56 protein-coding genes and 2 riboswitches (1 of these 58 running past the window's edge) are annotated in these 54,867 nt (G+C 70.6%); of the genes, 27 read left to right on the top strand and 29 right to left on the bottom strand.

Going from position 1 to position 54,867, the window contains the following annotated elements; all coding sequences use genetic code 11:
* The first annotated feature begins 10 nt into the window (after nucleotides 1-10).
* Both DEJ28_RS04625 and DEJ28_RS04620 read left to right on the top strand, forming a co-directional pair.
* Nucleotides 11-490, top strand: a complete 480-nt coding sequence (locus DEJ28_RS04625; protein WP_111116051.1) for a peroxiredoxin — start codon at nucleotides 11-13, stop codon at nucleotides 488-490.
* A gap of 279 nt (nucleotides 491-769) precedes the next feature.
* Nucleotides 770-1,324, top strand: a complete 555-nt coding sequence (locus tag DEJ28_RS04620; protein ID WP_111116050.1) for a hypothetical protein — start codon at nucleotides 770-772, stop codon at nucleotides 1,322-1,324.
* A 395-nt stretch (nucleotides 1,325-1,719) separates the two neighbouring features.
* On the opposite strand, the gene DEJ28_RS04615 is transcribed toward DEJ28_RS04620, so the two are convergent.
* Complete coding sequence (locus DEJ28_RS04615) at nucleotides 1,720-3,495, bottom strand: ABC transporter ATP-binding protein (RefSeq protein ID WP_111116049.1); 1,776 nt, start codon at nucleotides 3,493-3,495, stop codon at nucleotides 1,720-1,722.
* Between the two features lie 116 nt (nucleotides 3,496-3,611).
* On the opposite strand from DEJ28_RS04615, the gene DEJ28_RS04610 reads away from it, so the two are divergent.
* Nucleotides 3,612-4,241, top strand: coding sequence for a PH domain-containing protein (locus DEJ28_RS04610; RefSeq protein WP_111116048.1), 630 nt, complete (start codon nucleotides 3,612-3,614; stop codon nucleotides 4,239-4,241).
* A gap of 14 nt (nucleotides 4,242-4,255) precedes the next feature.
* Here the strand turns inward: DEJ28_RS04610 and DEJ28_RS04605 are convergent, their stop codons facing one another.
* From DEJ28_RS04605 to DEJ28_RS04595, 3 genes are all read right to left on the bottom strand, one after another.
* Entirely contained in the window at nucleotides 4,256-5,209 is a 954-nt protein-coding gene (locus DEJ28_RS04605; protein WP_111116110.1) for an ABC transporter permease, read from the bottom strand.
* Nucleotides 5,210-5,357: 148 nt separating this feature from the next.
* Nucleotides 5,358-6,881 carry an ABC transporter permease gene (locus DEJ28_RS04600; protein ID WP_111116047.1) on the bottom strand — a complete coding sequence of 508 codons (1,524 nt, stop codon included), beginning with the start codon at nucleotides 6,879-6,881 and terminating at the stop codon, nucleotides 5,358-5,360.
* A 234-nt stretch (nucleotides 6,882-7,115) separates the two neighbouring features.
* A complete protein-coding gene (locus DEJ28_RS04595) occupies nucleotides 7,116-8,876 on the bottom strand; it encodes an ABC transporter family substrate-binding protein (RefSeq protein ID WP_111116046.1) in 1,761 nt (586 codons plus the stop codon).
* A 318-nt stretch (nucleotides 8,877-9,194) separates the two neighbouring features.
* Here DEJ28_RS04595 and DEJ28_RS04590 point away from each other — a divergent pair, with 318 nt between their 5' ends.
* Complete coding sequence (locus tag DEJ28_RS04590) at nucleotides 9,195-11,228, top strand: S9 family peptidase (protein WP_111116045.1); 2,034 nt, start codon at nucleotides 9,195-9,197, stop codon at nucleotides 11,226-11,228.
* A gap of 164 nt (nucleotides 11,229-11,392) precedes the next feature.
* Here the strand turns inward: DEJ28_RS04590 and gcvP are convergent, their stop codons facing one another.
* From gcvP to gcvT, 3 genes are read right to left on the bottom strand one after another with little or no spacing between them, the layout of a single operon-like run.
* The gene (gene gcvP, locus DEJ28_RS04585; RefSeq protein WP_111116044.1) at nucleotides 11,393-14,332 is read right to left on the bottom strand and encodes an aminomethyl-transferring glycine dehydrogenase; all 2,940 of its coding nucleotides are present in this window, start codon (nucleotides 14,330-14,332) and stop codon (nucleotides 11,393-11,395) included.
* Nucleotides 14,329-14,706, bottom strand: coding sequence for a glycine cleavage system protein GcvH (gcvH, locus tag DEJ28_RS04580; protein WP_111116043.1), 378 nt, complete (start codon nucleotides 14,704-14,706; stop codon nucleotides 14,329-14,331). Before gcvH ends, gcvP begins: the two co-directional genes overlap by 4 nt.
* A gap of 4 nt (nucleotides 14,707-14,710) precedes the next feature.
* A complete protein-coding gene (gene gcvT, locus DEJ28_RS04575) occupies nucleotides 14,711-15,814 on the bottom strand; it encodes a glycine cleavage system aminomethyltransferase GcvT (protein ID WP_111116042.1) in 1,104 nt (367 codons plus the stop codon).
* 52 nt (nucleotides 15,815-15,866) lie between these two features.
* Nucleotides 15,867-15,963, bottom strand: a riboswitch (glycine riboswitch).
* A 1-nt stretch (nucleotide 15,964) separates the two neighbouring features.
* Nucleotides 15,965-16,065: riboswitch (glycine riboswitch) on the bottom strand.
* 96 nt (nucleotides 16,066-16,161) lie between these two features.
* On the opposite strand from gcvT, the gene DEJ28_RS04570 reads away from it, so the two are divergent.
* The 4 genes from DEJ28_RS04570 to DEJ28_RS04555 all read left to right on the top strand — a co-directional run bounded on the left by DEJ28_RS04570 (nucleotide 16,162) and on the right by DEJ28_RS04555 (nucleotide 18,115).
* A complete protein-coding gene (locus tag DEJ28_RS04570) occupies nucleotides 16,162-16,548 on the top strand; it encodes a BlaI/MecI/CopY family transcriptional regulator (protein ID WP_111116041.1) in 387 nt (128 codons plus the stop codon).
* Nucleotides 16,549-16,561: 13 nt separating this feature from the next.
* Nucleotides 16,562-17,299, top strand: coding sequence for a M56 family metallopeptidase (locus tag DEJ28_RS04565; protein ID WP_111116040.1), 738 nt, complete (start codon nucleotides 16,562-16,564; stop codon nucleotides 17,297-17,299).
* An 82-nt stretch (nucleotides 17,300-17,381) separates the two neighbouring features.
* Nucleotides 17,382-17,864 carry an FBP domain-containing protein gene (locus tag DEJ28_RS04560; RefSeq protein ID WP_111116039.1) on the top strand — a complete coding sequence of 161 codons (483 nt, stop codon included), beginning with the start codon at nucleotides 17,382-17,384 and terminating at the stop codon, nucleotides 17,862-17,864.
* A complete protein-coding gene (locus DEJ28_RS04555) occupies nucleotides 17,861-18,115 on the top strand; it encodes a hypothetical protein (protein ID WP_111116038.1) in 255 nt (84 codons plus the stop codon). Before DEJ28_RS04560 ends, DEJ28_RS04555 begins: the two co-directional genes overlap by 4 nt.
* Before the next feature lie 16 nt (nucleotides 18,116-18,131).
* On the opposite strand, the gene DEJ28_RS04550 is transcribed toward DEJ28_RS04555, so the two are convergent.
* A complete protein-coding gene (locus DEJ28_RS04550) occupies nucleotides 18,132-19,019 on the bottom strand; it encodes a LysR substrate-binding domain-containing protein (RefSeq protein WP_111116037.1) in 888 nt (295 codons plus the stop codon).
* A gap of 68 nt (nucleotides 19,020-19,087) precedes the next feature.
* On the opposite strand from DEJ28_RS04550, the gene DEJ28_RS04545 reads away from it, so the two are divergent.
* Genes DEJ28_RS04545 through DEJ28_RS04535 form a run of 3 tightly spaced genes read left to right on the top strand, consistent with a single transcriptional unit; the run spans nucleotide 19,088 to nucleotide 20,303 of the window.
* Nucleotides 19,088-19,594, top strand: a complete 507-nt coding sequence (locus DEJ28_RS04545; RefSeq protein ID WP_111116036.1) for a GNAT family N-acetyltransferase — start codon at nucleotides 19,088-19,090, stop codon at nucleotides 19,592-19,594.
* Nucleotides 19,595-19,629: 35 nt separating this feature from the next.
* Nucleotides 19,630-20,085 carry a GNAT family N-acetyltransferase gene (locus DEJ28_RS04540; protein ID WP_111116035.1) on the top strand — a complete coding sequence of 152 codons (456 nt, stop codon included), beginning with the start codon at nucleotides 19,630-19,632 and terminating at the stop codon, nucleotides 20,083-20,085.
* A 17-nt stretch (nucleotides 20,086-20,102) separates the two neighbouring features.
* Entirely contained in the window at nucleotides 20,103-20,303 is a 201-nt protein-coding gene (locus DEJ28_RS04535) for a hypothetical protein (RefSeq protein WP_111116034.1), read from the top strand.
* 17 nt (nucleotides 20,304-20,320) lie between these two features.
* On the opposite strand, the gene DEJ28_RS04530 is transcribed toward DEJ28_RS04535, so the two are convergent.
* The gene (locus DEJ28_RS04530) at nucleotides 20,321-21,508 is read right to left on the bottom strand and encodes a MalY/PatB family protein (RefSeq protein WP_258368103.1); all 1,188 of its coding nucleotides are present in this window, start codon (nucleotides 21,506-21,508) and stop codon (nucleotides 20,321-20,323) included.
* A 112-nt stretch (nucleotides 21,509-21,620) separates the two neighbouring features.
* Between DEJ28_RS04530 and DEJ28_RS04525 the strand changes: the two genes are divergently transcribed.
* From DEJ28_RS04525 to DEJ28_RS04515, 3 genes are all read left to right on the top strand, one after another.
* Nucleotides 21,621-22,397, top strand: coding sequence for an isocitrate lyase/PEP mutase family protein (locus DEJ28_RS04525; RefSeq protein WP_111116032.1), 777 nt, complete (start codon nucleotides 21,621-21,623; stop codon nucleotides 22,395-22,397).
* A gap of 114 nt (nucleotides 22,398-22,511) precedes the next feature.
* Complete coding sequence (locus DEJ28_RS04520; RefSeq protein ID WP_111116031.1) at nucleotides 22,512-23,123, top strand: HD domain-containing protein; 612 nt, start codon at nucleotides 22,512-22,514, stop codon at nucleotides 23,121-23,123.
* 266 nt (nucleotides 23,124-23,389) lie between these two features.
* Nucleotides 23,390-23,677 carry a hypothetical protein gene (locus DEJ28_RS04515; protein ID WP_146248869.1) on the top strand — a complete coding sequence of 96 codons (288 nt, stop codon included), beginning with the start codon at nucleotides 23,390-23,392 and terminating at the stop codon, nucleotides 23,675-23,677.
* A 56-nt stretch (nucleotides 23,678-23,733) separates the two neighbouring features.
* Here DEJ28_RS04515 and DEJ28_RS04510 read toward each other — a convergent pair whose 3' ends face one another.
* From DEJ28_RS04510 to ychF, 5 genes are all read right to left on the bottom strand, one after another.
* A complete protein-coding gene (locus tag DEJ28_RS04510) occupies nucleotides 23,734-24,174 on the bottom strand; it encodes a hypothetical protein (RefSeq protein ID WP_146248868.1) in 441 nt (146 codons plus the stop codon).
* Between the two features lie 686 nt (nucleotides 24,175-24,860).
* The gene (locus tag DEJ28_RS04505; protein ID WP_111116028.1) at nucleotides 24,861-25,322 is read right to left on the bottom strand and encodes a DUF8821 family protein; all 462 of its coding nucleotides are present in this window, start codon (nucleotides 25,320-25,322) and stop codon (nucleotides 24,861-24,863) included.
* A gap of 89 nt (nucleotides 25,323-25,411) precedes the next feature.
* Nucleotides 25,412-25,927: a GNAT family N-acetyltransferase gene (locus DEJ28_RS04500; RefSeq protein WP_111116027.1), complete on the bottom strand. Its 516-nt coding sequence runs from the start codon at nucleotides 25,925-25,927 to the stop codon at nucleotides 25,412-25,414.
* 3 nt (nucleotides 25,928-25,930) lie between these two features.
* Complete coding sequence (locus DEJ28_RS04495; protein WP_111116108.1) at nucleotides 25,931-26,206, bottom strand: type II toxin-antitoxin system TacA family antitoxin; 276 nt, start codon at nucleotides 26,204-26,206, stop codon at nucleotides 25,931-25,933.
* Nucleotides 26,207-26,249: 43 nt separating this feature from the next.
* On the bottom strand, nucleotides 26,250-27,323 hold the full coding sequence (gene ychF, locus DEJ28_RS04490; protein WP_111116026.1) for a redox-regulated ATPase YchF: 1,074 nt from the start codon (nucleotides 27,321-27,323) through the stop codon (nucleotides 26,250-26,252).
* A gap of 76 nt (nucleotides 27,324-27,399) precedes the next feature.
* Between ychF and DEJ28_RS04485 the strand changes: the two genes are divergently transcribed.
* The 4 genes from DEJ28_RS04485 (at nucleotide 27,400) to DEJ28_RS04470 (ending at nucleotide 29,974) form a co-directional block, all read left to right on the top strand.
* On the top strand, nucleotides 27,400-27,861 hold the full coding sequence (locus DEJ28_RS04485) for a hypothetical protein (protein WP_111116025.1): 462 nt from the start codon (nucleotides 27,400-27,402) through the stop codon (nucleotides 27,859-27,861).
* Between the two features lie 116 nt (nucleotides 27,862-27,977).
* A complete protein-coding gene (locus tag DEJ28_RS04480) occupies nucleotides 27,978-28,613 on the top strand; it encodes an exonuclease domain-containing protein (RefSeq protein ID WP_258368102.1) in 636 nt (211 codons plus the stop codon).
* 44 nt (nucleotides 28,614-28,657) lie between these two features.
* Complete coding sequence (locus DEJ28_RS04475) at nucleotides 28,658-29,119, top strand: SRPBCC family protein (protein WP_111116023.1); 462 nt, start codon at nucleotides 28,658-28,660, stop codon at nucleotides 29,117-29,119.
* A gap of 96 nt (nucleotides 29,120-29,215) precedes the next feature.
* A complete protein-coding gene (locus tag DEJ28_RS04470; RefSeq protein WP_111116022.1) occupies nucleotides 29,216-29,974 on the top strand; it encodes a GntR family transcriptional regulator in 759 nt (252 codons plus the stop codon).
* A gap of 25 nt (nucleotides 29,975-29,999) precedes the next feature.
* Here DEJ28_RS04470 and DEJ28_RS04465 read toward each other — a convergent pair whose 3' ends face one another.
* The 10 genes from DEJ28_RS04465 to iolC form a co-directional block, all read right to left on the bottom strand.
* Nucleotides 30,000-30,407 carry a tautomerase family protein gene (locus DEJ28_RS04465; RefSeq protein WP_111116021.1) on the bottom strand — a complete coding sequence of 136 codons (408 nt, stop codon included), beginning with the start codon at nucleotides 30,405-30,407 and terminating at the stop codon, nucleotides 30,000-30,002.
* Between the two features lie 148 nt (nucleotides 30,408-30,555).
* The gene (locus DEJ28_RS04460; protein WP_258368101.1) at nucleotides 30,556-31,683 is read right to left on the bottom strand and encodes a transaldolase family protein; all 1,128 of its coding nucleotides are present in this window, start codon (nucleotides 31,681-31,683) and stop codon (nucleotides 30,556-30,558) included.
* Nucleotides 31,680-32,549, bottom strand: a complete 870-nt coding sequence (locus DEJ28_RS04455) for a sugar phosphate isomerase/epimerase family protein (protein ID WP_111116020.1) — start codon at nucleotides 32,547-32,549, stop codon at nucleotides 31,680-31,682. Before DEJ28_RS04455 ends, DEJ28_RS04460 begins: the two co-directional genes overlap by 4 nt.
* Nucleotides 32,549-33,613, bottom strand: a complete 1,065-nt coding sequence (locus DEJ28_RS04450; RefSeq protein ID WP_111116019.1) for a Gfo/Idh/MocA family protein — start codon at nucleotides 33,611-33,613, stop codon at nucleotides 32,549-32,551. Before DEJ28_RS04450 ends, DEJ28_RS04455 begins: the two co-directional genes overlap by 1 nt.
* Nucleotides 33,614-33,646: 33 nt before the next feature.
* Nucleotides 33,647-34,600, bottom strand: coding sequence for a sugar phosphate isomerase/epimerase family protein (locus DEJ28_RS04445; protein ID WP_111116018.1), 954 nt, complete (start codon nucleotides 34,598-34,600; stop codon nucleotides 33,647-33,649).
* Nucleotides 34,601-34,632: 32 nt separating this feature from the next.
* The gene (iolD, locus tag DEJ28_RS04440) at nucleotides 34,633-36,522 is read right to left on the bottom strand and encodes a 3D-(3,5/4)-trihydroxycyclohexane-1,2-dione acylhydrolase (decyclizing) (protein ID WP_111116105.1); all 1,890 of its coding nucleotides are present in this window, start codon (nucleotides 36,520-36,522) and stop codon (nucleotides 34,633-34,635) included.
* Between the two features lie 35 nt (nucleotides 36,523-36,557).
* Nucleotides 36,558-37,490, bottom strand: a complete 933-nt coding sequence (iolB, locus tag DEJ28_RS04435) for a 5-deoxy-glucuronate isomerase (RefSeq protein WP_111116017.1) — start codon at nucleotides 37,488-37,490, stop codon at nucleotides 36,558-36,560.
* An 8-nt stretch (nucleotides 37,491-37,498) separates the two neighbouring features.
* On the bottom strand, nucleotides 37,499-39,010 hold the full coding sequence (locus tag DEJ28_RS04430) for a CoA-acylating methylmalonate-semialdehyde dehydrogenase (RefSeq protein WP_111116016.1): 1,512 nt from the start codon (nucleotides 39,008-39,010) through the stop codon (nucleotides 37,499-37,501).
* Nucleotides 39,007-39,996, bottom strand: a complete 990-nt coding sequence (locus DEJ28_RS04425; protein WP_111116015.1) for a class I fructose-bisphosphate aldolase — start codon at nucleotides 39,994-39,996, stop codon at nucleotides 39,007-39,009. The genes DEJ28_RS04430 and DEJ28_RS04425 overlap by 4 nt, the downstream gene beginning before the upstream one ends.
* A complete protein-coding gene (iolC, locus tag DEJ28_RS04420) occupies nucleotides 39,989-41,044 on the bottom strand; it encodes a 5-dehydro-2-deoxygluconokinase (RefSeq protein ID WP_258368100.1) in 1,056 nt (351 codons plus the stop codon). The genes DEJ28_RS04425 and iolC overlap by 8 nt, the downstream gene beginning before the upstream one ends.
* A 167-nt stretch (nucleotides 41,045-41,211) precedes the next feature.
* Here iolC and DEJ28_RS04415 point away from each other — a divergent pair, with 167 nt between their 5' ends.
* A complete protein-coding gene (locus tag DEJ28_RS04415) occupies nucleotides 41,212-42,471 on the top strand; it encodes a DNA recombination protein RmuC (RefSeq protein WP_111116014.1) in 1,260 nt (419 codons plus the stop codon).
* A gap of 174 nt (nucleotides 42,472-42,645) precedes the next feature.
* On the opposite strand, the gene glpX is transcribed toward DEJ28_RS04415, so the two are convergent.
* Nucleotides 42,646-43,635: a class II fructose-bisphosphatase gene (gene glpX, locus DEJ28_RS04410; RefSeq protein ID WP_111116013.1), complete on the bottom strand. Its 990-nt coding sequence runs from the start codon at nucleotides 43,633-43,635 to the stop codon at nucleotides 42,646-42,648.
* A gap of 160 nt (nucleotides 43,636-43,795) precedes the next feature.
* Here glpX and fbaA point away from each other — a divergent pair, with 160 nt between their 5' ends.
* The gene (gene fbaA, locus DEJ28_RS04405; protein WP_111116104.1) at nucleotides 43,796-44,824 is read left to right on the top strand and encodes a class II fructose-bisphosphate aldolase; all 1,029 of its coding nucleotides are present in this window, start codon (nucleotides 43,796-43,798) and stop codon (nucleotides 44,822-44,824) included.
* Nucleotides 44,825-44,889: 65 nt separating this feature from the next.
* Nucleotides 44,890-46,173, top strand: coding sequence for a M18 family aminopeptidase (locus tag DEJ28_RS04400; protein WP_111116012.1), 1,284 nt, complete (start codon nucleotides 44,890-44,892; stop codon nucleotides 46,171-46,173).
* Here the strand turns inward: DEJ28_RS04400 and DEJ28_RS04395 are convergent.
* Nucleotides 46,170-47,294 (bottom strand): zinc-binding alcohol dehydrogenase family protein, encoded by a 1,125-nt coding sequence (locus DEJ28_RS04395; protein WP_111116011.1) that lies wholly within the window; start codon nucleotides 47,292-47,294, stop codon nucleotides 46,170-46,172. The two genes, DEJ28_RS04400 and DEJ28_RS04395, sit on opposite strands and share 4 nt — an antisense overlap.
* Nucleotides 47,295-47,381: 87 nt before the next feature.
* Between DEJ28_RS04395 and DEJ28_RS04390 the strand changes: the two genes are divergently transcribed.
* Nucleotides 47,382-47,960 (top strand): TetR/AcrR family transcriptional regulator, encoded by a 579-nt coding sequence (locus tag DEJ28_RS04390; RefSeq protein WP_111116010.1) that lies wholly within the window; start codon nucleotides 47,382-47,384, stop codon nucleotides 47,958-47,960.
* Here DEJ28_RS04390 and DEJ28_RS04385 read toward each other — a convergent pair.
* Together DEJ28_RS04385 and DEJ28_RS04380 are read right to left on the bottom strand one after the other, a co-directional pair.
* Entirely contained in the window at nucleotides 47,957-48,739 is a 783-nt protein-coding gene (locus tag DEJ28_RS04385; RefSeq protein WP_111116009.1) for a DUF6264 family protein, read from the bottom strand. The genes DEJ28_RS04390 and DEJ28_RS04385 overlap by 4 nt on opposite strands.
* Entirely contained in the window at nucleotides 48,736-49,800 is a 1,065-nt protein-coding gene (locus DEJ28_RS04380; protein WP_502866943.1) for a 4-hydroxy-3-methylbut-2-enyl diphosphate reductase, read from the bottom strand. Before DEJ28_RS04380 ends, DEJ28_RS04385 begins: the two co-directional genes overlap by 4 nt.
* A gap of 103 nt (nucleotides 49,801-49,903) precedes the next feature.
* Here DEJ28_RS04380 and xseA point away from each other — a divergent pair, with 103 nt between their 5' ends.
* Complete coding sequence (xseA, locus tag DEJ28_RS04375) at nucleotides 49,904-51,139, top strand: exodeoxyribonuclease VII large subunit (protein ID WP_111116008.1); 1,236 nt, start codon at nucleotides 49,904-49,906, stop codon at nucleotides 51,137-51,139.
* A 98-nt stretch (nucleotides 51,140-51,237) separates the two neighbouring features.
* Here the strand turns inward: xseA and DEJ28_RS04370 are convergent, their stop codons facing one another.
* Complete coding sequence (locus tag DEJ28_RS04370; protein WP_284180771.1) at nucleotides 51,238-52,038, bottom strand: alpha/beta hydrolase; 801 nt, start codon at nucleotides 52,036-52,038, stop codon at nucleotides 51,238-51,240.
* Between the two features lie 83 nt (nucleotides 52,039-52,121).
* Between DEJ28_RS04370 and DEJ28_RS04365 the strand changes: the two genes are divergently transcribed.
* From DEJ28_RS04365 to DEJ28_RS04350, 4 genes are all read left to right on the top strand, one after another.
* The gene (locus DEJ28_RS04365) at nucleotides 52,122-52,367 is read left to right on the top strand and encodes an exodeoxyribonuclease VII small subunit (protein WP_111116410.1); all 246 of its coding nucleotides are present in this window, start codon (nucleotides 52,122-52,124) and stop codon (nucleotides 52,365-52,367) included.
* Nucleotides 52,364-53,002, top strand: a complete 639-nt coding sequence (locus DEJ28_RS04360) for a DUF4245 domain-containing protein (RefSeq protein WP_111116409.1) — start codon at nucleotides 52,364-52,366, stop codon at nucleotides 53,000-53,002. Before DEJ28_RS04365 ends, DEJ28_RS04360 begins: the two co-directional genes overlap by 4 nt.
* A gap of 59 nt (nucleotides 53,003-53,061) precedes the next feature.
* On the top strand, nucleotides 53,062-53,676 hold the full coding sequence (locus tag DEJ28_RS04355) for a carbonic anhydrase (RefSeq protein WP_111116408.1): 615 nt from the start codon (nucleotides 53,062-53,064) through the stop codon (nucleotides 53,674-53,676).
* Nucleotides 53,677-53,786: 110 nt separating this feature from the next.
* A protein-coding gene (locus DEJ28_RS04350; RefSeq protein ID WP_111116407.1) for a class II fumarate hydratase crosses the window boundary here: on the top strand, nucleotides 53,787-54,867 show its 5' portion. The gene runs 338 nt beyond the window's last position; 1,081 of the gene's 1,419 nt are visible here — the first part of the coding sequence; its start codon is at nucleotides 53,787-53,789; its stop codon lies beyond the right edge, outside the window.

Below are 54,867 nucleotides of genomic sequence, written 5' to 3'. Positions count from 1 at the left end.
GCGTTGCCCCATGAGCATCCCCGAGGTGGGCGACCCCGCGCCGCGCTTCACCCTGCCCGGCATGATCGTGCGCGACGGGACCCGCATCGACGACGAGTACGCCCTGTCCGCCGAGATCGGCCGGACCCTCGTCCTCGCCTTCTACCCCGGCGACGCCACCCCGGTCTGCACCGCCCAGCTCTGCAGCTACCAAGAGGAGCTCGACGAGTTCGGCGACCTCGGAGCCGTCGTCTGGGGCGTCAGTCCGCAGGCACTCGACTCGCACGAGGCCTTCGCCCGCGGGTCCTCGCTCACGTTCCCACTGCTCAGCGACACCGCCGGCGACGTCATCCGCGCGTACGGCGTGCAGGCTCCGGGGATCGGACTCCGCCGCTCGGTGTTCGTGATCGGCCCGGACGGGGTCATCCGCTGGCGGCACGTCGGCCTGGTCGGACTCCGGTTCCCGAAGGCCGAGACGATCCGGGCGCAGATCGAACTCCTGGTGGCGTGAGCCGGGTCTCGATGCGCGTGCATACGGATAACGCGGATACGAGCGTGTCGATTTCCTGAAATACCTGCCGTGGGGTATTGACACCCGAACGGGGGGACGAGGACCATTGTCGGCACGAGAGGTCCACTGGATCTGCCTCCCCGGGGAATCGGGTCGTCCGGAGATACGCGACGGTGTGTCACACCCGCTCTTCGGGCGTTCCCGGGGAGGCAACTCGTAACCCCGTTCGCTCTCCGGGCGTGAGCTCCAGGCGTTGCAGCGGCCTTGTACCCTCGGACGGTGCAGACCACGACGATCCTCGCCCCCGGCATGCGCACGCTCGCCGTCGTCCTGTGGGTCGTGGCCATCGCCCTCGTGCCCCTGGCACTGATCGGCGGCGGGAGCCCGTGGCTGTCCCCCGTGCCGAGTCTCTTCATCGCCTTCGTCGCGTGGGCCGTCCTCTGGCGGCCCCGCTTCGAGCTCACCCCGGAGCACCTCCGCATCGTGGACGTCCGCCGCACGAGCACCTACGCCTGGCGCCGCGTCACCGAGGTCCGCACCAAGTACGGCATCGAGGTCCTCTCGAGCGAGGGCGTCCGCCGCACCTGGCTCGCGACCCGCAGGTCGGCTCGGCTCAGCGCCGTGGTCGACCGTCGGCCGGGAGGCGCGGATCACCTCGACGTCGACGCTGCCGCCGAGCGCATCCGCGCCTTCGTGCCCGCCCCACCCGCGCAGGACGGCCCACCTCCGGCGACCGTGACGGCTGCGCCGATCACGCACCGCCCGCACGCGTGGACGATCGTCGCGATGATCGTCCTCGGCGTCGTCGCGTCCATGGCGGCCGCGCAGCTCTGACCGCAGCCGACGGGGCGGGGGCGAGCCGCGCCTCCCGGCCGTCACACGGGCCGTTTCGCGCGTGGTGAGTCGTTCCGCGCGTGGTAGGTCGTTCCGCTCGTAGGAGGTCGTTTCTTTCGACTGAGTAGGCGCGATTCCGCTTTCCACTCCACGCGCGATGGGAAGGAACGCGCACGGGGCGGACTGGAGGCGCGTGGCGGCCTGGCACCGCGCCTCCAGGCCGTCACACGGGTCGTTCCGCGCGTAGGAGGACGTTTCGCTCGTAGGAGGTCGTTTCTTTCGACTGAGTACGCGCGATTCCGCTTTCCACTCCACGCGCGATGGGAAGGAACGCCCGCACGAACGACAACATCCCCGACGTCGAGTGACGTCGGGGATGTCGTTCTGGTCGGCTCTTACTCGTCCGAGCCGGCGGCGAGGATCTGGCGACGCAGTTCTCGACGCTCGCGCTGCACATCCGGGTCCGGCAGGGGCACCGCGGCGATGAGTCGCTGCGTGTACGGGTCCTGCGGGTCGCGGAGGATCTGGTCGCGCGTGCCGATCTCGGCGAGGTGACCGTGGTGGAGCACCGCGATCCGGTCGGCCAGCACGTCGATGACCGCGAGGTCGTGCGTGACGAACAGGCAGGCGAAGTTGAACTCGCGCTGCAGGTCCTTCAGCAGCTCGAGCACCGTCGCCTGCACCGACACGTCGAGCGCGGACGTCGGCTCGTCTGCGATGAGCAGCTTCGGCCGGAGCGCCAGTGCACGGGCGATGCCGATGCGCTGCTTCTGACCACCGGAGAGCTCGTGCGGGAACCGCGTCGAGTACGCCCTGGGGAGCCGGACGGCCTCGAGCAGGGACTCGACCTCGCGCTCGAGCTCGCGGCCCTTCATGCCCTTGCCGAGCAGGAGCGGCTCGCCGATCGACTGCCCGATCGTCATGCGCGGGTTGAGCGACGACGACGGGTCCTGGAAGACGATGCCCGCGTTCTGGTGCACCTGCCGCACGAGCGAGCGGGTCGGCTTCGAGAGGTCGACGCCGGTGACGTCGAGCTGGCCGGAGGTGATCGGGAGCAGACCGATCGCGGCACGGCCGAGGGTCGACTTGCCGGAACCGGACTCGCCGACCAGGCCGACGACCTCGCCCTCGTGCACGGTCAGGTCGACGCCGTCGATGGCGCGGAACGCCTTGACACGGCCACGACCCGGGTACTCGATGACGACGTCCTTGAACTCGAGGACGGGCGGCCCCAGGGTCGTGACGACGTCGGTGTGCAGGACGGTGGCGGTCGCCGTGGCGGGCGCCTCGTGCTCGACGACGGCCTCGAGGGTCTCGGTCAGGTCGATGACCACGTCACCGGCCTGGCCGAGGCGCGGGACGGCGTCGAGCAGGGTCTGCGTGTACTCGTGCTTCGGCGCGGCGAACACGTCGCGCACCGTGCCGGTCTCGACCGCCACACCCTGCTGCATGACCACGATGCGGTCCGCGAGGTCGGCGACGACGCCCATGTCGTGGGTGATGAGGAGGACGGCGCTGCCGAGCTTGGCGGCGAGGTCACGGATGAGGTCGAGGATCTCGGCCTGCACCGTGACGTCGAGGGCCGTGGTCGGCTCGTCGGCGATGAGGAGCTTCGGATCGCAGGAGATCGACTGCGCGATCATCGCGCGCTGCCGCTGGCCACCCGAGAGCTGGTGCGGGTACGAGTCGAACGCCTTCTGCGGGTCGGGCATCTCCACCAGGGTGAGGAGCTCGATCGCGCGGTCCTTCGCCTCGCTCGGCGAGATGCCGTAGTGGATGCGGAGGGTCTCGACGATCTGCGACCCGACGGTGAACACCGGGTTGAGGGCCGTCATCGGCTCCTGGAAGATCACCGCGATCTCCTTGCCGCGGTACTCCCGGAGCTGCGCGGACCGGAGGCCGAGGAGCTCGGTGCCCTGGAACTCGATCGAGCCGTTGACGCGGGCGTTCCGGGGCAGGAGGCCGAGGATCGACATCGAGCTCACGGACTTCCCGGAGCCGGACTCGCCCACGAGCGCGAGGACCTCGCCGGACTGGATCTCGTAGGACAGCTGCTTGACCGCGGATGTCCAGACGTCGTCGACCGCGAAGTCGACGTCGAGTCCGGAGACCTTGACGACGGGGGTGCTGGTGGCGGCCGGGGTGGTGGCCGCGGAGGCGGGCGTGCTCAACGACGTCCGGTCCTTTCCCGGTCGCTCGTGACGACCGCGTGGGTGGTGATGGAGGTGCGCTGACGGCGGGGGTGCCGGCGTCGGGGCTCGAGGCTCCGACCTGCGACGATGGAGGCATGCCTGCCACCCCGACGACGCGCGATGTGTTCGTGTCCAAGTTCAACCGCGGACTCGCGATCGCCCTCTGGCTGATCGTGGCCCTGCTCTTCGTCACGACCGTGCTGAACGACGCGACCTGGCAGGACCGCGCCCTCGCACTCGTGCCGACGGCGTTCGGCGTCCTGCTCGGCTGGGTGGCGCTCTGGCGACCGCGGCTGAGCGTCGACGACGACGGCATGGAGGTCGTCAACGTCTTCCACACGGTGCGCGTGCCCTGGGCGGCGCTCGTGCACGTCGACACCCGCTTCGCCCTGACGCTCATCACGCCGAACCGACGGGTGTCCGTCTGGGCCGCTCCGGCGCCCGGTCGCGCCGGCGTCGCCCTCGCCCGCCGTGAGAACCAGCGGCACGGCCGCGTCGTCCCCGAGGCCGAGGACGGCAACCGCCGCGCGGGCGACCTGCTGTCCACCGCGTCCGGCGACGCCGCGTACCTGATCCGTCAGCGCTGGCACGAGCTGCGCGAACGTGACGCCATCGAGCTCGGCACGGCCGACAGCGTGCGCGTGCCGGTCACCCTGCACTGGCTGTCGATCGTGCTGCTCGCGGCGACCGCCGTCGGCGGCTGGTTCGCCATCGCGGCGCGCTAGGACACGGGGGGACGTCACGCGCTGATCATCTCCGAGCCGGAGGTGTTCTCCGCCTCGCGCGTCTTGCGGAGGCTGAACCGCTTCGAGCGCGGGTCGAACGCATCGCGCAGGCCGTCACCGATGAAGTTCACGCAGAGCGCGAGCAGCACGATGAACGACGCCGGCCACCAGAACAGGTACGGACGGGTCTGGAAGGCCGACTGGTTCTGGCTGATGAGCAGACCGAGGGACGAGTCCGGCGCCTTGATGCCGTACCCGAGGTAGCTCAGCGCCGTCTCGAGCAGGATCGCGGAGGCGATGAGCAGCGTCGCGGAGACGATGATCACGCCGATCGCGTTCGGCAGGATGTGCCGGAAGATGATCCGGATGTCGGACGCACCGGCCACGCGGGCCGCCTCGACGAACTCACGCTCGCGGAGCGACAGGAACTCGGCGCGGACCAGTCGGGCGATGACCATCCACGACACCAGACCGAGCAGGAGCGCGAGGCCCCACGCGCCGAGGCCGTTGGCCGTCTTGCCGACCACGGCACCGATCACGATCGCCGGGATGACGATGAAGATGTCGGTGATGCGCATCAGGATCGCGTCGACGGTGCCGCGGAAGTACCCGGCGACCGCACCGACGACGACACCGATGAACGTCGCGAAGACGCCGATGACGATCATCACGAGCACCGAGTTCTGGATGCCGCGCATCGTCAGGGCGAAGTAGTCCTTGCCGATGCGGTCCTGGCCGAACGGGTGGTCCGAGGTCGGGGCCCCGCCGTTCTGCAGGTCCTCGAGCGCCTTGTACGAGTAGTGCCACCAGCCCGGGATGGGCCCGAGGCCGACTGCCGAGACGGCGAAGACGAGCACGAGGACGTAGACGACCAGCGCGACGACCGCGAGCCGGTTCGCGAGGAAGCGGCGGAGGATGATCCGCCCCTGGCTCTCGCCGAGCTGCTTCTCGTGCGAGCCCGGGGTCATCCCGGTCTCGATGCCGTCGCCGATGTTGGGTTCGAGCGGTGCGCCGCCCTGCAGCGTGCTCATCGGTTGTCCTCCTGGGGGTGCACTGCCGTGGTGTGGCCGGCCGCGCTCGTGGCGCGACGGGTCTCGGTCGTGGTCCGGAGCGCGGTCATCGGACACGCACCCGCGGGTCGAGGGCCGAGTAGGCCAGGTCGGCGAGGAAGTTGAACGCGATCGCGGTGATCGCGATGACGAGGAAGTACCCCATCACCGGGTTCACGTCGGTGATCGACAGACCGCTGTTGAAGAGGCTGCCCATGCCGGAGATCGCGAAGACCCGCTCCGTGATGATCGCGCCACCGAGCAGTGCGCCGACGTCGGTCGCCACGAGCGTCGCGATCGGGATGAGCATGTTGCGGAGCGCGTGGCGCACGATGACGGTGCGCTCCGGCAGGCCCTTCGCCCGGGCGGTGCGCACGTAGTCCTGGTCGAGGACCTCGAGCATGCCCGAGCGGGAGTACCGCGTGTAGCTCGCGAAGCTGATGAGCAGGAGCGAGATCGTCGGCAGCAGCAGGTGCGTGTAGGTGTCGATGCCGGTGATCCAGAAGTCGCCGGTGAGGCCCGGCGTCTGTGAACCCACCGTCGCGATCGGACGCGACACGTAGTTCTGCGTGTAGTCGATCCACGAGCGCATGAAGCGGTCGAGCAGGATGACGCCGGCGCTGAGGAAGGCCGTCAGCGCGCCGATGCGCATCATCAGCCCGCGGTCGTGACCGCCGACGAAGTAGCCGGACGCCAGGCCGACCAGGACGGTCGCGACGGCGAGGATGAAGACCGTCGCGCCGGACGACACGTTGAGCAGCCCCTGCAGCGCGAAGTAGCAGATGATCGCGATGAGGACGTTGATCCCCGCGACGATCCACGCACGTCGGTTCTTCGTGCCGGCGAGCAACGCGACCATGGCCAGGCCGATGCCGGCGCTGAACAGGATCACGAACACCGGGCCGAGCGACGGGTCCGTGAACCAGCCCGTGGCCTGCATGAGCAGCAGCATGCCGGCGGTCACGACGGCGCTGATCGCGCCGACCATGAGGCGCCGCTTGAGGACGCCGCCGACGACGAGCTGGATGGCCAGGCCGACGATCACCGCGATGAGCACGAGCGTCACCGGTGGGATCTTCGGGTCGACCAGGAAGTTGTTGTAGTCGAGCGCGATGAACGACTTCAGGAGCACGGCCATCAGGAAGGACGGCAGCGAGTACAGGAAGAAGCTGACCAGCGTGATCGAGTAGTCGAAGCCCGAGTAGACGCGGAGGGCGGTGACGACGCCGAGGCCGATGCCGAAGATGATCGCCAGGATGAACGAGAACGTCACCAGCTGGATCGTCGAGCCGACGGCCTGCGGGAGGAGTTCCGCGACGGGCTGGTTGCTGAACGTCGTGCCGAGGTCGCACTGGCCGATGACGCACTTGCCGACGCCGGTGATCCAGATGCCCCAGCGGAGCGGCGGGATCACGTCGAGGTGCTGTGCCGCCGTCCGCGCAGCGATGAGCTGGTCACGGTTCGGCGAGTTGCTGCTCTGGAGGTCCTGCAGGGGGTTTCCTGCGATCGCCGCCAGGTTGTACATGATGAACGACGCAGCGATGAGGATGAGGACCGAGACGAGGATCCGTCTCGCGATGAAACTCACCATGGGCGATGGGTGCCTCTCCGGTGTGGTGGATCGTACTGCTGGTCGTCCGATCGGGCGGCCCGAGCAGCAAGAGTACTGGGTCCCGCGTGCGGTCTTCTTCGACGTCGCACCGCGGTGGGTGCCGGGGTCTCCGGCGATGAGGGTGCCGGTCAGGGTCCCGGCTCACGGGAGGGCGCCGGACTCGTCGAGTCCGGCGCCCCCTCGTGTGTGGTGCTGATCAGCGACCGGTCAGGGTCACTTCTTCCAGTCCCAGACGTTCCAGAAGATGCCCGTCTGGCCGCCGAAGTACTCGACGCCCTTCAGGTTCGAACCGGTGGCGAAGAGCCCCGGGCTCTGGAACAGCGGGAGGCCGTAGCCCTGGTCGAAGGCGATCTTGTCGATCTGCTGCTTCATGTCGTCGAGCTTGGATGCGTCCAGCGTCGTCTGCGTCTCGACAGCGAGCTTCGAGGCCTCTTCGTCGGCGAACTTGTTGTAGTTGCCGGAGTTGTTGGTCTGGAAGAGCTGCGGGATCGCGGCGTTGCCGGCACCCGGGTTGACCCAACCGAAGATCGAGGCGTCGTAGTCGCCGCCCGCGAGGAGCGAGGACCAGTCCGGCGAACCGCCGTCGACGACCTTGATGCCGGCCTTGGCAGCCGAGGCCTGGATCGCCTGGAACGTGTCCACGCGGTTCGGGTTCTCGGTGTTGTAGAGGATCTTGATCGACGGGGTGGCGCCGTTCAGGAGCTTCTTCGCCTGGGCGATGTCGACCTTCGAGTACTCGTCGGAGTCGTTCGCCTTGACGGCGTCCTCGTAGCCGTCCTGACCCGGCAGGTAGAGCTGCGAGTCGAGGACCTTGGCGTCCTTGTTGATCGGGGTGACGATCGACTTGAGGATCTGCTCACGCGGGATGGTGAGGAGGAACGCCTTGCGGACGTTCTCGTCCTTGAACACGGATGCACCGAAGTTCAGGTCGAGGTGGTCGTAGGCGACCTGCGCACCCTCGATGACCTTCACGCCCGCGGCCTCGTCGAGCGCCTTGACCGTGTCGGCCGAGGCCTGCGGCTGGATCGCGTCGACCTCACCGTTCTGGAGTGCCGTGACCTGCGCGTTCGCGTCGCCGATGAAGCGGACGACGAGCTTGCCGAAGCCGACCTTGTGGTCGCCCGTGTACTCGGGGTTCGGCACGAGGGTCATCGACTGCTTCGGGGTCCATGCGGACACCATCAGCGGACCGCCCGAGACGAGGAGCTTCTTGTCGCTCGGCAGGCTGGTCTTGTCGTAGCCCGTGTTGACGAAGTCGGCGACCTTCTTGAGGGTCTCGTTCGCCGCTGCCGGCTTGGCCGGGTCACCCGCGGGGGTGTCCTTGAGCGCCTTCAGCAGGTCGCTCGTGGTCGTGCCGGCCTCGCTCGCGACGACGTGCGCCGGGAACTGGATCGGGTTGACGAGGTTCCAGTCGACGTACGGGTCCTTGTACGTGAGGGTGATCGACGTCTTGGTGACGTCGGTCGGGTAGTCCGTCTTGAACGGCGAGGCCGAGGCGAGGGAGAAGTACTGCGTCCCGCTCGTGACCTTGCCGTCGGCGTCCTGGGTGGCGGAGTCGTAGTACCCGGAGGCCTGCGCCCAACCGAGGAGGAGGTCGTCAGAGGTGATCGCCTTGCCGTCGGACCACTTCGCGTCCTTGTTCAGCGTGTACTTGACCTTCAGCGGGTCGTCGCTGAGCTTCTTCACGGTGCCGAGGTCGGTGTTCGGCGTGATCTTGTAGTCCGACCCCAGCGTCACGAACTGCGGCTGGGTCATGTAGTTGATCATGCCGTTCATGTCCAGGTTGCCCTGGGGGGTGTTGAAGTTGAACGACGTGACTTCGTTGACCTGCGCGACGGTGACGGTCTTGTTCGACGCCGAACCGGACTCGTTGGCACTCGGAGAGGTGGTGCAGCCGGCGAGGGCGATCGCGGCCGCCCCGGCCAGGGCGACGGCGCCGAGCAGCTGGCGTCCCCGCTTCTTGGTGATGTTCACTCTGTGATCCTCCTGATGGAATGTGATCGAACGAGCAGGAGGCAGGCCCCACGGCGCGTTCGCAAGAACCATAGGTGCGGGTCGGAAGGCCCTCAAAATCTCCGACGAAGTTGTTACACATCGGAAACGTGCGCGGCAGATCGTTGCGTGACACTGTGGATACTTGCGTCTCGGTGGTGCCATACGCAACGCGTGCGCTTGACGTCGCAACGGATTCTGAACAGTCTTGCGGCAGCCCCTCAACGCGATGAACGCTCGGGAAACGCTCCGAGGCCGATCCGCGGGGCACCGGAGGTCGAGTGGCCGTAGCGTGAACACGTGCTCGCGAACGACATCACCCACCTCCACGTTCCCTCCTCTCCGACCATCAGCGGCGATCCGCGCACCGGCGGTGCTGCGTTCGTCGCGGTCTCCCGCCCCGACCTCGACAAGGACGCCTACCGGAGCACCGTCGAGCGGGTGACGGCCGACGGCGCCGTGCGCTGGACCGCCGGCGACCGCGACTCGTCGCCGGTGCTCTCCCCCGACGGCCGCTCCCTCGCCTTCCTCCGCTCCGTCGACGACGAACACGGCGCGCCGCACCCGCAGCTCGCCGTCGCGCCGGTCGACGGCGGCGAGGCCCGCGTCGTCACCGCCCTCCCGCTCGGCGCCGACGCGCCGGTCTGGTCGCCGGACTCCACGCGCATCGCCGTGACCGCCCGGTTCCCGGAACCCGGTCGCTACGGCACGCCGGTGTCGGGGAGCGACCGTCGTCCCGCGGCGAACGCCGAGGCCCCGCGGCTCATCACCCGCCTCGACTTCCACGTCAACGGTGCGGGCTACCTGCTCGACAAGCCGCAGCAGATCGTCGTGGTCGACGTCACCGACCGCGACGCCGCCCCGGTGGACACCGCACTGACGAGCGCACCCTGCTCCCTCGCCGCGCCGGCGTGGTACCCGGAGGGGGATGCCCTGCTCGTCGTCGCACCGCGCGACCTCGGCGCCCGCGAGACCCACGACGACGACCTGTACCGCGTCGACGCCACCGACGGCACGCTCACCCTGACCGTCCGGACCGAGGGTTCGGTCAGCTCGAGCACGATCGCGGCCGACGGCACGATCCACTTCGTCGGTGCGTCGCACCTCGACGGTCGTCTGGTCGGCGAGCCCGAGGGCCTCTGGTCGGTGACGGACGGTTCGGACCCGGTCCGGCTGACCGCCCGCGAGACGGTCGACGTCGCCAGCGCGCCGGTCCTGCACGGCGCCGACGTCCTCGTGTCCGTCCTCGACCGCGGCACCGTGACCGTCCGCCGGGTCCCGGCCTGCACGACGACGCCGCTGCAGCTCGACGAGCTCCCGACCGTCCTCGGCGGTCACGTGGTCGTCTCCGGATTCGACGTCGACGGCGACGTCCTCGTCGCCACCGCGGCCACGACGGACTCCCCCGGCGAGGTGCACGTCGTCGACCTGGCCACGGCCGCCGAACCGACATCGGCCGCGACCGCGACCGCGACCGCGACCGGCGACCAGGCACTGCCGGCGGTCCTCACGGACTACGCCGCCCCGCTCCGGACCGACGCAGCCGCCCCCGGTGTCCGCCGCATCGAGGAACTCACCGGCACCTCGGCCGACGGCACCCCCGTGCACGGCTGGGTCGTCCTCCCCGAGGGCGACGGCCCGCACCCCGTCCTCCGGGTGGTGCACGGCGGCCCGTTCGGCCAGGACACCTGGGCGTTCTTCGACGAGGCACAGGTGTACGCGAGCGCCGGCTACGCCGTCGTCATCGGCAACCCGCGCGGCTCCGGCGGCTACGGGCTCGACCACGGCCGCGCGGTCATCGGCGCGATGGGGACCGTCGACGTCGACGACGTCCTCGCGCTCCTCGACGCCGCGCTGGAACGCCCCGACCTCGACGCCTCCCGCGTCGGCATCATGGGCGGCTCCTACGGCGGCTTCATGACGAGCTGGGTCGCCGCGCACCACGGCGACCGCTTCGTGGCGGCCTGGAGCGAGCGGGCCGTGAACGCCTGGGACTCGTTCGCCGGCAGCTCGGACATCGGCTGGTTCTTCGCGGACGCCTACGTCGGCGCCGACCCGGAGGAGCAGCGTCGCCGCAGCCCCCTGACGTACGCCGACCAGGTCACGATCCCGTTCATGGTCGCGCACTCGGAAGAGGACTGGCGTTGCCCGATCGAGCAGGGGCACCGGCAGTTCGTGGCGCTCAAGCGTGCGGGCGTCGACGCGTCGTTCCTGGTGTTCCCGGGTGAGGGTCACGAGCTCTCGCGCTCCGGCCGTCCGTGGCACCGGGTGCAGCGGTTCGAGCACGTGCTCGCGTGGTGGGCGGAGCACCTGCCCGTCACGGCGGCCGCCTGATCGGGACACCGGTCGCCTGACCGGACCGCCGGTCGCCTGATCGGGACACCGGTCGTCTGACCGGACCGGCGGTCGCGAAGGCGACCCGAGGGCGGACGGGAGGCCCGTGGCGGATCCGCCACGGGCCTCCCGTCCGTCTGCTGGTGCGTCGAGGACGCTGGTCGCTACGCGAACGCCTCGACCGGCGGGCACGCGCAGACCAGGTTGCGGTCGCCGTACGCCTGGTCGATGCGTCGCACCGGCGGCCAGTACTTCCGGCCGCTGATGCCGGGCAGCGGGTAGACGGCCTGCTCACGCGTGTAGGCGTGCTCCCACTCCCCCGAGATCACCGACGACGCCGTGTGCGGCGCGTGCACGAGCGGGTTGTCGTCCGCCGGCCACTCACCCCGCTCGACCGCCGAGGCCTCGGCGCGGATGGCGAGCATCGCGTCGACGAACCGGTCGAGCTCGGCGAGGTCCTCGCTCTCGGTCGGCTCGACCATGAGCGTGCCCGCGACCGGGAACGACATCGTGGGCGCGTGGAAGCCGTAGTCCACCAGGCGCTTCGCGACGTCGTCGACCGTGATCCCCGTGCTGTCGCGGAGGGGACGGAGGTCGAGGATGCACTCGTGGGCGACCAGACCGGACTCGCCCGTGTAGAGCACCGGGAACGCGTCGCGCAGGCGTGCGGCGATGTAGTTCGCCCCAAGCACGGCGGCCTCGGTCGCCCGGGTCAGCCCCTCGAGCCCCATCATCCGGACGTAGGTCCACGTGATCGGCAGGATGCTCGGGCTGCCGTACGGTGCGGCGCTCACGGGCCCGCCCGAGTGGGCTGCGCGCGTCGCACCGGCGCCCGCGACGGAACCCGTGCGGCGGTCGGCTTCCTGCGCGAACGGGTGCCCGGGCAGGAACGGTGCCAGGTGCGCCTTGGCAGCGACCGGGCCGACGCCGGGTCCGCCGCCGCCGTGCGGGATGCAGAACGTCTTGTGCAGGTTGAGGTGCGAGACGTCCCCGCCGAAGTCGCCGAACCGGGCGTGCCCGAGCAGCGCGTTGAGGTTCGCGCCGTCGACGTAGACCTGGCCACCGGCGTCGTGCACGGCGTCGCAGATCTCGCGGATGTCGTGCTCGTAGACACCGTGCGTGGACGGGTACGTGATCATCAGCGCGGCGAGCTGCTCGCCGTGCTGGGCCGTCTTCGCCCGGAGGTCGTCGAGGTCCACGTTGCCGTTCTCGTCGCAGGCGACGACGACGACCTTCATCCCGGCGAGGACGGCGGACGCGGCGTTCGTGCCGTGCGCGCTCGACGGGATGAGGCACACGGTTCGTGCGTCGTCGCCGTTCGCCAGGTGGTAGCCGCGGATCGCGAGGAGCCCGGCGAGCTCGCCCTGGCTGCCGGCGTTGGGCTGCAGGGAGACGGTGTCGTACCCGGTCACCTCGGCGAGCCAGGTCTCGAGGTCGCCGATCATGTCGAGGTAGCCCTCGACGTCCTCGCGCGGTGCGAACGGGTGCACGTTCGCGAACTCCGGCCAGGTCACGGCGGCCATCTCGGTCGCTGCGTTGAGCTTCATCGTGCAGCTGCCGAGCGGGATCATGCCGCGGTCGAGCGCGTAGTCCTTGTCGGCGAGGTGCTTGAGGTACCGCATCATGCGGGTCTCGCTGCGGTGGGCGCTGAAGACGGGGTGCGTCAGGTAGTCGCTGGTGCGCACCAGGGCGGACGGGAGGCGCGTGGCCGCGTCGCGGACGGCGGTCTCGGTCGCCGGGACGGTCGCGTCGCCTGCTCCGAACACCCGTGCCAGGGCGACGACGTCGTCCGGCGTGGTGGTCTCGTCGACGGACACCTGGAAGGTGTCGGTGTCGACCAGGTGCAGCAGGTAGCCGGCGACGCGGGCGGCGTCGACGAGCTCGGCGGCGCGGCCGTGCGCCCGGAGCGTCACGGTGTCGAAGAACGCCTCGTGCACGATGTCCAGACCGGTGTCCTGCGCGGCTGCGGCGAGCGCCGAGGCCGTGCGGGTGACGCGGTCGGCGATGAAGCGGAGCCCCTCGGGTCCGTGGTAGACCGCGTACATCGAGGCCATCACGGCGAGCAGGACCTGCGCGGTGCAGATGTTGCTCGTCGCCTTCTCGCGGCGGATGTGCTGTTCGCGGGTCTGCAGGCTGAGGCGGTAGGCCATCTGCCCGTCGGCGTCGAAGGACACCCCGACCAGGCGGCCGGGCAGCTGGCGCTCGAGCCCGGCGCGGACGGCGAGGTACCCGGCGTGCGGGCCGCCGAAGCCGAGCGGGACGCCGAAGCGCTGGCTCGTGCCCACGGCCACGTCGGCACCGAGGTCACCGGGGCTCGCCAGGAGCGTCATCGCGAGGAGGTCCGCCGCGACGACCGCGATGCCCCCGCCGGCGTGGACCCGCTCGATGACGGCGGACGGGTCGACGATGCGGCCCGAGGCACCCGGGTACTGCAGGACGACGCCGAACGCGCCGTCGAGCTGGTCGTCGTCGGGGCCCGTCAGCGCGTTGAACGTGCGGAGCTCGATGCCGACGGCGTCCGCTCGGTGGTCGAGCAGCGCACGGGTCTGCGGGAGCAGGTCGGCGTCGACGAGGAACGTGTCGCCCTTGACCTTGGAGGCGCGGCGGGCGAGGAGCATGCCCTCGACCACCGCGGTGCCCTCGTCGAGCATGGACGCACCGGCCGTGGCCATGCCGGTCAGGTCGGACACCATCGTCTGGAAGTTGATCAGGGCCTCGAGCCGCCCCTGCGAGATCTCCGGCTGGTAGGGCGTGTAGGCCGTGTACCAGCTCGGGTTCTCGAGCACGTTCCGCTGGATCACCGCGGGCGTGTGGGTGCCGTGGTAGCCGAGGCCGATCATGGCGCGGCGGACCGTGTTGCGGCCGGCCTTCGCGCGGAGTTCGGCGAGGGCCTCGGTCTCCCCGACCGCCGCCGGGATCGACGAGTTCGTCACCGGGGCGGCATGGATCGACTCCGGGATGGCCGCGCGGACGAGGGCGTCCAGCGAGTCCTGCCCGACGGCGTCGAGCATGACCCGCTGGTCGGCGTCGGTCGTGCCGATGTGGCGGTCCGCGAAGGAGGTCTGCAGGTTCTGGAAGCCCTGCTGGTCGGTGGGCCGGGTCATGCGATGGACGCCCGGTACGCGCCGTGGTCCATGAGGTCCTCGGGGAAGGAGGTGCCGTCGACCTTGATCTTGACGAGCCAGCCGGTGCCGAACGGGTCCTGGTTGACGGTGTCCGGAGCGTCGACGACGGCGTCGTTCACCGCGACGACCTCGCCCTCGATCGGGGCGAAGAGCTCGCCGACGCTCTTGGTCGACTCGATCTCGCCGATCTGCTCGCCGGCGGTGGTGGCCGTCCCAACGGCGGGGAGCTCGACGTAGACGACGTCACCGAGCTGCTCGGCCGCGTGGTCCGTGATGCCGACGGTGACGGTGTCGCCCTCGACGAGCAGCCACTCGTGGTCGGCGGTGTACTGGAGTGCGGTCTGGTCGGTCACGGGATCAGCCTTTCTGAGGGCGGCGGTAGAAGGGGAACGCGGTGACCGTGCTGGGGACGGCCGTACCGCGGACATCGATGTGGAGGACTTGTCCCTCGGTCGCGAGCGACGGGTCGACGAACGCCATCGCGACGGGGTGGCCGAGGGTCGGCGAGAGCGCTCCCGAGGTCACGGTGCCGACCACGGTGTCCCCGTGCACGACGTCGTACCCGGCACGGGGAGCTCGGCGCCCCTCCGTCACGAGTCCGACGAGCACGCGGGCGTCGTCCGACGGCGCGACACCGGCCGCGCCGACGAAGTCACCGGTTTTCGCGACCACGCGGCCGAGGCCTGCCTGGGCGGGGCGCACGTCGGTGCCGAGCTCGTGGCCGTACAGGGGCATACCGGCCTCGAGGCGCAGGGTGTCCCGCGCAGCGAGTCCGGCCGGCACGACGCCGCGGTCGGCCCCGGTGTCGAGCAGCGCGTCCCAGATCTCGGTCGCGACCGACGGGTCGCTGTAGATCTCGAAGCCGTCCTCGCCCGTGTAGCCGGTGCGTGCGATGAGGACGTCCGCCCCGTCGAACAGTGCGTGCAGGACCCGGTAGTACCGGAGTTCGTCGAGCGGGGACTCCGGCTGCAGACGGTCCGCGACGACGAGGGCGTCGAGCGTGCCCGCGGCGGCCGGTCCCTGGATCGCGACGAGCGCCGTGGTGTCGGAGTCGTCCGAGACCTCAACGTCGAACCCGGCTGCGCGGTCGGCCAGCGCGGCGACCGCGACGTCACGGTTGGAGGCGTTGGCGACGACGAGGAACACGTGCTCCTCGGTGCGGTACACCACGAGGTCGTCGAGGATGCCGCCATCCTCGGCCAGCAGCAGCGAGTACTTGGCCCGGCCGACGGTCATCGCGCCGAACGCACCGGCGAGCGCGTGGTCGAGGAACGGCACGGCGTCCGGCCCGGTGACACCGATCTCCGCCATGTGCGAGAGGTCGAACACGCCGGCCGCCTGGCGGACCGCGTGGTGTTCGGCGAGGTCGGACGAGTACCGCACGGGCATGCGGTAGCCGGCGAAGTCGGTGAACGTGGCACCGGCGGCTTCGTGCGCGGCTTCGAGGGGGGACGAACGCATGGCGGAGTTCTCCTGGCATCGACAGGACCCGACGACCGTCGTCGGGCGGAACTCCCCCTCTGTCATGTGCCTGAGAGTTTCACCGCGGCCCGTGAGGTCCGGCGGCTTTCACCGTGGGCGAGACGCACTGCGTCTGCTTTTCAGAGTGGCCTGCCCGTGGCGGTGTTGGACCTGAGAGATTGACGGGGAGGTTGCTCCTTCGGTGCCGTGCGTGTGCCGGGGCACTGCACGACGTCTCCCGCGACGGATGGTCGGCCGGTGTTCAGTTGTCCGCCCACGAGCATACCCAGCCCGCGTTACGGGCATGTGTCGTGTCCCAGCGGTTCGACATCTCGTAGAATGCACGGATGGCAGGACAGCGATCGCGCCCCCGTGGGCAGCTCGAGCAGGCGGTGCTCGACGCGCTCTGGTCCGCCGCCGAGACCTCGGACGCGGGACTCAGTGCCCGCCAGGTGCTCGACGCCTTCCCGGAGCCCCGGCCTGCGCTGACGACCGTGCTCACCGTGCTCGACCGGCTCGGCCGCAAGGGACAGGTGGAGCGCCAGCAGCACGACGACGCACCGCTCACCTTCCGTGCGACGAACAGCCGCGAGCAACAGACCGCCTCGCTCATGTCGAACGCCCTCGCCGCCGCGACCGACCGAGAGGCAGCCCTCCTGCAGTTCACCGGGTCGCTCGCCTCCGACGACCTCGACGTCCTCCGCCGCGCCCTCGACGCCCGATCGCGCTCCTGACGGTCCCGCTGCCGTGGTCGTCGCCGGAGTCGTCCTCATCGCGCTCGCCCTCGCGGTCGTGGTCCTCGCGCCCCGGTTCCTGACCCGCTCCGCGTGGACGATCGACCGGCCGCGCACCGCACTCGTCTCGTGGTCCGTCGCCGTCCTGCTCGGCGTCGCGGGGTTCGTCGCGGGCGTCGCGCTCGTCGTCCTCGCGAACCGGCCCATCGCCGACCCGTTCGGCCTCGACGACTCCCCGACCCACGGCCTCAACCTCGGCGTCGCCCTGCTCGCGGTCCTCGCGTTCGTCATCGCCGTACGCGTCCGCCCCGGGCCCGAGCACGAGGCCGTCCGCGAGGCGATGCGCTCCGGCGCGGCACCCCACCGCGAGATCGACGGCACCCCGGTCGCCGTCGTCGAGGCCGAGCACGCACTCGCGTGCGCCGTCCCCGGCCGGTCCGGCGGGGTGCTGGTGAGCACCGGGCTCGCGGACCGTCTCCGGACCGACGAACTGGAGGCCGTGGTCGCCCACGAACGAGCGCACCTGACCCAGCGCCACGCGGTCGCGGTCGGGGTCGCCGAGTCGATCGAGCGTGCGGTGCCGTGGATCCCGGGAGCGCGCGCCATGGCGCGCTCGACGCGCGTCCTCGTCGAGTTCGCGGCCGACGACGCCGCAGCCCGTCGTGTCGGACGTGACGCACTGCGCCGGGCCGTCCTGGTGGCGGACGGGACGAGCCCGCTCGGGGCGATCCGCGCCTCCCGTCTGTCCTGAGAGGCGATCCGCGACCGTGCCGCGACCCCGACGGCTTTCGTGAGTACCGCCTGTCGGAGGCGAGGCATAGGGTGAACGGACCGTGAAGCCACTGACCGAATCAGACATCCGTTCGTCGTTCGTCAACGCCACCCCGGACGAACTCGCCCAGCTGCCGATCCCCGGCCTGCACGAGACGCTGTGGGACGAACGCGAGTTCCTCGGCTGGCGTGACCCGCAGGCCGCCCGCCGTGGCTACATCGTGTCCTGGCTCGACGACCGCCCCGTCGGCATCGTGGTGCGGTCCGCCGGCGGATCGCTCCGCCCGGGCATCGCGGCCATGTGCTCGTTCTGCCACTCCCCGCAGCCCGCGACGCAGGTCCGCCTGTTCTCGGCGGCCCGCGCCGGCGAGTCCGGCCGGAACGGCAACACCATCGGCTCGTACATCTGCGAGGACCTCGGCTGCTCGATGCTCATCCGCACCGCGCCGCCGCACCTCAACCCGCCGGCCACGATCGCGATGCGTGGCGAGGCGCTGCTCGGCCGCATCCGCAACTTCACCGCGGACATCATGAAGACCGCGTGAGCCGGTTCAGCAGTGCACGGTGGGCGGTCGTCGAGGAACTCGGTGACGGCCGCTGGCGCCTGACCCTGCGCGACGAGGCCGACGACGAGCTCGGCGCGTTCGGCCTCGGGGTCGAGGGGCCGTGGGACCCGGACGTCGAACCGCACGTGGGGTTCGTGATCGCGCAGCTCGGTCTGACCCTGCGGGGCTCGCGGCCCTGGCGGGTGGACGAACTCGGCGACCAGCGCGCACCGGTGCTGCCGCTGGGCTGAGTCCGGTCGACGCGGATCACTCCGTCGCGGCGACGAAGTTCCGCAGGATCTCGCGGTCGTCCCCGGTGCGCGACGCCCAGGCGAGTTCGCTCCGGTGGTCGTCGCCGTCGAGCGGCAGGAGCACCACCGTGTCGGGAGCAGCGAGCGTCGCGCTCTCCGGTGCCACGGTCACGCCGAGACCCGCGCCGACGAGGTGGAGCACGGTCGCCCAGGTCGTCGCCTCCTGCACGACGACGGGGTGCCGGCCGCCCGCGACCACGGGCGCGAGGTTCCGCTCCGTGGCGAGAGCACCGGCCTCGGGCGGGAAGAACACGAACGGGTCGTCGAGCAGTTCCTCGCCGCGGATCGACGCGCGGCCGGCGAGCCGGTGTCCGCGCGGGACCGCGGCGACGAACCGCTCGCTCCGGAACGGCAGGAGCCGCACGGCCGGGTCCGGATCGGGGTCCCGGACGATCGCGAGGTCCAGCTCACCGCGGACGATGCGGGCGAGCAGCTGTGACGAGTACCCCTCGGTGAGTTCGACGCGGACGAGCGGGTAGCGCTCCCGGAAGACTTGCACACGCTCGATCGGACCGAGGGGCAGCGCCGACACGACGAACCCCACGTCGAGCCGACCGACCTCGCCCCGACCGACCCGGACGGCCTCGTCGAGGTCCCGGCGAGCCTGCTGCAGCAACGACCGTGCGCGCCCCTGCAGCACTCGGCCGGCCGGTGTCAGCGCGACGCTCCGGCTCGTCCGGACGAACAGGTCGACGCCGAGCTCGCGTTCGGTCCGGCGGATCTGCTGGGACAGCGCCGGCTGGGCGATGCGCAGGGTCGCCGCGGCACGGCCGAAGTGCAGCTCGTCGGCGACGGCGAGGAACGCTCGGAGCTGCCGCAGGTCGACCTCGGGTTCGCGATCCATGCACGCAGCGTATCGATCGGCGCGAACGAGTATTGGACGGAGCACGGACGGGCACCGAGGATGGGACCATGCCCGACGCCACGACCTCCGACGCGCTCACCATCGACGACCTCGCCACCGCTGCCGACGCCGACGCGTTCCGGATCCTCAACGAGGACTGGATCGGCCGGTTCTTCACCCTCGAGGACGAGGACCGCAAGCTCCTCGGCGACCCGCTCGGCCAGATCGTCGAACCCGGTGGCGCCGCCTTCGTCGCCCGCCTCGGCGAGGACGGCCCGGTCATCGGCTGCATCGGGATCGCGCCCGTCGCCCCCGGCGTGTTCGAGCTCGTGAAGATGGCCGTCTCCCCCGACCACCAGGGCCACGGCACCGGTCGGTTGCTCATCGCGACGGCGCTCGACCGCGCGCGGGCACTCGGCGCGCACCGGGTCGTGCTCGAGAGCAACGCGCAGCTGCGCAGTGCCGTGCACCTGTACGAGGCGTTCGGCTTCCGGCACCTCGGCCACGACGAGGTCGCGCCGAGCCCGTACGTCCGCGCCGACGTGCACATGGCGCTGGATCTCGTCGAACACTGACCATCGGGGCTCGCCGTCCGATAGCGTCCGACGAGATGCGGATCCACGAGCGAGCCGAGACCGACCTCGACCCCCTGGTCGAGGTGCTCTGGCGCGTCCACGGCACCGGCTACCCGGCGGGGTGGCCCGATGCTCCGCGCGAGTGGATCTCCCCCGACGGGCTCCTCGGCGCCTGGGTCGCGATCGACGACGACCAGGTCGTCGGCCACGTCGCCGTCGCCGTCCCCGCTCCCGGACGGATGGCCGAGCTCACCCGACTCTTCGTCGACCCGGCACACCGAGGCAAGGGCGTCGCCGACGCACTGCTCGCCGCCGCCGAGGACGCAGCGCCCGGCACCCACATGCGCCTCGACGTCACCGAGGAGACGCCCGACGCCTGGCGTCTCTACGAACGCCGCGGCTGGTGCATGACCGGGCGCGGACCCGCGGACTGGTGCAAGCCGTCCGGCGAGGTCCCCACCGTCCGGTACTACGCGAAGCGCGTCGGCTGAACCGGTACGCTCGCGCCATGGCGACACACGAGGTGCAGGCCGTCCGCGAGCGCGGCGCGTGGCAGGTGTTCATCGACGGGTTCCTGGTGACCGAGGTCACCAGGTGGCCGTCCGTCGGGTTCGTCGCCCGAGAATGGATCGCCCTGACCGAGGACGTGCCGGTGGGCGAGGTCGACATCTCCATCCGGGTCGTCGGCCGCAACCAGTACATCGCCTGACACGAGCGCCCCGTCGCTCACGCGACGTGCCAGACCAACCCCTCCTGCGCACTCGACGGGTACGCCGCTGCGATCCGCAGCACCGCCTCGCGCAGCGTGTCCGGTGAGCACGCCAGGTTGAGCCGGGCGAACCCGCGACCCTGCGAACCGAAGCCGAGCCCGGAGTTCAGCGCGACGTACGCGTGCTCCCGGAGGGGCACCGCCGGGTCGTCGCCGAGGCCGATGCCACGGAAGTCGAGCCAGGCCAGGTAGCCGGCGCGGGGACGGGTGTACACGACGCCGGGCAGGTGCTCCGCGAGGAGCTTCGCGAGCAACCGCTCGTTCGCCACGATCCGGGCGACCACGTCGTCGAGCCACTGGGTGCCGACGGTGAAGGCGGCCAGGTTCGCGTGCAGGCCGAGGATGCTCGTGCGGCACGCGACCTCTTCCCACAGGGTGTCGAGGAGCGCGGCCGTGCGGGGGTCACCGGCGACGATGATCGAGCACTTCACGCCCGCCAGGTTCCACCCCTTGCTGGCACTCGTCACGCACACGCTGCGCGCGCCCACCGGCTCGGCGATCGCCGCGAAGGGGGTGAACGCGACGCCCGGGTGGGTCAGGGGTGCGTGGATCTCGTCGCTGATGACGAGGACGTCGTACCGGGCGGCCAGTTCGGCGAGCGCCTGCAGGTCGGCGCGGTCGTGCACGAGGCCGACGGGGTTGTGCGGGTTGCAGAGGAGGAAGACCCCGACGCCGCTCGCGAAGGCGCGCTCGAGGGCCTCGAGGTCGAGCCGGTACACGCCCCACTGTTCGAGCAGGGGCACCTCCTCGACCTGACATCGGGCTTCTTCGACCAGTTCGAAGAACGGCGGGTACACCGGCGGCGTGATCGCCACGCGGCCGCCGTCGGGCAGCGCGAGCCGGAGTGACTCCACGATGCCGACGCTGACGTCGGTGGCGAGGTGGATCCGGGACGGGTCGATCTCCCACCCCCACCGCTCGAGCGCGAACGCGGCGAAGGCCGGGGCGAGCGGGCCGGGGCCGTCGAGGTACCCGAGGTCCGACTGCTGCACCCGCTCGATGAGCGCCTGCCGGATCTCCGGGGCGACGTCGTGGTCCATCTCGGCGACGAACAGGGGCAGCACGTCGGGCGCGTACCGCGTCCACTTGATGCTCGTCCGGACCCCGCGGAGCGTGCCGACCGGGTCCTCCTCGTCGCTCGCCATGCGTCCCAGCATGCATCCGACTGGAGGCGCGGCGCGAGTCCGGCCGTCATCTCGCGTCGTCTGCGGGTCGCATGGCGGCCGGGGGCCGACCCGTCGGCCTACTGTCGGCTCCATGAGCACGAGCACCGCCGACAAGGCCTCCATCCTCAAGCAGCTGCACGAAGCACCCGCGATCCTCCGGGTCGTGAACGTCTGGGACGCGATCAGCGCGAAGGTCGTCAGCGACCTGCCCGACACGAAGGCGATCGCGACCGCGGGGCACTCGATCGCCGCCTCGCACGGGTACGCGGACGGCGGGATGCCGCTCGACCTCGCCCTCGCCGGCGCCACCACGGTCGCAGCGGCCACCGACCTGCCCGTCACCGCCGACCTCGACGACGGCTACGAGGACCCGGCGGAGACGATCCGCCGTGCGATCGGCTCCGGGATCGTCGGCGCGAACGTCGAGGACCGCCTCCGCCCCTTCGACGAGGCAGTCGCCCGTGTCGCCGCCATCACCGCAGCCGCGCAGGCCGAGGGCATCGACTTCCAGCTGAACGCCCGCACCGACGCGATCGCCCGCGGCGGCGACCGTCCGATCGACGAGAGCATCGCTGACGCCATCGCACGCGGCAAGGCGTTCCTCGACGAGGGCGCGGCGCTCGTCTTCGTGCCGGGCGCGATCGAACGCTCCGTGGTCGAACGACTCGTCGACGGGCTCGGCCGCGGCAAGCTGTCGGTGATCGGCCTGCCGGGTGCACTGCCCGCCGCCGAGTACGAGGCCCTCGGCGTCGCCCGGATCTCGTACGGTCCGCTGACGCAGCGCGTCGCGCTGCGGGCGCTCCGCGACCTGGCGACCGACCTGTACGGCGGTGGCGTCGTGCCGGAGGACACCCCGACCCTCAACTGAACCACCGGACGGCCTGGAGGCGCGGTGCCAGCTGGCACCGCGCCTCCAGGCCGTCTGCTGACTGCCCTACCAACGTGTGCCGTTTGCAGGGCGGCGGCCCGCTACTGTCGTGCCATGAGTCTGGACGTCGACGCGCTGCTCGCCCCGCCCTCTCCCGTGGCCGCACGGGCGCTGGACGTCGTGCGCGAGTGGTCGTCGCCGGCGCTCGTCAACCACTGCCTGCGATCGTGGGCGTGGGCGTCGCTGCTCGCCCCGTCGGTCGGGCTCGAGCCGGACCGTGAGCTGCTGTTCGTCGCGACGATGCTGCACGACCTCGGGGTGACGCCCTCGTTCGACGCCCACACCGTGGCGTTCGAGGACGCCGGTGGCGCCGTCGGCGCGGTGTTCGCACGCGGAGCTGGCTGGGACGCCGACCGCGCGCGACGCGTCGGCGAGGTCATCGAGCGGCACATGTGGCGGTCCGTCGACCCCGCACTCGACGCCGAGGGTCACCTGCTCGAAGTGGCGACGTCACTCGACGTCTCCGGTGTCGGGTTCGACCACTGGGAGGCGACGGACCTGCGTGCCGTCACCGCTGTTGTTCCCCGCCTCGACTTCTCGGCGACGTTCGACGGGCTCATCCACGAGCAGGCCGGCCGGAAGCCCGCGTCGTCCGCAGCACGGCTCGACGGCTCCGGGAACGTCGCCGCGGGTGGCGCACGCTGGGCCGACTTCCTGCGCGTCTGAGGTCGGCCTGGACTTCTGCTGCTTGTCCGTGTAGTGTGTCTTGTTGGTGCATTGCAGCGAACCCATCTGACTCGCGCACACCGACCCCGTCTCGAAGCCGACTCACCCGAGTCGCATTCCCGCGAGACCCCCGCTCGATCCGAACGGACGAGCTGCACGTTGAAACTCGACGTGCGCGCCCCGCACTCGATGCGTCGCGCCGGACTCAGCCGTCCGCCGACACCGAGCCGCCCTGGCGCCGAATGACCAGGAAGTACCGCAACACCATGACCAGCAACGAACGAATCACCATCATCGGCACCGCCCTCGCGGCGCCGACAGTCTCCCCCGACCGCATCGCCGAGTTCGGTGTGCGCGACGAGCACTCGCAGCGCGAGTACCTCGTCCGCATCCCGGCCGACGACCTCGGTCTCTTCATCAGCCGCGGTGCCCGCGTGGACATCGACGGCGAGGCCGGCTGGACCGTGCCGGGCCGCTCGTGGCGCGGTGAGGCGAGCCGCACGCTCGTGCAGGCGCAGAGCGTCCGCGCGGGCGAACTGGCCCTCGCCGCCTGAACCCCAGGCACCACAGAACGGAAGCCGTCGAGCAGTGCTCGGCGGCTTCCGTCGTCTCAGGACAGGTCGGTGACCTGGTCGACGTTAGAGCCCCGGTCCGCGCCGGGGACCTGGTCCACGCCAGGGGCCTGGTCGACGCCGGGCGGATTGCGGTCGCGGGCGCTCCTGTCCGGCTCGTCGGCGCCGCGGAACCGGAACCCGCCGTCCGCGTCGACCGGCCGCTTCACCCCCGCCCGCTCGGACGCGTCGCGCAGGTGCCGGATGAACACGTGGTCCTCCGGCTCGAGCTCGTCGTCCGGAGCGGCGCTCAGCGTGAGTTCGCTCGCGGGGCCGATCAGGACCGTCGTGCGCGTCACCGAGCCGTCGTCGGCCACCGCGGGGATCGCCACCGTGTCCGTGCGTCCGTTCGCGCCGAGGATCGCCGCGTAGTCGAGGAGCGCGTCGGCGATCTCGTCCCCGGTCATGATCTCCGTGCCGTCGTAGTGGATGTACTTCACGATGCCTCCCACCCTCGACGCTAGGTCGGTGGGTTCCGCGTGCACTCAACATGTGCGTGCAACGGCCAGAACCGGTTGCAGTCCTCCGTCCGCTACCCGGTTCGCCGAGCTGCGCTGATGATCTGCGAGCCGGCACTCAAGATGCCAGGGAACATCACGGCAAGCGCGATACCGGCGTGCCCCGTGACGATCAAGATCAGGCCGGCCGCCAAGGCGCTGAGCGTGAGCAGCTGGGCCCCGATGGCTCCGACCGACACCGAAGTCGCCTCGGCCCTGCTGAGTCGTTCGATTGCGTCAGCCGCAACGCCTTCACTTCGGAGGTGACATTCAATGAGCTGTCGGGCAGAGCCCGGAACGACTTCCTCGTACTCAGCCAAGGTGCGCGGTGATGCTACTGGCCCGCTGAACAAGTCCGCAGCGGCGAATGCGAGCACGTCCCCGGAGCTGACATCGAGCCCTGGAGGCGTGCCTTCGTCTGCGTGGCAGTTGCGCGCTTCTCCTGCAGCACGATGCGCATCGCTCGGGCACGAGACGTGTCCCCGGTGAGTCCGACGAACAGTCCGTGCATCGTGTTCTTCGTCATAGTCGTCATCGTCGTGCTCCATGTCCTGCCCGCCGTCTTGATCGTCGGACAAGCCTGACGGACATCGGCACCGGAGCCAAACATGTTGTAGGTCGAGTGGGAGTCAGTACTCGCCCTTGACGACGAAGTACGAGCCCCGGATCGTCCCCGCGAGCTTCGACTTCTGTCGCGCGAACTTGAAGGCGCCGAGCTCATCCGGCACTTCCATGCCGTCCGACAGCTTGAAGCCGACAGCACGCTTCCCACCGGGATCGAGCGTGTACAGCACGTTGATGGCGAGACCGGACTCGTAGAAGACGTACGTCCACCGGACCCCGTCGACGAGCACTTCGGTCGCCTCGAGGGGCGGCGAGCTGATCACGATGCCGCGCTCGTCCTCGAGCACACGGGCGACGTAGTCGACGAGGTCCGGGACGTCCGCCGCCGGGTGCGTCGTGAAGACGTGGTCGTACTTGTTCATGAAGTACCGCGCCTCGTTCGCGCGGAGGCCTGCGAGCGCGTCGGTCACGGGCGAGGACTCGACTCCCACGGTTGACACGTTCTCGAAGTCGACGACGTACGACATGGAGGCCTCCTCGTTGTGCGGCTCAGCGCCAACCTAGTGCCTCAGGTGCGTCGCTCGAAGCCCATCGTGGCCCGGATGCGGTCCCCGGGTCAGCGCGCCGCGGATGCGATTGTCGATTCGGCGTCGGCGATCAGCAGGTACATGCAGCGCGCCGTCTCGGGGACCCGTGAGAATCCGTATCGCTCGTAGAACGCGACTGCATCGTCGTCGAGCGCGTAGACGATGACCGCGCGGGCCCCGACCAACCGTGAAGCCTCGATGCTCTTGAGGAGCGCATCCTGCAGCAGACTCGCACCGAGTCCCATGCCCTGGAACTCGGAGTCCACGGCCAACCGTCCGATGAGAACGACCGGAATCGGATCGGGCATGTTCCGCCGGAGGGCGCCGGGCGCATCTTCCGAGCGGAGCGAACTCGCCGACAAGCAGTAGTACCCGGCGACCCGGTCCGTCTCCTGGTCGACCGAGATGAACGTCCGGGAGGCCCCTCCGGCTTCGTTCCGGATCGCTCTGATCTGGAGCCAGCTCGTCAGGGAGGGCTTCCCGCAGTCGAACGCGCTGGTGTCGTCGTGCTTCGTGATCGGCCGCGGGCGCAGGAGTGCCGTCATGCGTCAGTCGACGAAGACGCTCGGGCGTGCGAGCAAGTCGGCAAGACCGGCGACGGACCTGGCCGGACGATCGAGGATCGCTGAAAAGGCATCGAAGCTCTTCGCCGACATCGCGATCTCACGCTCTCGACGGATCGTGTCCTCAGCGTGCTCGACGAGCACGCTGACCGAGAAGTCGGTGACGGAGCGCCCGGAGATCGCGGCCGCTTCCTCTATCTCGCGCTTCTGCTCCGGGGTCAGTCGGAGATCGAGCCGGTCAGACTTCCGTACGGTGGACATGTGGGAAGTGTACGGCAATTCGCCGTACACGTCCTTCCGTCGGTCAGTTGTTGAAGCGGAACTCCACCACGTCGCCGTCCTGCATGACGTAGTCCTTGCCCTCGATGCGGGCCTTGCCGTGGGCACGAGCCTCGGCGATCGATCCGACTTCGATGAGGTCCGCGAACGAGATGACCTCGGCCTTGATGAAGCCCTTTTCGAAGTCGGTGTGAATGACACCGGCAGCCTGCGGAGCCTTCCAGCCCTTGCCGATCGTCCACGCCCGCGACTCCTTCGGCCCGGCGGTGAGGTACGTCTGCAGCCCGAGGGTGTCGAAGCCGATGCGTGCGAGCTGGTCGAGGCCGGACTCGGTCTGGCCCGTGGACTCGAGCAGCTCCGCGGCGTCGGCGGGATCGAGGTCGATGAGCTCGGACTCGACCTGGGCGTCGAGGAAGACGGCCTGGGCGGGTGCGACGAGCGCGGCGAGTTCGGCCTTGCGGGCGTCGTCGGTCAGGATCGCCTCGTCGACGTTGAACACGAAGATGAACGGCTTGGCGCTGAGCAGCCCGAGCTCCTTGATCGGCTCGAGGTCGATCGAGGTCGCGGACAGCAGGACGCCCTTCTCGAGCGCCGCCTTCGCCTCGTTCGCGGCTTCGAGCACACCCGGCTCGGCCTGCTTGAGCTTCACGGTCTTCTCGTACCGCGGCAGCGCCTTCTCGATGGTCTCGAGGTCGGCGAGGATCAGCTCGGTGTTGATGACCTCGAGGTCGTCCTTCGGGGAGACCTTGTTCGCCACGTGCACGACGTCGTCGTCGGTGAACCCGCGGACGACCTGCGCGATGGCGTCGGCTTCGCGGATGTTCGCGAGGAACTTGTTGCCGAGACCCTCGCCCTCGCTCGCACCCTTGACGATCCCGGCGATGTCGACGAACGACACCGGCGCGGGCACGGTCTTCTCCGAGTGGAAGAGCTCCGCCAGCTGGTCCAGCCGCGGGTCGGGCAGGTTCACCACGCCGATGTTCGGCTCGATCGTCGCGAACGGGTAGTTCGCCGCGAGGACCTGGTTCTTGGTCAGGGCGTTGAACAGGGTCGACTTGCCGACGTTCGGGAGACCGACGATTCCGATGGTGAGTGCCACGGGAGGACAGCCTAACCTGCGCGCGCTGTGTCCCGAGGTGGCAGCGTGGTCGGGACGACACGGATGGAGGACGTCGATGTGGTTCGAACGTGACCGGCGCGGTGTGCACTCGATGGGGACGGACGCGCGAGGGCAACGTCGGTACTTCAGCGCGGAGACGATCGCCGCGATCGAGGCGCTCCCGCTGGCCGAGCTCGAGGCCCTGCACGATGCACTCGCCGAGCTCGAGGCCGACGTCCTCGTCGACTACGACCCCGAGGACGAGTCGATCGACCACGCGGACGAGGACGGGTACCGCTTCGTCCGACCGCCGACGAGCATCGCGTTCCCGCCGGTGACGTCCGACTTCGACACGGCCTTTACCGCTCACGTCGAGGGCCTGCCGAAGCGTTGGCGCCTCGATGCGTCGGCACTCGCCTTCGAGCTCGTCGGCACCGTTCTCGCTCCGTACTGGGCCGAACAGCGGGCACGGCGGAGTGCGACGTGGCGGCTGACCGCCAGGCGCCAGCACGGGTCCCGCCGGGTGCGACGGCGCTGACGCAACGACGCAGCGACGCAGCGACGCAGCGACGCGACAGCACAGCAAGCGCCGGACGCAGCGCAACGCCGACCCGGGTTCCGGCGATGTCGGCGCCGCGTGCGACGATCGGGAACGTGCCGTTGAACTTCACCGCGATCGACTTCGAGACCGCGAACAGCTCGCCCGCCAGCGCCTGCTCCGTCGGACTCGTCAAGGTCCGAGCGGGGAAGGTGGTCGATCGGGCCTCGTGGTTCATCCGACCGCCGCTCGGACACGACGCCTTCCTCGAGTGGAACACCCGCATCCACGGGATCGTCGCGTCGGACGTCCTGCACGCGAAGTCGTGGGAGCAGCAGTACCCGGACCTCGTCGCCTTCGCCGAGGGTGACGTGCTCGTCGCGCACAACGCCCGCTTCGACATGGGTGTCATCGCCGGCGGCTGCTCGGCCACGGGCATCGACATCGCCGAGCACCACTCGATGTGCTCGCTGCAGGTCGCCCGGAAGACGTACACGCTCGACTCGTACCGCCTGCCGATGGCCGCGATGGCCGCCGGGTTCGAGGGGTTCCAGCACCACGACGCCGCGGCGGACGCCGAGGCCTGCGCCGCGATCGTCGTGCACGCGGCCGGTCACCACGGTGCCGACACGGTGGAAGCGCTCGGCGCCGCCACCCGGGTGACGATCGCCCCGGTCCGGGCTCGGGTCGAGAAGCCTCGGACGGCCGGGCAGCCGCGACTGTCGAACCGCCCGATGATCTTCGCCGACTGACGAGCACCGGTGCCGGATCGGCGGCGCAGCACTACTGTCAGCACATGGCAGACAAGACCTCGACGATCCAGCGCTCGATCGTCATCGCAGCACCGGCGGACTCGATCACGCCGTACTTGGCGAACCTGCACCGGTGGGTCGACTGGTCGCCCTGGGAAGGCCAGGATCCCCAGCTGCAGCGCACCTACGGCGGCGAACCGGGATCGGTCGGCTCGACGTACGCCTGGAAGGGCAACCGCAAGGCGGGCGCGGGCGACATGACCGTCACCCGGATCGCCCCGACGGAGGTCGACATCGATCTCCGTTTCACGGCTCCCTTCAGGTCCACGAGCGCGTGCGGGTTCCGTCTCACCGAGGAGAAGGGTCGGACCCGGGTGCTGTGGACGATGACGAGCCCACGGAACCTCGCATCGCGTGTGATGGGCGTGTTCATCGACATGGACAAGCTCATCGGCGGTGACTTCGAGAAGGGACTCGCGAAGCTGCAGGCGGCAGCGGAGCGCTGACGGGAGTGGCTCGTCCGGGACGCGTGACCCCCGGTGGTATTGTCACGACAATCCCTCGGCACCGCTGCCGAACCCGCACTCCCCCGAAGGACCGCGATGACCAACGATGGCCAGCTGCCGTCCGACCTGTTCATGGACCTGGACCGGTCGGGTCCGATGCCCCTCTACTTCCAGGTCGCCTCGCGCATCGAGGAGTCGATCCGTTCCGGCGCGATGCCCCCGGGTGCCCGTCTCGAGAACGAGATCGCGCTCGGTGAGCGGCTCGGCCTGTCCCGCCCGACGATCCGTCGTGCGATCCAGGACCTCGTCGACAAGGGACTGCTGGTCCGTCGACGCGGCATCGGCACGCAGGTCGTGCACGGTCCGGTCACCCGCAAGGTCGAGCTGACGAGCCTGTACGACGACCTCGCCCAGGGGTCGCAGGGTCCGGCGACCACACTGCTCGAGCGGAACGACGTGCCGGCGTCCGACGTCGTCGCCGAGGCGCTCAGCGTGGAGCCGGGCACGATGGTCGCGCACATCCGCCGTGTCCGCTTCGCCGAGGACGTGCCGATGGCGATCCTCGAGAACTACCTGCCGCCGGAGTTCCTCGAGATCACCGACGAGGACCTGCGGAACCACGGGCTCTACCAGCTCCTCCGCAGCCGCGGTGTCACGATGCGCGTCGCGAAGCAGCGGATCGGTGCTCGTGCGGTCACCGACGAAGAGGCGAACCTGCTCGAGATCGAGGACGGCGACCCGGTGCTCACGATGAGCCGGACGGCGTACGACGCGTCGGGCCGCGCGGTCGAGTACGGCGTGCACTGCTACCGCCCCGACCGCTACTCGTTCGAGGTCACGCTCGTCGACAAGTAGGCATCAGGCGAGTGACGGCGATCCGTCACGCGAGTGACGGCACCCCGAGTTCGCCCGTCACGTACTGCGCCCGCCCGAAGCCGAACGACCAGTCCTGCGGCCCGTTCTCGACGTAGCCGATGAAGACGTCCTCCGATGCGAGGCCGATGGCGGCCAGCGCGTCGTGGATCGCCGCGTAGAGGGTCGTCTTCGCCTCGTCGGTGCGCCCGCGCTGCGTGAAGACCTGGATCATGACGACCCCCTCGGTGCGTTCGAACCCGAGGCCGGCGTCCTCGGCGATGATCTGCTGCGTCGGGTGCTCAGTGACGATCTGGAACCGGTCACGGACCGGGATGCCGTAGACGTCGACGATGGCGGTGTGGATCGCGTCGGCGATGGCACGGACGGCCTCCGGGCTGCGCCCGGCGGTGAAGTCGATACGGACGAGCGGCATGGCGCCTCCTGTAGTTCCGGACTTTGTCCTGACAAACTAACATGGATGGCAAACGCGCGCGACACCGCCTGGAGGCCCGCCACCGGTCTCGTGGACCGGCACCGGGCCTCCAGGGCGGTGCGTCTGCGCGCGGGGCGCGACCCGTGGCTCAAACCGCAGGCACGATGATGTCGCGCACCAGCGCGTCGAGCTTGGCGTCCGCGTCGAGGAACTGACGCAGCGTCGTGACGGTCGCCCCGAAGCGGTCGAACTCGTCGATCGTCATCCCGTCGACGTCGTACCCACGGGCGAACTCGGGCGTCGCGGCTCGGAGCGCGTCGATGACGTGCGCCGGGACCTCGTCGTCGATCGCGTCCGGTCGGAACGGGAACGCGTTGTCGTTGATGTCCTTCGACCACTGGAACGGCGGCGACACCACCAGGTCCCCGCCCTGGAACTCCGACCACTGCAGCGCGTTCCGGAACGCGGCGACGAGCACCCGCGACCGGAATCCCCGCTCGCGGAACACCCGGTAGGCGTTCTTCACCGCGGCGACGCCGGCCCACTCGAGGTACCCCGGGTCGATCATCACGTGGTCACGCTTGACGGCGGTCTTCAGCCAGTCGTCGAACCGGCCGGCCATCAGCGTCACGACGTGTCCGAACTCCTGGTCCGGGAGTCCGTCGGCGGCACGACGGTCGAGCGCTCGCTCGATCGCCTCACCCACGGCGACGACCTGCGGCACCGTGAACGACACCGTCGCGTTGATCGAGACACCGCGGTAGGCGGCCTCTTCGATGGCGGCGATGCCGACCTTCGTCGCGGGGATCTTCACGATGATGTTCGGCGCGAGCTGCGAGAACCGCACGGCCTGCTCGACGAGGGCGTCCTGGTCACGGTGGAAGCGGGGGTCGGTCTGCATCGACAGGCGGCCGTTGCGTCCGCCCGAGGCCTCGAACGCGGGCAGGAGCTGCTCGGCGGCGGCGATCGAGAGTTCCTCAACCGCCTTCCAGCCGATCCAGGACTCCCCCGCCGTCGGGTGCTCGGCAGCGATCTGCCGGATCCGCGGCTCCCACGTCTCCGGGTCCTGCTGGATGCAGGTGTACGCGATGACCGGGTTGCACGTCGCGCCGACGGCACCGTACTCGTGGATCGCGGTGGACAGCTCGCGCGGGTCGGCGGAGTCGTTCCACAGCGCGGTGACCGTCTGTTCGGCGGCCTGCAGGGTGACGGGACGGGTGTCGACGTCGGTGGACGCCGGGGCCTCGAGGGCCGTTTCGGTCGGTGCAGTCGTCATCGGTGCAGTCCCTTCTTGATCGTGTCGAGCTGGAAGCGGGAGACCTCGTCGGCGTTCTCGTCCTCGGCGAAGACGCTCGAGACGGCGACGGTGTCGTCGCGGCTGGTGAAGCCGACGCGGTCGAGGGCTGCCCAGAAGGCGTCGAAGTCCACGTCCGCCTGGCCGACCGGCAGGTGCTGGTGCACGCGCACCGGGTTGCCGGGCGGGTTCGTGATGTACCGCAGGCCGTGCGACCGGTGGTGGTCGTACGCGTCGGCGACGTGGATCAACTGCAGCGAGTCACCGGCGGCGTCGATGATCTCGTCCATGTTCCCGCCGTAGTGGAACGTGTGGCAGGCGACGTAGACGAACCCGACCTGCTTCGAGTTGAGGCCGCGGATGACCCGGAGCGCCTCGAGCCCGTCCTCGACGAAGTCGTCGGGGTGCGGGTCGATGAGCACCCGGATGCCCGCGTCCTCGATGATCGGCAGGAGCTCCTCCATCGACCGGTAGAAGGCGTCCTCGGACTCCTCGGGGTGCTCGGGCCGACCGGAGAACTCGGTGTTGATCGTGTCCACACCGAGGCGCTTCGTGATCTCGATGACCCGCTTCCACTTCCGGACCGCGGCTTCGCGGGCGTCGCGGTCGGGGCCGGACCAACGCAACACGGGCAGGACGCTCGCGACCTGCACGCCCGCCGCCGAGCACGCGGCGGCGAACGCGTTGACGAGCTCGTCATCGGCCTTCGGGTGCCGGTAGAACGGGATGAAGTCCCTGTGCGGCGTGAGCTGCAGGTACTCGTACCCGAGGTCCGCGACCTTCTGCGGGAACTCCAGCAGCGACAGGTCGTGGTGGTACGGGGTGGGGTCGAGGGCGATCTTCGGCATCAGGCTCCCGCAGCGGCCGACTCGAGCGCGTCGGACGTCGTGTCGTAGAACGCCGGCTTCACCGTCGCGTACGACACCTGCTCGAGCGCCCCGGACTGCTGCGCACGCACGGCGACCTCGGCGACGACGGACGCCGTGTAACCGTCCCAGGCGCTCGGGCCGTCGATCCCGCCGTGCTTCGCGGCGTCGACCCAGCGCTGCACCTCTTCGTCGTAGGCGGCACCGAAGCGCTCGACGAACGACGGCGTGACGCCCTGGCCCGACATCCCCTGCGACACCAGGTTGAGCGAGGTCTCGCGTCCGATGTACGCGACACCCGACTCGAAGACGGCGTCGGTCGTGACCTGGTAGCCGAACTGGGCGTTCACGTTGATCTCGACGATCGCCATCGTGCCGGACTCGGTCGTGAACAGGACGAACTGCGGCTCGGGCAGGTCGGCCGGCGCGAGCGAGTTCTTGCGCGGCTTCTTCACCTCGACGCTCGTGATCGCCTCGCCCGTGATGAACGGGATGATGTCGATCTCGTGGATCACCGAGTCGTGGATGAGCATCGACTCGCTGAAGTTCGGCGGGGTCGTCGGGTTGCGGTGCGCGTGGTGCAGCGCGAGCAGGGCACCGTTCGACCCGGACTCGCGGAGTGCGCGGAGCTCCTGGTAGCCCTTGTCGAAGCGGCGCATGAACCCGACCTGGATCTTCGGGCGGTCGGACTTCGCCTGCTCCAGCTCGACGATGCGGAGCGAGTCCGCGGCGCTCGTCGTGAGGGGCTTCTCGCAGAGCACGGCGAGCCCGCGCTCGATCGCCGGCACGAGCACCGGTTCGTGCAGGAAGCCCGGGGTGGCGACGATGACGGCGTCGATCGGGGTGGCGTCGAGCGCTTCCTCGAACGAGGCAGCGGTGATCGCACCTGGTGCCTTCGCGGCCGCGGCTGTGGCACGCGCGGTGTCGGGGTCGACGATGGCGACGACGTCGGCGCCGGCGATGGTCGAGGTGATGCGACGGATGTGGTCGCTGCCCATGGCGCCCGCGCCGACGACGGCGACGCGGAGGTTGTCAGTGGTGCTCATGGTGTTCTCCTGGGGTTGGCGGCGCTGGCTGCGTCAGGACGCGCGGGCGGCGGACGTGGAACCGAAGATGTGCTGGAACGTGCGCTCGGCGATCGGGCCGGGAGCGTCGACGGAGCAGCCGTACATGTCCTGCTCGACGATGCCGAAGACGTCCGGGTTGATCGCGGCCACGGCCTCGATGATCGGCGCGAGTGCCGGCGTGCCGTGCGGCGGTTCGGTCATGATGCCCTGCGACACGGCGGTGGCGAACGGCACGTCGTTCTTCAGGACGTCGAACAGCAGGTCCGTGTCGACCTGCTTGAGGTGCAGGTAGCCGATGCGCTCCGGGTGCTGCGCGATGAGCTTCAGGTTGTCGCCGCCGTAGTACGCGAAGTGGCCGGTGTCGAGGCAGAGGTTCGTGTACTCCGGGTTGGTGACCTCGAGGAAGCGCACGGTCTCCTTGTACGTGCCGACGTGGCTGTCGGCGTGCGTGTGGAACTGCTGGTGGACGCCGTACTCCTCGAGCAGGGCCTTGCCGAGCTGGTCGTGGCCCGCGCCGAGGCGCTGCCACTGCTCGTCCGTCAGCGTCCGGGACTCCAGCACCTCTTCGGTGGCGTCGGAACGCCAGAGGTCCGGGATCGTGACCAGGTGCTCGGCGCCGAGCGCGGCGGCGAGACCGGCGACCTTGACCGCCTGGTCCCACGCCCGCTGGAACTGGTCCTCGCCCTTGTGGAACCCCGTGAACACGGTGCCCGCGGAGAGCTTCAGCCCACGGGACTCCAGCTCGTCGGACAGCTGCGCGGGGTCGGTCGGCAGGTACCCGTAGGGTCCGAGCTCGATCCATTCGTAGCCGGCCGTGGCCGCTTCGTCGAGGAAGCGCTGCCACGGGACCTGCTTCGGGTCGTCGGGGAACCAGACGCCCCACGAGTCGGGGGCGGTGCCGATCCGGATCGATGCCGGTGCCGCGTCGGTGGACGGGCTGCCGATGGGGGTGGCGGTGTCGGTCATGACGTCGCTGTCGCTTTCTGTCTCAGGGGGTTTCAACCGAGCAGCGGCCGCTGCGCCGCGACCTGCTGCTCGTACTCGGCGCGTGCGGCCTGCGTGCTCTCGAGCGTGGAGGTCTGCGCGACCGGCACGTCCCACCAGCCGTCGCCGTCCGGGGCGTAGACGAGCGGGTCCGAGTTGATGTGCACGAGGGTGGTGTGGTCGTTCGCCTTCGCCTGACGCACCGCGGCCTTGAGGTCCTCGATGCTGTCCGGGCCGGGCTGCACCTCGATGACGTCGACGCCGTACGAGCGGGCGTTCGCCGCCAGGTCGACGGGCAGCGGGTCGCCGTTGTCGAACGACTGGGTCTCGTCGAGGTAGCGGTACCGGGTGCCGTACCGCTCGGAACCGACGGTCTCGGAGAGGTGCCCGATCGACGCGTACCCGTGGTTCTGGATGAGCACGACGATGATCTTGATGCCCTCGGCCACCGCGGTGACGAGTTCGGTGTGCAGCATCAGGTACGAGCCGTCGCCGACCATGACGACGGCGTCGCGGTCCGGAGCGCCGCGGCGGACGCCGATGCCCCCGGCGATCTCGTAGCCCATGCACGAGAACGCGTACTCGACGTGGTAGCCGAGTTCGTCGCGCACCCGCCAGAGCTTGTGCAGGTCACCCGGAAGCGAGCCGGCCGCCTGGATCACGACGTCACGCGGATCGGTCACCGACTGCACGGCACCGATGATCTCCGTCTGCCCGGGCAGCGCGTTGCCGGACGGTGCGAACGCGGCATCGACGAGGGTGTCCCACTCGGCCTTCCGCGACGCGATCTCGGACGCGTAGCCGGGCTCGACGACGTACGCCGTGCCCGAGGTGAGCGACGCGGTCAACGCGATCAGCGCCTCCCTTGCGTCCGCGATGAGCGGGAGCTGCGTGCCGTGCTTGTACGCGTCGAACGCCGCGACGTTGACGTTCACGAACGTGACGTCGGGGTTCTGGAACGCCGTGCGCGACGCCGTGGTGAAGTCGCTGTAGCGGGTGCCGATGCCGATGACGACGTCCGCCTTCGCGGCGATCGCGTTCGCGGCGGCCGTGCCCGTGGCGCCGATGCCGCCGAGGTACTGCGGGTGGTCCCAGACGAGTGAACCGCCACCGGCCTGCGAGGTGCCGACGGGGATGCCCGTCGCCTCGACGAACGCACGGAGCTCGTCCGCGGCGTCGGAGTAGAGGACCCCGCCACCCGCGACGATGACCGGGCGTTCCGCGTTCCGGATCGCCTCGACGGCACGTGCCAGCGGACCGTGCTCGGGCAGCGGCCGGCGGATGTGCCACTCGCGGGGCTGCAGGAACGCGACCGGCACGTCGAGCCCCTCGGCCTGCACGTCCTCGGGCAGCGCGATCGTCACCGCACCGGTCTCGGCCGGGTCGGTGAGCACCCGCATCGCCGCGAGCGCGATCGAGAACAGCTGCTCGGGCCGGTCCACGCGGTCGAAGAACCGGGAGAGGGGACGGAACGCATCGGTGACCTGCAACGAGGTGTCGTGCGGCATCTCGATCTGCTGCAGCACCGGGTCGGTGGTGCGCGTCGCGAACGTGTCGGACGGCAGCAGCAGTGCCGGCAGCCGGTTCGTCGTCGCGAGGGCCGCGGCCGTCAGCATGTTCGCAGCCCCCGGGCCGACGGACGCGGTGGACGCGTAGGTGGCACGGCGACGGTGCATGCGGGCGAACCCGACGGCCTCGTGCACCATCGCCTGCTCGTTGCGGGCCTGGTGGTACGGCAGCAGACCGGGCTGCTCGACGTGGAGCTGCTTGATGGCCTGGCCGAGACCGGCGACGTTGCCGTGCCCGAAGATGCCGAAGATCCCCGGGATGGTGCGCTCGCGGACGTCCCCGTCGACGGTCCACTGGTTGGCCAGGAACTCGACGAGTGCCTGACCGACGGTCATCCGACGCGTCGCGCCGGCCTGGCGCGTGGTGGTGGTCACGCGTCCTCCTTCTGCTCGTGCTCGTAGGGCAGACGCGGGTCGAGCTGCTCGCTCGCCCACGCCTGACGGACCCAGCCGTGAGCGGGGTCGTCGGTGATGTTCCAGACGCGCTCCGGGTCGGGCCCGGCCATCACGTTGAGGTAGTACATGTCGTAGCCCGGTGCGGCGACCGCGGGTCCGTGCCAGCCGTACGGCACCAGCGCGATGTCGCCGGTGCGCACCTGGCGGAACTCGTCGATCGCGCGGTCGTCCGAGGCGTACGTCCGGTGCAGCGCGAACGGGTCGGCAGCGTCGGGGGCGATCCCCGCGAGACCGCGGGAGACCGCTGCCTCGTAGTAGTAGATCTCCTCGAGGTTCGACTCCTCGCCGGGCACGTTCGTGTCGTGCTTGTGCGGCGGGTACGACGACCAGTTCCCCGCCGGCGTGATCACCTCGCACACGATGAACTTCACGGCGTCGAGGGCCGCCGGGGTGCCGAAGTTGTGCACCTGGCGGCTCGACTGACCGGCACCACGGAGCTCGACCGGCACGTCCTGTCGGGCCACGTGCGTGGTCGGCTTGACGGTGTCGGTCGGCGCCTCGGCCACGGCGACGCGGCCGCTGCCCGTGATGGTCGCCGAGGTGCCGGAGCCCAGGTACAGGACGTCGGTCGGACCGTCGAAGACGCTGCTGCGTCCCTGCAGGTCCTGTTCGCCGTCACCGGCATCGCCCCGGTACGTCACGTGGAACGCCCCGGCGAGCGGCACGACGATGCGCTCCACGGCATCGGCCTGGAGGCGCAGCTCGCCCCCGTCGGTCAGCGCGCCCGTCCGGAGCCCGGTGTGCGCCCACCCCGAGGTGCGACCGTCGACCACGTCGGTCCAGCCAGCCTCGGGCCGGGAGCCTGCCGTGATGAACCACTGGTCGTGCTGGTGCTGTTCGTTCGCCATGCTGCGCGTCAGTTGTTCGACGGGAAGCCGAGGTTGATGCCGCCGTGCGACGGGTCGAGCCACCGGCTCGTGATCGCCTTCTGGCGGGTGAAGAAGCTGACACCGTCGGCGCCGTACGCCTTGTGGTCGCCGAACAGCGAGTTCTTCCAACCGCCGAACGAGTAGTACGCGACCGGGACGGGGATCGGCACGTTGATGCCGATCATGCCGACCTGCACGTCACGCTGGAAGCGCCTGGCGGCGCCACCGTCGTTGGTGAAGATGGCGGTGCCGTTGCCGTACGCGCCCGAGTTGATGAGCTCGAGGCCCTCTTCGTACGTCGCGACCCGGACGATGCTGAGCACCGGCCCGAAGATCTCCTCGGTGTAGACGCGGCTGGTGGTGGGCACCTGGTCGATGAGCGTCGGGCCCAGCCAGAAGCCGTTCTCGTCGCCGTCGGGTCGGACGGTGCGGCCGTCCACCACAACCACCGCACCGTCCTGCTCTGCGACCTCGATGTACGAGGCGACCTTGTCACGGTGCTGCTTCGTGACGAGCGGCCCCATGTCGCACCCGCGACGCCCGTCGCCGATGCGCAGGGTGGCCGCGCGCTCCGTGATCTTCTCGATGAGCTCGTCCGCGACCGGCTCGACCGCGACGACGACCGAGATGGCCATGCAGCGCTCACCGGCGGAACCGAAGCCCGCGTTGATGGCGTTGTCGGCGACGAGGTCGAGGTCGGCGTCGGGCAGGACGAGCATGTGGTTCTTCGCGCCGCCGAGGGCCTGCACGCGCTTGCCGTGCTTCGTGCCGGTCTCGTAGACGTACTGCGCGATCGGCGTCGAGCCGACGAACGAGATCGACTCGACGTCGGGGCTCGTCAGCAGGCCGTCGACGGAGAGCTTGTCGCCGTTGAGGACGTTGAAGACGCCGTCGGGGAGCCCGGCCTCCTTGAACTTCTCGGCGAGCCAGATGGCCGCGGACGGGTCCTTCTCGCTCGGCTTCAGCACGACTGTGTTGCCGGCGGCGATCGCGATCGGCAGGAACCAGAGCGGCACCATGGCCGGGAAGTTGAACGGGCTGATGATCCCCACGACGCCGAGCGGCTGGCGGATCGAGTACACGTCGATGCCGGTCGACACCTGGTCGGAGAACTCGCCCTTCATGAGGCTCGGGATGCTCGTGGCGAGCTCCACGACCTCTTGCCCGCGGGCGATCTCACCGAGCGCGTCGTCGATGACCTTGCCGTGCTCGGAGGTGATGATCTCGGCGAGCTCGGCCTTGTCGCGGTTGAGGACCTCGCGGAAGGCGAAGAGGATCTGCTGCCGCTTGGCGAGCGACAGGTTGCTCCACTTCGGGAACGCCGCCTTGGCACTGGCGATCGCGGCCTGGATCTCGGCCTCGTCGGCGAGGGCGACCTGCTTCGTGGCCACACCGATCGCCGGGTCGTACACGGGCGCGGTGTTGCCCGAGGTCGAGTCGACGCGTGCGCCGTCGATCCAGTGGCCGACGGTGGTGAGGACGGTGTCCGAGAGTGTCATGCGTTGCTTCCTTCCGAGACGTGCTGGTTCATCGTCGCGGAGCCGTCGAGGTCCGTGGCGCTGTCGTTCGATGCTGTGGAGAACCGGGTGTGCGATCCGCCGTTGTGGACGAGTCCCGCGGCCACGTCCACCGCCGAGGCGACGTCACCGTCCGGCGGGTAGAGCAGGGTGCGACCCACCACCAGGCCGCGGACCCCTGGCAGTGCCAGGGCGTCGGCCCACTTGGCGTAGGTCTCGAGCGGTCGCGAGGACGGATCGCCGCCGAGCAGGAGCGTCGGCAGCGTCGTCGCCGCCATCACCCGCTCCATGTCGTCGACGACGGGGATCTTCAACCAGCTGTAGGCGCTCGACTCCCCGAGACCCGCGGCGATCGCCATCGACGTGATGACGGCGTCCGCGCTGAGGTCGTTGACCACCCGGCCGTCCCGCCATTCCGACATGAACGGCTCGAGCATGATCGGCAGCCCGAGCGCGGCGGCCTCGCTGACCGCCTTCGCGGTGGCCTCGAGCGTCGGCGCGGTGCCGGCGTCCGCCAGGGCGACACGGACGAGCAGCTTGGCGAAGTCGAGCCCGGCGTCCTTGATGGCCGCCGCCGAGTACGCCGTGTACCGGTCGTCCATCTCGAAGGTGGCTCCGCGCAGGCCGCCGCGGTTCATCGAGCCGACCACGACCTTGTCGTCGAGGGCGCCGAGGAGCGCGAGGTCCTCGATGATGTCCGGCGTCCCGAGGACACCGTCGACACCGGGTCGACCGAGGGCCGTGACGAGTCGCTCGAGCAGGTCGTAGCGGTCAGCCATGGCGGACTCGTCGTCGCGGACAGCCAGGGCACCGCGTGCCGGGTGGTCGGCTGCGACGATGAAGAGCTTGCCGTCGTCGGCGAGCAGGGAGCGCTTGCGACGGGCGTCGAGCGTGGCACGCACCAGGTCGGGCTGGCCGGCGCGGATGTCCCGGAGGCGCTGGAAGTCAGCGGGGCTGAGCTCAGGCATGGACCGTCTCCTCGGTGTTCGTCTCACCCGTGTTCGTCTCACCCGTGTTCGTCCCACCCGTGCTGGTCGTGCCGTCGGCGGGGTTGGCCTGGATGAAGGCGTCGATCTCGTCGCTCGTCGGCATCGCCGTCGAGCACTCGAAGCGCGTGGCGACGATGGCGCCGGCGGCGTTCGCGAAGGCGAGGATGCGCTCGAGGTCCCAGCCCTGCAGCAGGCCGTGCGTGAGCGCCCCACCGAACCCGTCGCCCGAGCCGAGGCCGTTGACGACGTCGATGTGGTGCGGCCGGAACTCGACGGAGGCGTCGCGGGTCTTCGCCAGCACGCCCTTGGGTCCCTGCTTCACGACGGCGATCTCGACCCCGCGCTCGAGCAGGGCGTCGGCGGCACGCACCGGGTCGGTCTCGCCCACGGCGACCTCGCACTCCTCGCGGTTGCCGACGGCGACGGTGGCGTGCTCGAGGGCGACGGCGACCTCGCGGGTGGCGGCCTCGGGCGAGGACCAGAACATCGAGCGGTAGTCGAGGTCCAGCACGGTGTGCAGCTTCGTGTCGTTCCGGGCGGCACTCCGTGCCTCGTAGGCCACGTGGTGCGCCTGTCGGCTCGGCTCCTCGCTGAGGCCGGTCACCGTGGTCCAGAACACCCTCGCGCGCTCGATCTCGTGGAGCGGCAGCGACTTCGCGGTGATCATGAGGTCCGGCGCCTTGGGAGCCCGGTAGAAGTAGAGCGGGAAGTCGTCCGGCGGGAAGATCTCGCAGAACGCGACGGGCGTGTTGAGGCCGTCGACCGTGGTGACGAACTCGTTGGCGACGCCGAACTCCGGCAGCGTGCGGGCGATGTAGCGACCGAAGGGGTCGTTGCCCGTGCGGGTGATGACGGCGGCGTCCGCGCCGTGGCGGGCCGCGGCGATCGCGACGTTCGTGGCGCTGCCGCCGACGGACTTCGAGAAGGTCGACACGTCCTCGAGCGGGCCCGTCTGCTGCGGGTAGATGTCGACGCTCACGCGACCCATGGTGATCACGTCGTAGGCGTGGGGAGCTCGGTTCGTCATGCGACGTGGTGGACCTTCCGTGCGGCTTCATCGGCGGACGATCACGACTGTACACCGTGTTTGCCCTAATGTCATGACATGGTTTGGAACGGGTGGTCGCGGCCCGGTTGGACCGCACACCCCAGGCCTGGAGGCGCGGTGTCGGTGGGTTCTGGGAGGGTCACGACATGCAGATCCTCGCCCTGGTCATCGGTCTCGTGATCGGCATCGCCGTCGGTGCGGTCGTCGCCTGGTCGCTGGCGCGGTCGCGCGCCGGCGTCGACGCCGCCTCGGCGCGCGCCACCGCCGAGGCGCTCCGCGGCCAGCTCGACGCGGCACGCCACGACGCCGAGGAACGGCTCGACGCGCAGGACGCGCAGTACCGCCGGCAGGTGGACTCCCTCGAGCGCCGCTCCGCCGAACTCGAGCACCTCGTGCAGCGGATGCACGGCGCCGACTCCACCCGGAACCAGAACGAGTCGAAGGTCCTGTCCGCGCTGAGCCCGGTCGCGCAGACGCTCGACGTGATGCGCGCGAAGATCGCCGAGCTCGAGCAGTCCCGGAGCGAGCAGTACGGAGCCCTGTCGGCACAGCTCCGGTCGGCTGCCGAGTCCGAGGAACGCCTGCGCGCCACGGCGGACACCCTCGCGAGCGCCCTGTCGTCGAACAGCACGCGGGGTGTGTGGGGCGAGACACAGCTCCGCAACGTGGTCGAGGCCGCGGGGCTGCTCGAACGGGTCGACTTCGACGTGCAGTCCTCGGTGACGACCTCGGTCGGCGTCGCCCGTCCCGACATGGTCGTGCACCTGCCCGGCGGCAAGACCATCGCCGTCGACGCCAAGGTGCCGTTCAGCGCCTACCTGCAGGCGGCCGAGATCCCCGCGACCGCGACCGGCGCCGAGGGTGCGCGACGCGACCACCTCATCGCCCAGCACGTCAAGGCACTCCGCGCCCACGTGGACGCCCTGGCAGCCCGCGAGTACTGGACCGGGTACGACGCCTCTCCGGAGCTGACCGTGGCGTTCATCCCGTCCGAGTCGCTCGTGTCGAGCGCGCTGGCGGCCGACCCGGGGCTCCTCGACCACGCGTTCCGGAAGCGGATCGCACTGGCCTCGCCCGTGACGCTCTGGTCGGTCCTGAAGACCGTCGCGTTCTCGTGGCAGCAGGACGTCGTCTCGCAAGAGGCCCACGAGCTCTTCCGGGTCTCGCGGGAGCTCTACGGGCGACTGTCCACGATGGCCGGGCACGTCGACAAGCTCGGGCGCTCGATCCGCGGGTCCGTCGTCGACTACAACCGCTTCGTGGGGTCGCTCGAGCGGCAGGTGCTGCCGAGCGCCCGCCGGCTCTCGCTGCTCGACGAGTCGAAGGTCGTCGCCACCCCGGGCACGATCGACGACGAACCGCGGCTGCTCACCGCTCCCGAACTCGTCACGACCGAGGCGGAGTAGCCCCCGCCCGGCAACCCCACACTGGATCGGCGTCGCACCCCTCCACGAACAACGCGCCCCGTCATGACGGGGCGCGTTGTTCGTACCGGGGTGCGACGCTCGGCCGGATGGGGCCGGACGGGGCCGGACGGGGCGGCCGCGGCAACGCCCCGCAGAGGCGTCAGACCGTGCGGATCAGAACCACTTCTCGGCGCGGTGGTCCGCCTGGATGCGGCGGATCGTGTTCGAGCGCGACCGGAGCACGAGCGAGTCGGTGTGGATGACGCCGCGCGAACGCCGGACGCCGTCCACGAGCACGCCGTCGGTGACACCCGTGGCGACGAAGAACGTGTTGTCGCCCGTGACCAGGTCGTCCTGGTCGAGCACCTTGTCGAGGTCGTGGCCGGCGTCGATGGCCTTCTGTCGCTCCTCGTCGTCCTTCGGCTGGAGCTTCCCGAGGAGCACCCCGCCGAGCGCCTTGATCGCACACGCCGTGATGATGCCCTCCGGCGTCCCGCCGACCCCGACGCAAATGTCGATCGTCGAGCCGGGCAGTGCCGCCGCGATGCCACCGGCGACGTCGCCGTCGAGCAGCAGACGGGTGCCCGCACCGGTGGCGCGGATCGCACGGATGAGTTCGTCGTGGCGGGGCCGGTCGAGGACGGCGACGACCATGTCCTCGAGATCCTTGCCCTTCGCCGTCGCCAGCGCACGGATGTTGTCGCCGATCGGCTTCTCGAGGTCGAGGACCCCGCGCCCCTCGGGTCCGGCGGCGATCTTGTCCATGTAGAACACGGCCGACGGGTCGTACATCGAGCCGCGGTCCGAGACCGCCATGACGGAGATGGCGTTCTGGCGGCCGGCGGCGGTGAGCGAGGTGCCGTCGATCGGGTCGACCGCGATGTCGCAGGCGGGACCGTGCCCGTTGCCGACGTGCTCACCGTTGTAGAGCATCGGGGCGTTGTCCTTCTCGCCCTCGCCGATGACGACCACGCCGTCGAAGTTCACGGTGCCGAGGAACTTCCGCATCGCGTCGACGGCTGCACCGTCCGCGAGGTTCTTCTCACCCCGGCCGACCCACGGCTGCGCACGGATCGCGGCGGCCTCGGTCGCGCGCACGAGTTCGAGCGCGAGGTTGCGGTCGGGCTGGAGGAACAGGGAGCCGGTTTCCGTGGTGGGGGTCACGACCGCCAGCCTACCGACCGGCGGCCGAACGGCCGTCCGGACCGGATGCCCGTGAACGGATGTGCGCTGCCCCGCGGAACGGACGCTCGTCACGCGCACCCCGCCTCCAGTGCGTCTGACTACGATCGGAGCGGACACCACCACGTCGAAGGAGATCACAGTGCCCATCGCAACGCCGGAACAGTACGCCGAGATGATCGAACGAGCGAAGGCCGGCAAGTTCGCGTACCCCGCCGTGAACGTGTCCTCGTCCCAGACGATCAACGCGGTCCTCCAGGGCCTCGCCGAGGCCGGGTCGGACGGGATCCTCCAGGTCACCACGGGTGGTGCCGACTACTTCGCCGGCCAGACCGTGAAGAACCGCGCCGCGGGCGCCCTCGCGATGGCGAAGTTCGCGCACGAGGTCGCGAAGAACTACGACATCACCGTCGCGCTGCACACCGACCACTGCCCGAAGGACGCCCTCGACGGCTTCGTCCTGCCGCTCATCGCGGCGAGCGAGGAAGAGGTCCGCGCCGGTCGCAACCCGATCTTCCAGTCGCACATGTGGGACGGTTCGGCCGTGCCGCTCGACGAGAACATCGAGATCGCCAAGACGATGATCGCGAAGACGCGGAACATCAACGCGATCCTCGAAGTCGAGATCGGCGTGGTCGGCGGCGAAGAGGACGGTGTCGAGCACGAGGGCACCAACGACGCGCTCTACACGACCCCGAACGACGTCGAGAAGGTCGTCGACGCGCTCGGCCTCGGTGACCAGGGCCGCTGGATCGCCGCACTCACGTTCGGCAACGTGCACGGCGTCTACAAGCCCGGCAACGTCAAGCTGCGCCCCGAGCTCCTCGGCGAGATCCAGGCCGCGGTCGCCGCGAAGCACGGCACCGGCGAGAACCCGCTCGACCTCGTCTTCCACGGTGGCTCCGGTTCGACCGACTCCGAGATCCACGAGGCCGTCCGCAACGGCGTCATCAAGATGAACATCGACACGGACACGCAGTACGCGTTCACGCGCTCGATCGCCGACTCGATGTTCCGGAACTACGAGGGCGTGCTGAAGATCGACGGCGAGGTCGGCAACAAGAAGCAGTACGACCCCCGCGCCTGGGGCAAGGTCGCCGAGTCCGCCATGGCGGCTCGCGTCGGCGAGGCAGCGAAGGTGCTCGGCTCGGCCGGTCACACCCAGGGCTGACTCCGGTCCACAGCCTGGAGGCACGGGGCGCGTCCCACGGACGCGCTCCGTGCCACGATGGACGCGTGACCGTCGACGCCATCGCCTCCGAGTTCGCCCAGTTCGTCACCGAGTCCCCCACCGCGTTCCACGCGGCCGCGGCCTCCCGGGACCGGCTCGTCGCCGCGGCGTTCACCGAGCTCTCCGAGCTCGACGCCTGGCCCACCGAGGCGGGTGCCTACGTCGTCGTCCGTGACGGGGCGGTCATCGCGTGGCGACTGCCGGACGGTGCGACGCCGACGACCCCGTTCCGCATCCTCGGCGCGCACACCGACTCCCCCGGTTTCCGGATCAAGCCGAACCCGGGCGTCCGGACCGGCGGCTGGGAGCAGCTGAACGTCGAGGTCTACGGCGGCGCACTCCTGTCGACGTGGTTCGACCGCGACCTCCGGATCGCCGGCCGGGTCGTCGACGCCGACGGCACCGTCCGCCTGGTCTCGACGGACGCCGTCGCCCGGATCCCGAACCTGGCGATCCACCTCGACCGCGGCGTCAACGACGGCAAGGAGATCGACCGGCAGCGGCACACCCTGCCGATCGTCGGCGTCGACGGCGATGCCGGTGGGACCTCCGTTGTGGAATGGCTGCTCGCCCGGCTCGGCGAGGGTGCGGTGTCGTGGGATCTGTTCCTCGCGGACACGCAGGCGCCGGTCCGGATCGGCATCGACCGCGAGTTCCTGGCGTCGGGCCGAATGGACAACCTGACGAGCGTGCACGCCGGTCTCCGCGGGATCGTCGACGCGCCGGCGGACGCCGACCACATCCCGGTGTTCGCGGCCTTCGACCACGAGGAGATCGGTTCGTCGACGCCGTCCGGTGCGGGTGGGCCGTTCCTCGAGGACGTGCTCGGCCGCGTGCAGGAGTGCCTCGGCGCCACCCGCTCCGATGCCGCGCGCGCGTTCCGCGCCTCGTGGCTGCTGTCGAGCGACGCCGGCCACCTGGTGCACCCGAACCAGCCCGAGAAGCACGACCCGACGAACCGTCCGCGCCCCGGAGGCGGCCCGCTCCTCAAGATCAGCGCCAACCAGCGCTACATGACCGAGGCGAAGGGCGAGGCGGTGTGGGCCGCGGCGTGCGAGACCGCGGGCGTGCCGTGGCAGCCGTTCGTGAACGTGAACACGATCCCGGGCGGCTCGACGATCGGACCCATCGCGGCGACCCGGCTCGGCATCCCGACGATCGACATCGGCGTCGGGCTGCTGTCGATGCACTCGATCCGCGAGCTCGTGCACGTCGACGACCTCGCGGCCCTGCACGGTGCCGTGGCCGCGTTCCTCGCGTCCGAGGTCGGCACGACGACCGCTTCCTAGAGGGTCACGACGACCTTCTGCGCCGAGACCCCGGCGCGCTGCCGGTCGAGCGCTCCCTGCACCGCACCGAGACCCGAGCCGACGTGCAGCGGTTCCGGCACGGCCCGGAGCGTGCCGTCGGCGAGCCCGCGGGGCAGGACCTCCGCCCAGAGCCGGCGACCGACCTCGTCGTCGCGGAGGCTGCTCCCCCACACGAAGGCTGCCCGGATGCCGCTCCGGCGGGCACGGGTCATCAGCCCGGCCATGGTGAGGCCGATGCGGCCGAAGACGGGGAGCATCGCGGGGAAGAGTCGTCGGCGTCCGGCGAGACCGTCGAGCGAGACCGGGGTGCTCGCCAGCGCGAGGACCGTGCCGCCCGTTCGCCGCAGCACCTCGATGCAGGACCGGGCAGACGTCGTCCCGAGCGCGACGGCGCCGACGACCCGACGTCCGGCGATGCCCGCGACCAGGTGGTCGACGGCGTGCTCGTCGTGGTGGTCGACCACGACCTCGGCCCCGAGCGACCGGACCAGGTCGGCGTTGCGGGGCGACGCGGTGCTGACCACGTCGTAGCCTGCCGCACGCGCGAGCTGCACGGCGTTCATGCCGACGCTCGTCGATCCGCCCCAGACCACGACCACGCCGCGGCCGTCCGCCGGCAGCGCCTGGTCCCTGCCGGGCGTCGTCAGTCCGAGGTGCGCGGGCTGGAAGAGCGCGCAGGCCGCGGTGGAGGCGCCGAGGGGCAGCACGGCGGCCTCGCTGTCGGACAGGCCGCTCGGCGTGGGTGCCGTGAGCCGTTCGAGCAGCACCGTGCACTCCTGGAACGCCCCTTCGCGCATCGCGTCTCGACCACGGTCGGTGCCGGTCGCCAGGCCGAACACGCGGTCGCCGACGTGGAACCGGGTCACGTCCGAGCCGACGGCGACCACCTCGCCCGCCACGTCGGAGCCGAGGACGGCCGGGTACCGGAGCCACCGGTAGGTCACGGAGCCGGTGCCCTGGACAACCCAGTCGACCGGGTTGACGGCGACGGCACGGACGCGGACGGCGACTTCGTCGGCACGTGGTGTCGGTGTGGGCACGGACTCGACGACGAGCGGGGCCCGGGACGCGCGGAGGACGGCGGCGGAGTGCTGTGACACGGATGTGCCCTTCTGCGGAGGTGATGACACGGAGTGTCTTCACCGTAGCGCGTGACGACACCCGGTGTCATCACTTATGCTGGAGCCATGGCGAGATGGGCGCCCGACACCCGGGAACGACTGCGGAGCGCTGCGCTCGAGCTCTTCGACGAGCAGGGGTTCGGTGCGACCACCGTGGATGACGTCGTCGCCCGCGCCGGCCTCACGAAGCGGACGTTCTTCCGGCACTTCAGCGACAAGCGCGAGGTGTTCTTCGGCGACGACGAGATCCCTGCGATCGCGCGGCACATCCTCGCGGCCACGCCCGCCGGGGTCCCGCCGCTGACGCTCGTGTCGAACGGCCTCCGGACCCTCGCCGCCGAACGCTTCGAACCGCACCGTGACCGACTCCGTGCGGCCCGGCGGGTCATCGTCGCCGAACCCGCACTTCTGGAGCGGGACCTCAAGAAGCAGGCGGACCTCCGCGATGCGATCGATCAGGGCTTCCGCGACCGGGGGCAGGACCCGCTGACCGCACGGGTGCTCGGCGGCCTGAGCGTGGAGTGGTTCCAGACCGCGCTCGAGGCCTGGATCGCCGACGACTCCGACGACTCCGACCACAGGAGCGCACCACTGAGCGAGCACCTGGACCGCGTGCTCGAGCGGATGCGCAGCGTCCTCGGTTAGCCGCCGGCCATCCGCTGCAGGTACGCGGCGAAGTGCGGGTCCTGGAAGAGGACGACCATCACGGGGACCATGCCGAGCACGGTCGCCGCGATCCCGCCGACGAGCGGGACCCAGAACGTCCAGCGCCGCGACCGGAGCCGACGGAGCGACCACCAGGCGACGAGCACGAACACCACGACGAGCACCACCGCCCGCACGAGCACGGCCGACGACAGCGCCGCCGGGTTCGACAGGTCGGTGTACTGCTGCTCGACGACCGTGCGGATCGTCGAGGCCGTCGTCCCCACGGACAGGGACTCGAGGACCGTCCAGAGTCCGACGGCGAGGAAGCCCACCGTCAGCACGAAGTCGAGGGGCGAGGCGCCGAAACGACCCGCGGCCGGAGCGCGCCGGTCCGTCGACGCACCCGAACCGGCGGTCGGACCGTCGGGGCCGGCGCCCGCGCCACCCGTCCCACGGCCGGCCGCTGCACCGGAACCCGGTCCGTTCCTGCGGTCGCGGACGGCATCCTGGGCCGCCTGCTGCCGGAGCGAACGCGACCGTTCCTCCTGCTCGAGACGCTCCTGCTCCACGAGCACCGGGTTGACCCAGCCCTCCGGGGCGTACTCGCCGTACCGGGGTGCGGGGCGGCCCTGGACGCGGCCGGAGGCCGGACCGTCAGCCGACGTGGCGGGGGTGTGCCGCGCCTCCCGGCCGTCCGTCTGGTCGGGGACGTGACCCGGCTCGCGGGCCGGCACCGAGGACCAGCCGTCGGGGGCATCCGTGCGCTCGCCGCTCATCGGTGGCGCCCGCCGAGCCCACGCGTCGGGTTGCCGGACGCGTCGGTGCGGAGTTCCTTGGGGAGGGAGAACATGAGGTCCTCGTGGGCGGTGACCACTTCCTCCACCGTGCCGTAGCCGGCGTCGGCGAGCTGCTCGAGCACCTCGGTCACGAGCGCCTCGGGCACGGATGCCCCGCTCGTCACACCGACGGTGCGGACGCCGTCGAGCCACTCCTGCTCGATCTCGGACGCGTAGTCGACACGGTGGGCCGCACGGGCACCGTGCTCGAGGGCGACCTCGACCAGGCGGACGCTGTTCGACGAGTTCGCGGAGCCGACGACGATCACCAGATCGGCGGCGGGGGCGACCTTCTTGATCGCGACCTGACGGTTCTGGGTGGCGTAGCAGATGTCGTCCGAGGGCGGGTTCTCGATCGTGGGGAACTTCTCGCGCAGCAGCCTGACGGTCTCCATCGTCTCGTCGACGCTCAGCGTGGTCTGCGACAGCCAGACCAGGTTGTCCGGGTCCGGTACCTCGAGGGCGGCGACGTCCTCCGGCCCGTTCACCAGGATCGTGCGGTCGGGCGCGTGGCCCATCGTGCCCTCGACCTCCTCGTGACCGGTGTGTCCGATGAGGATGATGGTGCGCTCGGCCTTCGCGAAGCGGGTGGCCTCGCGGTGGACCTTCGTGACGAGCGGGCAGGTGGCATCGATGGCGTGCAAGTCACGGTCGGCTGCCCCGGCCACCACCGCCGGCGAGACGCCGTGCGCGCTGAAGACCACGTGGGAGCCGCGCGGGACCTCGGCGACGTCGTCGACGAACACCGCGCCCCGCTGCTCGAGCGTCGACACGACGTGGACGTTGTGGACGATCTGCTTGCGGACGTAGACCGGTTCGCCGTACTGCTCGAGCGCCTTCTCGACGGCCACGACCGCACGGTCGACGCCGGCGCAGTAGCCGCGAGGGGCTGCGAGCAGGACCTTCTTCGTGCCCGCGACCGGCTCGTCCCGCAGGCGGCCGCGCGCCGCGAGGACCCGCGGCGGGGCGAGCGGGACCGTGTGGCCGTTGGTGATCGTCACGTCCCCGATGATAGGTGAGCAGATCGCACGGCGGCTGGGCGTGCGCGCGGGCCGGTGTCGCTGGTTTCCGGCAGGATTGGACGGCACCAGCAGGAGGAGCACCATGGCGATCGAACAGGGACCACCGACGGCCGACAACCCGTGGCCCGTCGCGCTGCTCGGCGCGAAGCTGCGGGACTGGATCGACCGGCTCGGCACCGCCTGGGTCGAGGGCGAGATCACCCAGTGGAACGTCGCAGGCGGCAACGTCTACGGCAAGCTCAAGGACGTCGAGGTCGACGCCACGGTGTCGTTCTCGATCTGGTCGAGCGTCCGCACCCGGGTGCCCGCGGACATCAAGCAGGGCGACCGCGTCGTCGCTGCGGTCAAGCCGAACTACTGGGTCAAGGGCGGCTCGCTGACGATGCAGGTCGTCGAGATGAAGCACGTCGGCCTCGGCGACCTGTTGGAACGGCTCGAGCGGCTGCGGCGGACCCTCGCCGACGAAGGCCTGTTCGACCCGGCCCGCAAGAAGCGCCTGCCGTTCCTGCCGCACCGGATCGGACTCATCACCGGCAAGGACTCCGACGCCGAGAAGGACGTCAAGCGGAACGCGCAACTGCGCTGGCCGCAGGTCGAGTTCCGGACGATCCACACGGCCGTGCAGGGTGAACGGACCGTCGCCGAGGTCACCGCCGCCATCCTCGAGCTCGATGCCGACCCGGACGTCGACGTCATCATCGTCGCGCGCGGCGGTGGCGACTTCCAGAACCTGCTCGGCTTCAGCGACGAGGGACTCGTCCGTGCCGCGGCGGGTTCGGCCACGCCGATCGTGTCGGCGATCGGGCACGAGGCGGACCGGCCGATCCTCGACGAGGTCGCCGACCTCCGCGCCTCGACCCCGACCGACGCGGCGAAGCGGGTGGTCCCCGACGTCGCCGAGGAACTCGCGAACGTCCGCGCCGCGCGGGCACGACTCGGGCTCCGGCTGTCCCACATGCTCTCGGTCGAGGCCGACCGGATCGCCGCGCTGCGTTCCCGGCCCGCCCTCGCGTCCACCGCGTGGCTCGTCGACACCCGCGCCGAAGAGGTGGCGCGGGACCTCTCACGCGCCCGGGAGATGCTCGACCGGCGGCTCGAGCGATCCCACGCCGACGTCGGGCACCTCACCGCCCGGCTGCGGTCGCTGTCGCCGCGGGACACGCTGCGCCGCGGGTACGCCATCGTGCAGACGACGGACGGCGGGGTCGTGCGCAGCTCGGAGGACCTGGTCGGTGCGACGCCCGTGCACGTCACGCTCGGAGCGGGGACGGCGACGGGGACGCTCGAGCCGGACGGGCCGGGGCCAGACGGGGCGTGAAGCCGGACCCGGCGGGCCCCCGCCGGGTCGGCCGGGGTCCGGCCGGGTCCGGCCGGGCCCGACCGGGTCCGGCCGGGCCTGACACTGCGGCCCGCGGCTCACCAGCCGCGTTCGCGCAGCCAGCGCTCGGCTGCGCCGGGCCAGGCGGCCGCCGTGCCGGCCCCCTCGGCGAGGCCGATGCCGTGCTCGCCCCGCTCGAAGACGTGCAGTTCGAACGGCACCAGGTGCCGCGCGAGCGCCCGTCCGTACGCGAGGGAGTGCGTCACGTGGACGACGGCGTCCTCCGCCGTGTGCCACACGAAGGTCGGTGGTGTGCGGTCGTCGACGAGCTCCTCGCCGTCGAGTGCGGACTGCGCCCACACCGTCGACCCCTTGCCCAGCAGACTGTCGACGCTCCCCCGGTGCGGGTGGTCGGTCATCGAGACCACCGGGTAGCAGAGGAGGGTCGCGTCGGGCCGGTCGTCGACGTCCGACACCGCACGTTCGTCCGGCGTCGGCGCGTTGGAGACGAGGGTGGCGAGGTGGCCGCCCGCCGACGACCCGATCAGCAGGACGCGTGGGTCGGACGGGAGGCCCGTGTGGACCCCGGTACGCAGGTCACGGAGGAGCGTCCTGGTCGCCACCACCGCCTCCGGGTGGCGGTGCGGTGCGACCGGGTAGGTGAAGACGACGGCGGAGATCCCGAGGGTGTTCAGCCAGCGGGCGTAGCCCTCGCCCTCGTGCGGGGCGTGGTGCCGGTAGCCGCCGCCGGGCAGGACGAGGGCGAGGGACGGCCGGTCGGGGGTCGGGGCCGTCGGGGCCGTCGGGGCCGTCGGGGCCAGGGTCGTCGTGATCGGGGCCGTCGGGGCCGGGGTCGTCGGGGCCGGGTACCAGGTCGCACCGGCGGGCAGGTCCGTCATGCACGCGACCCTACGCGGCGCCCGGTTCTGCACAGGTTCCCCGGTGTGCCCGCACGTCGGTGGCCGCTCGGTAGGATCGAGGGGTGTCATCCCAGCAGGAACCCGAGCAGTCCGACGTCCGGTCACTGAGCTACGAGGCCGCGCGCGACGAACTCGTGCGCGTCGTCGCCGAGCTCGAGCAGGGCTCCGCGACGCTCGAACGCTCCCTGTCGCTGTGGGAGCGCGGCGAAGCACTGGCCGCCCGGTGCGAAGAGTGGCTCGTCGGCGCACGCGCACGGCTCGACGCCGCCCGTGCCGCCTCCGAGTCCGAGGACGGCGCACCCCGATGACCGACCCCGACGGCCGGCCGATCGTCGCCGAACTCGGTCGTCCCGAAACGGCAGAGGAAACCTGGGCCCGGAAGGACGCCGCTCGCACGGCTCGGCGGCAGCACCAGACGGCGTTCAACCTCGTCATCGCGCTGATCGCCTCGCTCGGCATCGTGCTGTTCCTCGTCGCGGTCGTCGTCCGACCCGACACGACGGTCGTCGACCGAGCGGTGGACTACCGCCAGGTGGCGTCGCAGGCGAAGGTGCCGGGCGTCACGCTCGCCGCACCCGCCCTGCCCGAGGGGTACTCGTCGAACCGTGCCGACTACAAGGACAAGACGAGCGACGGCGTGAGCGTCTGGACCGTCGGCCTGATCACCCCCGACAAGCAGTACATCGGGCTGCAGCAGGGCATCAAGGCGAACGACACCTGGGTCTCGAACCAGCTCGACCAGCACGCGGCCACCGGCACGCGCACGATCGCCGGCACGAAGTGGACCGTGTACGACCGCCGTGCCGAGGGTGACGACGCCGGCAACCAGGCGTACTCGCTCGTGTCCACGTTCGGCACGAGCACCGTCGTCCTGTCCGGCACCGCGAACGCGTCGTCGTTCCGCACGGTCGCGACGGCGGTCAGCAAGCAGTTCACGAGCTGACGAGCACCCCCACCGACCCGATCACGCTCGACCCGCCCCGATCAGCCTCCAGGAGTCCCATGCCCGACCGCGCCGCCTTCACCCCGTCCGACGCCCTCCGTCTGCTCGTCGAGGGCAACGCACGGTTCGCCTCGGACAAGCGCCGCACCGGCCGGATCGACCCCGACCGCCGCACCGAGCTGACGGGCTCGCAGGCGCCGTTCGCGACCGTCCTCGGCTGCTCCGACTCGCGCGTGCCGTTCGAGCACGTCTTCGACGCCGGCATCGGTGACCTCTTCGCCATCCGGAACGCCGGTCAGATCGTCGACGACGTCGTGCTCGGGTCGATCGAGTTCGCCGTGGTGGCGCTCGGCACCCCCCTCGTCGTCGTGCTCCGCCACACCCGGTGTGGTGCCGTCGCGGCCGCACGCTCCGGCGAGCCCGTCCCCGCCCCGCACCTGCAGGCCCTCGTGGACGCCATCGCCCCGAGCGTCGAGCGCGTCCGCGCCGTCCACGCCGATGTGCCGCAGGAATCGGTCGGGGCCGCACACCTCGAGGCCACCCTGCGCCAGGTGATCGAACGCTCCGGCGCAGTCTCCCACGCGATCGCCGAGGGTAGATTGGCCGTCGTCGGCGCGACCTACGACCTCTCCACGGGCGAGGTCGCCATCGACACCGTCGTGGGCCAGGCCTGACCGACCGACACGACGACCGTCCCGGACACCAGCGGCCACCCCGCCACCGGGACACCACACCAGCCGGCGCGACCGCGGCCGGCGAACACCCCAGGAAGGACCACGACGACGTGACCGACACCACCCCGAGCACCGCGACCGACGGCGACTACCGCATCGAGCACGACACGATGGGCGAGGTCCGGGTGCCGAAGTCGGCGCTCTACCGCGCCCAGACGCAGCGGGCGGTGGAGAACTTCCCGATCTCGGGCAGCGGGCTCGAGTCGGCGCAGATCGTGGCCCTCGCCCGCATCAAGCGGGCGGCGGCGATCGTCAACGGCGAGCTCGGCATCGTCGAGCCGGCGCTGGCGGACGCCGTGGCGAAGGCGGCGGACGCGATCATCGCCGGGGAGCACCACGACCAGTTCCCGGTCGACGTGTACCAGACCGGCAGCGGCACCTCGTCGAACATGAACATGAACGAGGTCCTCGCGACGCTCGCGTCGGACATCGCCGGTACCGCGGTGCACCCGAACGACCACGTGAACGCCTCGCAGTCCTCCAACGACGTGTTCCCGACGTCGGTGCACGTCGCCGTGACCGAAGCACTCATCCGCACGCTCGTCCCCGCACTCGAGCACCTCGCCGAGTCGCTCGAGGCGAAGGCCACGCTGTGGGCCGACGCGGTGAAGTCCGGCCGCACGCACCTCATGGACGCCACCCCGGTCACCCTCGGGCAGGAGTTCGGCGGGTACGCGCGCCAGGTCCGGCTCGGCATCGAGCGCGTGAACGCGACGCTCCCCCGCGTGGCCGAGGTCCCGCTCGGTGGCACCGCGGTCGGCACCGGCATCAACACACCGAAGGGCTTCCCGCAGCGCGTGATCGCCCAGCTCGCCACGGACACCGGCCTGCCGATCACCGAGGCGCTCGACCACTTCGAGGCGCAGGGTGCGCGTGACGCCCTCGTCGAGGCGTCCGGCGCCCTCAGGGTCATCGCGGTCAGCCTGACGAAGATCAACAACGACCTCCGCTGGATGGGCTCCGGGCCGAACACGGGTCTCGGCGAACTGCACATCCCCGACCTGCAGCCGGGCTCGTCGATCATGCCGGGCAAGGTCAACCCGGTGATCCCCGAGGCCACGCTCATGGTCGCCGCCCGGGTGATCGGCAACGACGCCACCATCGCGTGGGCCGGTGCGTCCGGCGCGTTCG

It is taken from the genome of Curtobacterium sp. MCPF17_002 (assembly GCF_003234115.2).
Taxonomy (GTDB): domain Bacteria; phylum Actinomycetota; class Actinomycetes; order Actinomycetales; family Microbacteriaceae; genus Curtobacterium.
Note: the sequence above shows the minus strand (reverse complement) of the source record. Positions and strands in the feature narration are given on the sequence as shown.

What these genes read in the sequence shown, in the direction of transcription:
- DEJ28_RS04535 (WP_111116034.1), top strand. Translation starts at nt 20,103, where the DNA reads ATGGCGACACACGAGGTGCAGGCCGTCCGCGAGCGCGGCGCGTGGCAG.
- DEJ28_RS04610 (WP_111116048.1), top strand. Translation starts at nt 3,612, where the DNA reads ATGCCTGCCACCCCGACGACGCGCGATGTGTTCGTGTCCAAGTTCAAC.
- DEJ28_RS04385 (WP_111116009.1), bottom strand. Translation starts at nt 48,739, where the DNA reads ATGAGCGGCGAGCGCACGGATGCCCCCGACGGCTGGTCCTCGGTGCCG.
- DEJ28_RS04475 (WP_111116023.1), top strand. Translation starts at nt 28,658, where the DNA reads ATGGCAGACAAGACCTCGACGATCCAGCGCTCGATCGTCATCGCAGCA.
- DEJ28_RS04455 (WP_111116020.1), bottom strand. Translation starts at nt 32,549, where the DNA reads ATGCCGAAGATCGCCCTCGACCCCACCCCGTACCACCACGACCTGTCG.
- DEJ28_RS04530 (WP_258368103.1), bottom strand. Translation starts at nt 21,508, where the DNA reads ATGGCGAGCGACGAGGAGGACCCGGTCGGCACGCTCCGCGGGGTCCGG.
- DEJ28_RS04415 (WP_111116014.1), top strand. Translation starts at nt 41,212, where the DNA reads ATGCAGATCCTCGCCCTGGTCATCGGTCTCGTGATCGGCATCGCCGTC.
- iolC (WP_258368100.1), bottom strand. Translation starts at nt 41,044, where the DNA reads ATGACGAACCGAGCTCCCCACGCCTACGACGTGATCACCATGGGTCGC.
- DEJ28_RS04470 (WP_111116022.1), top strand. Translation starts at nt 29,216, where the DNA reads ATGACCAACGATGGCCAGCTGCCGTCCGACCTGTTCATGGACCTGGAC.
- DEJ28_RS04390 (WP_111116010.1), top strand. Translation starts at nt 47,382, where the DNA reads ATGGCGAGATGGGCGCCCGACACCCGGGAACGACTGCGGAGCGCTGCG.
- DEJ28_RS04545 (WP_111116036.1), top strand. Translation starts at nt 19,088, where the DNA reads ATGCCCGACGCCACGACCTCCGACGCGCTCACCATCGACGACCTCGCC.
- DEJ28_RS04520 (WP_111116031.1), top strand. Translation starts at nt 22,512, where the DNA reads ATGAGTCTGGACGTCGACGCGCTGCTCGCCCCGCCCTCTCCCGTGGCC.
- iolB (WP_111116017.1), bottom strand. Translation starts at nt 37,490, where the DNA reads ATGGCGAACGAACAGCACCAGCACGACCAGTGGTTCATCACGGCAGGC.
- DEJ28_RS04540 (WP_111116035.1), top strand. Translation starts at nt 19,630, where the DNA reads ATGCGGATCCACGAGCGAGCCGAGACCGACCTCGACCCCCTGGTCGAG.
- DEJ28_RS04570 (WP_111116041.1), top strand. Translation starts at nt 16,162, where the DNA reads ATGGCAGGACAGCGATCGCGCCCCCGTGGGCAGCTCGAGCAGGCGGTG.
- DEJ28_RS04430 (WP_111116016.1), bottom strand. Translation starts at nt 39,010, where the DNA reads ATGACACTCTCGGACACCGTCCTCACCACCGTCGGCCACTGGATCGAC.
- DEJ28_RS04450 (WP_111116019.1), bottom strand. Translation starts at nt 33,613, where the DNA reads ATGAGCACCACTGACAACCTCCGCGTCGCCGTCGTCGGCGCGGGCGCC.
- iolD (WP_111116105.1), bottom strand. Translation starts at nt 36,522, where the DNA reads ATGACCGTCGGTCAGGCACTCGTCGAGTTCCTGGCCAACCAGTGGACC.
- DEJ28_RS04485 (WP_111116025.1), top strand. Translation starts at nt 27,400, where the DNA reads ATGTGGTTCGAACGTGACCGGCGCGGTGTGCACTCGATGGGGACGGAC.
- DEJ28_RS04515 (WP_146248869.1), top strand. Translation starts at nt 23,390, where the DNA reads ATGACCAGCAACGAACGAATCACCATCATCGGCACCGCCCTCGCGGCG.
- DEJ28_RS04605 (WP_111116110.1), bottom strand. Translation starts at nt 5,209, where the DNA reads ATGACCCCGGGCTCGCACGAGAAGCAGCTCGGCGAGAGCCAGGGGCGG.
- DEJ28_RS04465 (WP_111116021.1), bottom strand. Translation starts at nt 30,407, where the DNA reads ATGCCGCTCGTCCGTATCGACTTCACCGCCGGGCGCAGCCCGGAGGCC.
- DEJ28_RS04370 (WP_284180771.1), bottom strand. Translation starts at nt 52,038, where the DNA reads ATGACGGACCTGCCCGCCGGTGCGACCTGGTACCCGGCCCCGACGACC.
- DEJ28_RS04460 (WP_258368101.1), bottom strand. Translation starts at nt 31,683, where the DNA reads ATGACGACTGCACCGACCGAAACGGCCCTCGAGGCCCCGGCGTCCACC.
- DEJ28_RS04600 (WP_111116047.1), bottom strand. Translation starts at nt 6,881, where the DNA reads ATGGTGAGTTTCATCGCGAGACGGATCCTCGTCTCGGTCCTCATCCTC.
- xseA (WP_111116008.1), top strand. Translation starts at nt 49,904, where the DNA reads ATGGCGATCGAACAGGGACCACCGACGGCCGACAACCCGTGGCCCGTC.
- DEJ28_RS04425 (WP_111116015.1), bottom strand. Translation starts at nt 39,996, where the DNA reads ATGCCTGAGCTCAGCCCCGCTGACTTCCAGCGCCTCCGGGACATCCGC.
- DEJ28_RS04495 (WP_111116108.1), bottom strand. Translation starts at nt 26,206, where the DNA reads ATGTCCACCGTACGGAAGTCTGACCGGCTCGATCTCCGACTGACCCCG.
- DEJ28_RS04355 (WP_111116408.1), top strand. Translation starts at nt 53,062, where the DNA reads ATGCCCGACCGCGCCGCCTTCACCCCGTCCGACGCCCTCCGTCTGCTC.
- DEJ28_RS04550 (WP_111116037.1), bottom strand. Translation starts at nt 19,019, where the DNA reads ATGGATCGCGAACCCGAGGTCGACCTGCGGCAGCTCCGAGCGTTCCTC.
- DEJ28_RS04525 (WP_111116032.1), top strand. Translation starts at nt 21,621, where the DNA reads ATGAGCACGAGCACCGCCGACAAGGCCTCCATCCTCAAGCAGCTGCAC.
- gcvP (WP_111116044.1), bottom strand. Translation starts at nt 14,332, where the DNA reads ATGACCCGGCCCACCGACCAGCAGGGCTTCCAGAACCTGCAGACCTCC.
- DEJ28_RS04505 (WP_111116028.1), bottom strand. Translation starts at nt 25,322, where the DNA reads ATGTCGTACGTCGTCGACTTCGAGAACGTGTCAACCGTGGGAGTCGAG.
- DEJ28_RS04360 (WP_111116409.1), top strand. Translation starts at nt 52,364, where the DNA reads ATGACCGACCCCGACGGCCGGCCGATCGTCGCCGAACTCGGTCGTCCC.
- DEJ28_RS04445 (WP_111116018.1), bottom strand. Translation starts at nt 34,600, where the DNA reads ATGACCGACACCGCCACCCCCATCGGCAGCCCGTCCACCGACGCGGCA.
- DEJ28_RS04500 (WP_111116027.1), bottom strand. Translation starts at nt 25,927, where the DNA reads ATGACGGCACTCCTGCGCCCGCGGCCGATCACGAAGCACGACGACACC.
- DEJ28_RS04625 (WP_111116051.1), top strand. Translation starts at nt 11, where the DNA reads ATGAGCATCCCCGAGGTGGGCGACCCCGCGCCGCGCTTCACCCTGCCC.
- gcvT (WP_111116042.1), bottom strand. Translation starts at nt 15,814, where the DNA reads ATGCGTTCGTCCCCCCTCGAAGCCGCGCACGAAGCCGCCGGTGCCACG.